Origin of the sequence: Bradyrhizobium murdochi, assembly GCF_000472965.1 — a bacterium.
Taxonomy (GTDB): Bacteria; Pseudomonadota; Alphaproteobacteria; order Rhizobiales; family Xanthobacteraceae; genus Bradyrhizobium; species Bradyrhizobium murdochi.
In genome coordinates this window covers 55187-100094 of record NZ_AXAU01000023.1, presented here as the reverse complement: position 1 = coordinate 100094, position 44908 = coordinate 55187, and the positions used below count along the sequence as shown (strand labels likewise).

Genomic DNA, 44908 nt, shown 5'->3' with positions numbered 1-44908 from the left:
GGCTTCATCGCCGCTCTGCAGATAGCGGTTGTAATACTTGCGGAAGGTCTGCGAACAGGTTCCGTGGTGGCGGTAGAAATCCCCAACACTCTTGAACACCGCCGAACGACCCGCCTTGACCGCCTCATATTCCGGGATCAAAAACCGCCACTTCTGCAGGTAATTGCGTTCAATCGTCCGGTCATAGCTATTATCGCGCATCGGATCGTCCTCCAGAGGAGCGATCCAATCAGCGAATTAGTGAACTTGCACAGCAATGACGGAGATAAGCCGCCCCGATCAGAGCCCCGGCCGCAGCTCCAGACTTTCCAATCCGGCGGCGATGCTGACCCCAACCTGGCCTTGCAGGCTGAGCGGCTGCAGCGCGATCGAGTTCGCCGAGCCGCCGACCAGCACGTTGCCGCCGACGCCAACGCCAAGCGTCGCGCTGCCCTGCGCGCCGACATAATCGCCGGAAAGGCCGCCGGGGCCGAGCCGCGCGACAGGCGCGAATACGCCCCAGGCCAGCGCCGATTCCTGGGTGATGCCGAGATCGAGTCCGACTTTGCGGATGGTGGCGACATAGCGATCTTCCGGCATCCCTTCTGCGCGCAGCACGCAACCAAGGTGCGTGACGGAACCGACGATGAAACCGACGCTGGCGCCGCCACGGCACTCCAGCACGCCGACCTGCACGCGCTGCTCCTGCTGCGCATTGGCGCCGCCGATGGATGAAGCCAGCGCAGCGAGAACGGTAGCGGCGAGGATGAAGGAACGACGCATGAAGTAAGCTCCGGAAAGCAATGCGAGCAACGAATGGAATGGAAATCGGCGCGCCGTGCCCGCGGCGCTCGCCGTTCTATGCCACAACATCACGGGTAGTACCAAGCCGTCTTCTTTTTCCCGGGCGGCACGAAGCAACGAACTATGGTGCGCAATTGCGCACCGTAGTTCGATGCTGCGCATCGCCCCGGAATGACATCAACAAAAAGGCCCGCTTGCGCGGGCCTTTCCTTAACGTCATCCTCAACCGCGGCGGTGATGCCGGCGATGGTGCCGGCGCGGGCCGAACTGCACCGGTTGCAGCTCGAGGCCGGCGATGCCGGCGGCGACGTTCAATCCGGTCTGGCCCTGCACGCTGATCGGCTGCAGCGCGTAGGCATTCGCCGGACCGCCCACCAGGAAGTTGCCGCCGCCGCCGACGCCGATCGATGCATTGGCGCCGACGCCACCATAGCTGCCGGCGAGTTCGCCGCGCCCGAGCCGGGTGTTCGGCGCGCTGACCGCCCAGGACAACTGAGTCTGCTCGGTGACGCCGAGGTCGAGACCGATGCGCTGCACCTTGGCGATGTAGGGCTCAGGCCGGCGGCCTTCGCTACGGAACACGCATTCGAGGCTCGTCACCGAGCCGACTACGAAGCCGACATTCTGGCCGCCCTGACATTGCAGGATGCCGGCGCGAACCGGCGGCGCCGCGTTGGCGCTTGCGATCGGCGCGATCAGTGCCGCCGCGGCGAGTGTCAATGTCAGGAGTCGCATGTATCCCAGTCTCCGCATGTTGATGAACAAATTTAGCGGAGCGGACAGGATGGAAGTGCGGTGTCGAAACCATGGCGCTTCATCAAGAAGCCGTCAAAATATTTGCGTGTTCGTTCACGCGCGATGTGATTTGACGGCCGTCCTTTTGACGCGATTGCTCGTGCGAACCGCAAGCGTCCCGCATCAACCGCGGAACGGGCGTGTGCCGCTTCTTATCGCAAATTGCCGCAGAAGCGCTGGATGCGCTTGCAGGCGTCTTCGAGGTCGGAGGTTTTGGTCGCGTAGGAGATGCGGAACGCCGGGCCGAGGCCGAACGCGGACCCCTGCACGACGGCGACGCCTTCGCTCTCCAGCAATTCCGTGACGAAATCCTCGTCATTAGCAATCACCTTGCCTGACGGCGAGGTCTTGCCGATGGTGCCGGCGCAGGACGGATAGACGTAGAACGCGCCTTCCGGCCGCGGACATTCGATGCCCTTGGCCTGGTTGAGCATCGAGACCACGAGGTCGCGCCGCTCCTTGAACATCTTGTTATGCACCGGGATGAAGTCCTGCGGACCGTTCAGCGCTTCGACGGACGCCCACTGCGCGATCGACGACGGGTTCGAGGTCGATTGCGACTGGATGGTCGCCATCGCCTTGATCAGGTCAGCAGGGCCGCCCGCATAGCCGATACGCCAGCCGGTCATGCAATAGGCCTTCGACACGCCGTTCACCGTCAGCGTGCGCTCGTAGAGTTTCGGTTCGACCTGCGCCGGCGTCGCGAACTGGAAGTCGTCATAGACCAGGTGCTCGTACATGTCGTCGGTCATCACCCAGACATGCGGATGCTTCACCAGTACGTCGGTGATCGCCTTGAGCTCGGCCCGCGTGTAGGCGGCACCGGTCGGATTCGACGGCGAGCACAGGATGATCCATTTGGTCTTCGGCGTGATCGCCTTTTCCAGGTCCTCGGGCCGCAGCTTGAAGCCGCTCGACGCCGGGCACACGACGGGGACCGACTCGCCGCCGGCCAGCGCCACCATTTCCGGATAGCTCACCCAGTACGGCGCCGGGATGATGACCTCGTCGCCGGGATTGAGGGTTGCCATCAGCGCGTTGTAGAGCACCTGCTTGCCGCCGGTGCCGACGATGACCTGGTTCGGCTTGTAGGTCAGCCCATTCTCGCGCTGGAACTTTTTGATGATGGCTTCCTTCAGCTCAGGAATGCCGCCGACATCGGTGTACTTGGTCTTGCCGGCCTCGATGGCGCGGATCGCCGCCAGCTTGATGTTGGCGGGCGTGTCGAAGTCCGGCTCGCCGGCGCCGAGGCCGATGACGTTGCGGCCCGCCGCTTTCAGCGCGCGCGCTTTATCCGTGACCGCGATCGTCGCGGACGGCTTCACACGGGCGAGCGCGGCGGACAGGAAGGGCATCATTATCTCCTGGCAAACGTCGTGACCTCTGAAATTCACGACTCTTTTTGATGGGAACGCCGCACCCTAAGGCGCAGGGCGCTGCATCGCAAGAAGCTTGGCCAAATAACGGCGAACTTTAGGGAACGTTAAAGCTGGCTCGGTACGGTCGGAGCAATGTCGGCGCAATAATCGTAAAAATTCTGCGATGAAATGACTCATATCTGGCAAGGGTTGCGATCCGGCGAGTGGCTGACGGCTTCGCGCATGCGCGCCTACAGCCTGATCCTGCTCGGCCTCTCGGTCCTGATCTTCGCCGGATGGATCGCTGCTTCCGACGGCCTCATCGACCGCACGGGCCAGCCGATCGGAACCGATTTTTCGAACGTCTATGCGGCAGGATCGCTGACCTGGCAGGGCCGCGCCGCGGACGCCTATACGCCCGCGCTCCAGCACGCGGCCGAGATAGCGGTGTTCGATGGCCGCGACGTGCCGTTCTATGGCTGGCACTATCCGCCGTTCTTCTTTGCGATCGCCGTTCTGGTCGCCGCCCTTCCCTATGCCGGGGGACTGGCGCTCTGGCTGGTCGCGAGTTTTGCCGCCTACCTCGCAACGATCCGCGCCATCCTGCCGCGTCAGGAGACGTTGCTGGTCGCCGCCGCCTTCCCCGCGGTGCTCGTCAATGTCGGCCATGGCCAGAATGGATTTCTCACCGCAGCCCTGCTCGGCGGCGCGCTGCACTGGCTCGACCGGCGGCCGTGGCTTGCCGGCGTGCTGATCGGCTTGCTCGCCTACAAGCCGCAGTTCGGCGTGTTGATTCCGATCGCGCTTCTGGCGGGCGGGCGCTGGCGCACCATCGGCGCCGCGACCGCCACCGTCGTAGCGCTGGTCGTGGTCAGCTTCGCGATGCTCGGCAGCGGCATCTGGCATGCCTTTGCCGATTCCATGAATTTCACGCAGACGGTCGTGCTCGAACAGGGCGGCACCGGCTGGCAGAAAATCCAGTCGATCTTCTCGGCCGTCCGCGCATCGGGCGCGAACGTGCCGACAGCCTATGCGGCGCAGGCCTCGTTGTTCGCCTTGCTCGCCGCCAGCCTCGCCTGGCTGTGGCACAGCGATGCCGCCTTCGAACTCAAGGCTGCCGCGCTGGCGCTGGGCAGCCTGCTCGCAACACCCTATGTGCTCGATTACGACCTCGTGGTGCTCGCAGTCGCGATCGCATTCTTTGCGCGGCACGGGCTGAACAACGGCTTTCGCGATTTCGAGATCAGCCTGCTCGCCGCGGCCTGGATCGTGCCGCTCTTGTCGCGCAGCGTCGCGGGCGTCAGCTACATACCCCTGGGCCTGTTCGTGGAGCTGGCCCTCTATGCGCTCGTAATGCGGCACGCGGCCCTCGGTCGGGTGAGCCATGCGCTTGGCGCGACCCGCGTCGCGCAAGCGTGATCTTTGTTGTTCCGGCGTGTTGATGGAATCATTCTGCGCGCGTGCAGTGCAGTAGAGGTTTTCGACTTTTTCCATTCAGCGGGTCTTGCGACGCATTCGTATCGGCATCATTGTTTAGCCGCGTTGCGGCGCGAAGACTTTCCGCAAGGCGGTCCCCGCGTGCGCCTCTGACCCCAGTGAACCCAACGACGATGTACAAGCTCTATTCGATGCAGCGCTCCGGCAACAGCTACAAGGTCCGCCTTGCGCTGGCGCTGCTCAACGCGCCCTATGAGGCGATCGAGATCGACATTCTCCGTGGCGAAAGCCGCACGCCGGAGTTCCTGGAGAAGAACCCCAGCGGGCAGGTGCCGCTGTTGGAGGTCGCCGAAGGACGCTACCTCGCCGAGTCCAACGCCATTCTCTGGTATGTCTGCGGCGGCACGTCCCTGGCGCCGGAGTCGCGGGTCGAGCGCGCCGAAGCGCTGCAATGGATGTTCTTCGAGCAGCACGCGCTCGAACCCAACATCGGCGCCGCATATTTCTGGCTGTCCCTGGTCAAGGGCGGCCGCGACCTGCAGACCCATGCGCTGGAGGACTGGATGGAGCGCGGCTATGCCGCACTCCAGGTGATGGAAAACCATCTCAAGACCCGCGCCTATTTCGCGGCCGGACAACTCACGGTCGCCGATATCGCACTGTACGGCTACACCCATGTCGCCGACCGCTGCGACTACGACCTCGCGACCTTCCCCGCCATCCGCGCCTGGCTGCGGCGGGTCGAACAGACCCCCGGTTTCGTAACGATGGACTGGCGGCCGGAAACCGAGGTCGACGATCAGGCCGACATCGCCGCCGGCGCATAGCGACCCTCGCCCTTCTCACTTTCGCGCGAGCACCCCGCCAAAGGTTAACAATAGCGGGCATAACGTTAACCTTTGCCGTGATTCTGCCATTTTAAGCGATTGGTCGCCGCAATGTTGCCGGTGATCGCTGCAAGATTTTCCCGACGTCGTGAGTCGCGGGTGATTCGTCCCGCGTTACAAGGATTTAGACTATGATGCGGTCACCCGGCGCGGTCGGCTTCGAGAGCAGCCGCGCGCCCGTCGCTTCTTCCCGGTTGCTTGGTGCCATCGCCACCTCGCTTGCGATCGGCACGCTATCGCTTTGCCTCGTGGTCACCCTGACGGTGCTATCGATCAAGGCCACCGTCGCGATGCCCATTCCGTGACAGGTCCAGCCGTTCTGTTTGCATCATTGGACTAGCGAAGCGCGATGATCAGCATCGCGATGTAGACCAGAATGAAGACACCCGTCGGCCTTGTGACCGTCGCCTTGACGGTAGCGATCCTGCTCGCCGTCTCCTTCCTGATCGCCACCGGCACGCGCGGCGAAGAGCCGGCGTTCGACTCGTCGGCGGGCGAACTCGAGGTGCGCACCATTGCGAGGGGCCTCGTCAATCCGTGGGCGCTGGCATTCCTGCCCAATGGAACGATGCTGGTGACCGAGCGTCCCGGCCGCATGCGCCTCGTCAGCGCGGAGGGCCAGGTCTCGCCGCCGCTCAAGGGCGTGCCTGATGTGTGGGCCTCAGGCCAGGGCGGCCTGCACGATGTCGTCACCGACAAATCCTTTGCGCAGAACCGGACCATCTATTTCTGTTACGCTGAACGGACCTCGGGTGGCGGCCGCACCACGGCAGCGCGCGCGAAACTGAGCGACGACAATGGCCGTCTCGACGAGGTCAAGATCATCTTCCGCCAGCAGGGGCCGCTATCGTCAGGCAATCACTATGGCTGCCGCATCGCGCAGGCCGACGACGGCAATCTGTTCGTGGCGCTCGGTGATCACTTCACCCATCGCGACCAGGCGCAGAATCTCGGCAATCATCTCGGCAAGATAGTCCGGATCACGCCGGACGGGTCGGTGCCTGCAGGCAATCCGTTCGCCGGCCGTGCCGATGCCAAGCCGGAAATCTGGAGTTACGGGCACCGCAACGTGCAGGCGCTCGCGATCAATCCGGCGAGCGGCGAGCCCTGGGAAATCGAGCACGGACCCCGCGGCGGCGACGAGGTCAATATCGTCGGCAAGGGCAAGAATTACGGCTGGCCGGTGATCGGCTACGGCATCGATTATTCCGGCGCGAAAATCCACGAGAGCACGGCCAGGCACGGCATGGAGCAGCCGCTCAAATATTGGGTGCCGTCGATCGCGCCGTCGGGCATGGCCTTCTACACCGGAAAGCTGTTTCCAAAATGGAACGGCAGCCTGTTTACCGGCGCGCTGCGCAGCGCGATGCTGGTGCGGCTGACGCTGAACGGCAACGCGGTGACGTCGGAGGAACGCCTGCTGCAGAACCTGCACGAGCGTATCAGGGACGTCCGTCAGGGGCCGGACGGCGCGCTGTGGCTTTTGACCGACAGTTCGGCAGGACGAGTATTGCGGGTGGCACCGGCCGTAAAATGACGACGATCTGCGCTCACCATTTGTGAAAGATCAAAAACGCGCCGATCGCGATGAAGAGAAAGCCGAGTGCGTGATTCCACCCCAGCGGCTCCTTCAGATAGAGCACCGAGAAGCAGGCGAACACCACCAGCGTGATCACCTCCTGCATGGTCTTGAGCTGCGCCGCCGAGTACACCGCGCTGCCCCACCGGTTGGCCGGCACCGCCAGCCAGTATTCGACGAAGGCGATCCCCCAACTCGTCAGCACCACCATTGGCAATGGGCTTTCTTTGAATTTCAGATGCCCGTACCAGGCAAAGGTCATGAAGATGTTGGAAGCAAACAACATCAGAATCGGCAGCAGCGTCGGCGAAACGGTGGGCATCAATGTCCTCTTGCAAAAATGTCGAGCAGCTCAATGGTCGGGTGCGGTACCACGTTCCTTAACTCGATATCATTTGATTTCAAAAATGCGAAAGTCTTAAGCATGCGCGCAACGCTCTCTTAGGACTGGCGGCAGAAAGGCGTGCACAATCGCAACAATCAGGCATGCTTGCGTCTTATTCCCGGCAAGCAGCGAGAACGGGCATGCAGTTAGACTGGCGCGCAATCTCCGGTCCGGCTCTCACGACGGCGACGGCGATGATCGCCTTCGTTGTCGACCGACACTTCGTTGCAGTCCCCAATCCCGCGCCGCTGTTCGTCTGCATTGTCGCCTTTGCCGCTTCCATCAGCGGCATCGTCTCCGGCATGGCCAGCGCCATCATAGCGGTGGCGTCATCAGCGCTGTTCTTCCTCAACCACCGCGCTACGCCTGGTTACGACATGTCCGACCTTGCGCGCATGCTGCTGCTGGCGGCGACTGCCGGCGGCACCGCGCTGATCACGGGGTTGTTGCGGAAAAGATGGGTCGATGCATTCGCATGGGAGAAGAAGCATCACGTTACCGCGGAGCGCCTGTCGGCCGCGCTCGATCAGGTCGACATCGGCATCGTGCTGCTCGATTCCGCCACTCGCGCCGAATTCATCAACCGCGCGTTCCGCGATTATTTCAAGCTGTCCGATGAGCAGGCCGACAGCAAGCCGCCCTTCATTGCGCTGATGTATCACGGCCGCGACACCGGCGCCTGGCAACTGCCGGAGGACGAGTTGAGCGGCTTCATCGCCAAGCGCACCGAGATGATACGAACAGGCGATTCCACGCCGATCAACCTCGATCTCGCGGATGGACAGGTGCTGCGCTTCACCTGCACGGCGCTTCCCGACGGCGGACGCATGCTGAGCTACACGCCGGTCACTGATCTCGTTCGCCACATCGACGATCCCGGCAGCGCGGAGTATTATCGCGCGCTGCGCGGCAGCAGCCATCGCAGCCTCACGAGGCACCTCGGCGCCGCGGAGTAGCAAAGCGATAAGTTGATCGTCTGCTGCCACATCTGCAATAATCATCCCTCGTTCCCGCGTCCCTGACGCGCACTCTCTTAACCAACACGGAATCGCGCATGCCCGGCGACCTCACCATCCGCTTCGTCACCCGCCAGGACTACGCGCAATGGCTTCCGCTATGGGACGGCTACAATGCCTTCTATGGCCGTTCGGGCCCGACCGCGCTGGCGCCCGAGATCACGGCGATGACATGGGCGCGCTTCTTTGATGCCTATGAGCCGGTGCATGCGCTGGTGGCCGAGAGCGGCGACGAGCTACTCGGGCTGACGCATTATCTGTTTCACCGATCTACGACCATGATCGAGCCGAACTGCTATCTGCAGGATCTGTTCACGAGCGCAGCAGCGCGCTGCAAGGGCGTCGGCCGTGCGCTCATCGATGGCGTATACGAGCAGGCCAGACGCGCAGGATGTTCCCGCGTCTATTGGCAAACGCACGAGACCAACCACACCGCGATGCAGCTCTACGACAAGGTGGCGGACCGCTCCGGCTTCGTCGTTTACCGCAAGCTGTTCTGATGTTCGATCGAGGATCGATGGAGATTTCTCACCTGGTGAGCGTGTTCTTATAGATCATGCCGTCCTTCATGATCACTTTGAAGTTTTTGGCGGGATCGGCAATGAGGCCGATCTCCTCCAGTGGATTGCCGTCGACAAGGAGCAGATCGGCGAGCGCGCCCTGCTCTACGACACCGAGCTTTCCCGGATAGGGATTGCGCTTTCCCGACAGCGCCAGCAGCTCGGCGTTTGTCGATGTCGCCATGACCAGCGCTTCGGCGGGGGTGTACCAACGGGCAAGCGAGGCCAGAATTGCCCCTTGTTGTTGCGCCAGTTCGCGGGAGAACAGCACATCGGTGCCCCACGCCGTCTTGATCTTGTACTTCCTCGCCAACTCGTAGGACTTGGCTATGCCGGGCCAGACCTCATCCGCCTTGGCGCGCTGGACGGAACCCTCGGGAAAACCCAGCCTCAAGGCTTCGGGGAGCGGCTGCTGGCTGAGCCAAACGCCCTTCTCGGCGATCAGCTTGGCGGTAGCTTCGTCCATCAGGGTGCCGTGTTCGATACATTTCACGCCAGCCGCTACAGCCCCCCGGATCGCATTCGGCGTAAAGGCATGCGCGGTGACGTATGTGCCCCAGTTCTCAGCGGCTTCAACCGCGGCGCGCAATTCGGCCTCGGTGAAGGTGGTTACGTCGATCGGACTGAAGGGGGACGATACCCCGCCGCCCGCCGTCAACTTGACTTGGGAGGCGCCCTGCATGAGCTGTTCGCGCGCGCGCACGCGCACCTCGTCAGGGCTGTCCGCAACTATAGCGCCACCGACCTGTTCCATGCGGGTGAGCATGCCGCCGATCGTCCGCGGCAGATCGGTTAACTGGCGGAAATCCCCGTGGCCGCTCGTGACGGTGATCATAGCGCCGGACGGATAAATGCGCGGGCCTTTGACGATCCCGTCATCTATGGCGCGCTTGAGACCGAACACCGGCCCGCCCACGTCGCGAACGGTGGTGAAGCCGCGCATCAGAGTGTCTGTCGCTTCGTCGCCGGCAACGAGATTGTTGTAGCCGACGTCACCGAACGCTTGCACCGGCGTCACCCGCGCCAGCATCGCGTGCCAATGATTGTCGATCAGCCCCGGCATTAACGTGCGCCCGCCGCCTTCGATGACACGCGTGTCGGCGCGGCGGTCGACCGCGATCTGCGCTCGGGAAATTGTTTCGATCAGATTGCCTCGAACCAACACGTTGGTTGGCTCTGACAGCGACGTGCCCTTGCCGTCGAATATTCTGACGTTGTTGAAGAGCGTGGTTGCGTCGTTACTCTGCTGAGCTTGCGCCCCACTTGCCGAAAGAACTACCGCACAGACCAAAAGGCGGAGATAGCTGGAGACCATTTGACCCTCCAAGCGCTTTTCGACCCTTGGTTATCCTAGCATAGGCGGCACAACCAGTCTTGCTTCGCCAAGCGTAATATTTGAAATCTTTCTGAGACGCCTGAGATTCAAAAATTCATGGCGCCGGAATTGTCAGAGCTGGGGGTTGGCTGGCGACATCGACTCTGTGGATAAGTCCCAGCGTCACGCGCGCGTAACAAAGCGCAGCTAGCCTGCCCCTGCGTCTGATCAGGCCCCCCGTCTCAGATCACGCGCCCCCAGCGGTCCCCGTCAGTCGCCGCGTCTGACCGGGGCCGCATCTTTTTGTGCCGCATGGCTGCCAAGCGCGGGCGCTGGTCCCCCTTTTTCTTGCGGGCCGAAGCCGCGCGCGCCACAATGCGCCCTCCTCCCGCTCTTCCCACAGGATCGATCCATGCAAATTCGCAACCTCGGCGGCTCCGGCCTGCGTGTTTCCGCCGTCGGCCTCGGCTGCAACAATTTCGGCCAGCGCACCGATCTGGAGACCTCGCGCAAGGTCATCCACAAGGCGATCGACCTCGGCATCACCCTGTTCGACACCGCCGACATCTATGCAGGTATGGGCGGCTCCGAGACCGTGCTCGGCACCGTGCTCGGCGACCGCCGCAAGGATATCGTGCTGGCGACGAAGTACGCCAAACCGATGGCGACCGACGGCACCAAGCAGGGCGCCTCGCGCCGCTACATCATGTCCGCGGTCGAGGCCAGCCTGAAACGGCTGAAGACCGATTACATCGATCTCTACCAGCAGCATGAGTACGATCCCCTGACGCCGATGGAAGAGACGCTGCGCGCGCTCGACGAGCTCGTGCGCCAAGGCAAGGTCCGCTACATCGGCAATTCGAACTTTCCGGCCTGGCGGATTGCGGAGGCCGAAATGATAGCGCGGCAGATGAACGTCAACCGCTTCGTCTCCTGCCAGGATGAATACAGCCTCGTGGTGCGCGGCATCGAGAAGGATTTGCTGCCGGCGGCGCAGGAATACAAGCTCGGCCTGCTGCCGTTCTTCCCGCTGGCGAGCGGTCTCCTCACCGGCAAGTACAAGCGCGGGACTGATGCCCCTGCCGACACACGCTTCGCCAAGGCGCCGGCGCTGAAGGACCGCTACGTCACGGCGCGCAATGAGGATATCGTCGAAAAGCTCCAGGCGTTCGCACTTGAGCGCGGCCACACCATGCTCGAACTCGCCTTCTCCTGGCTCGCCCAGCGGCCGCAAGTCACAAGCGTCATTGCCGGCGCCACCCGCGTCGAACAGGTCGAGCAGAACGTGAAGGCGATCGGCTGGACCTTGAGCGCCGAGGAGATGGCGGAGGTGGATCGGATTACGAAGTGATACGCGCACGGCTCTCTCGCTCCCTCTCCCCGTTCTTCACGGGGAGAGGGTCGGGGTGAGGGGCTCTCTCCACGAGCCGTGAGCGACGTGAGACCTGTACCCCCTCACCCGCCGCGCAAGCGCGCGGCGACCTCTCCCCGCAAGCGGGAGCGAGCGGCTCGATCCGAAAGCTCTGCCTGAAGGACGGTGAGAACGCCTTCGATATTTCCAAGCACATCGTTGTTCCAAAACCGAAGCACTCTGTAGCCTTGTTCGGTCAAGCGAGCATCGCGGACCGCGTCGGTGGCCGACTCATTGCGTTGCCCACCATCAACCTCGACAACCAGACTGAGTTCGCGGCAAACGAAGTCGCAGATGTAGCCACTGATCGGCACTTGCCGCGCGAACTTGTGCCCATCGATCTGCCGGTTGCGGATGCGATTCCAGAGGACAGTTTCGGCATCTGTTTGGTTGCTCCTCAATCGCCTCGCGATTCGGATATCCTTTTCATTGCGGCCACGCATTGCCCTGCCCCTCACCCGCCGCGCAAGCGCGCGGCGACCTCTCCCCGCAGAAGAGCGGGGAGAGGTTAAGATACCAATCCCTGCATCGGCTTCACCTTGGCGCTCTCCGGGAACACGCTGTCCGCCAACAGCTTCTCCGCCAGCCCGAACTGATCCCTCAGAACGCCTTTCATCACCGCGCGCAGGTCAGTGGTCGGCGCGAGGTCGCGGCCCTGATGGAGGCTCGCCGGCTTCAGCCCCGGCCAGTCCGCGATCACCCGCCCGCCGTTCACCGCGCCGCCGGCGAGTAGCGCGACGGTGGCGGTGCCGTGATCCGTGCCTTGCGTGCCGTTGATGCGCGCGGTGCGGCCGAACTCGGTGGCGACCACGATCACCGTGTCGCGCCAGCGCGGTCCCAGCGCAGTTTCGAATTCGGCGAGTGCGCCGTCGAGGCCGCCGAGCAGTTGCGCCAACCGGCCGACCGGACCGCCTTCATTGGCATGCGTGTCCCAGCCGTCGAAAGCGAGCGCGCCGATCCGCGGACCATTGTCGGCCGCCATCAATCGGCCCGCGCCGCGCGCTGCCAGCCGCATCGCGGCCGCGCCGCCGGTGCCGGGCTTTGGTTTCATGTCGTCGCCCTGCGCGGCCTTGTCGAGCGCGAGGCCCTGCTTCAGCGCCGAGCCCAGCGCGGCATCGCGGTGAGAATAGAGGTCGAGCAGCCGCATCGCGGTGTCCTCGCTGGCCTGCGGCAGCGCGAGCGGCGCCCAGCCGACGGTCGGTGCCGCGCCGCGCAGCACCAGCGGCGTGATCGGGCCGACTGCGATCCCGCTCGTCACCCGCTCGCCTTTCGGCAGGCCTTCCAGCGCGCGGTTGAGCCAGCCGGACTGCACCCGGCCTGGGCCGGCAAAGCCGCTTTCGAGCACGTCCTGCCCGTCGAAATGCGAACGGTCGCGATAGGGCGTCGCCACCGCGTGGATCACCGCGGCCTTCTTCTCGCGATACATCCGCGAAAATTCCGGCATCGCCGGATGCAGTGAGAAGAAATTGTCGAGCGGCAGCGCCGCGTTCGGCCCGCTCGACGACAGCGCGATCGCACCGTGCAGGCCGGCATAGTCAGGGTCGCCTGTTGGAGCGACGGTGGCGAGCCCGTCGAGTGCGCCGCGCAGTATCACGAGCACCAGCCGCGGATCGCGGCCGTCGGCCGCGCGCGCGAACTTCGGCAGGTAGGCCCACGCCGCAAAGGACGCGCCGCCGCGCAGCACGGCCCGCCGCGTCGTCGGCGATGATCGCAGGTCCTCGCAGCAACCCATTGTCGTTTCCATGGACGTCATCTCCTCTGGAATTCCGGCGACATCAACAACAGCGCCAGCGCCTGCTGCCGTGATTCCGCGCGCTCGACGGTCCGCCGTGTCTCCACCGACGCCGTGTTGGCGGCCGCGAGTTCGAGCAGGTCGCGCGGATCGACGCCCTCGGCGAGCCTCGATGCAATCTGGGTGGAGATATCGAGGCGCAGTTTCATGCCCTCCGGCGCCAGCCATGCGGCGTTGGTGTCGGGAAAGCCGTTCGGCCCGGCCGGCGACCATAATGGCTGACCGAGCGCCCTCAGGCCGGCGAGATAGAGGTTGGGATTGTTCGGAATCTGCGCCAGCAGCCGGCCGGCCGCGACGAGGAATTCATAAGGCGAACGGATCTTGGTGAGCGGCGCGCTCCAGGCTTCGTCGGAATCGACCAGCGCCAGCGCCAGCGCCTTGAGATCGCCGTCGGTTTTCGTGAAGACATCGGCGAGCCGCGCCACCAATGCCTGTGGAGGATCGTCCGATACGAAATGGCGCGCGAATTTTCCCGCGATGAATTTCGCCGTCGAGGGATGCCGCGCGATATCCGCCAGCACCGCCTCGCCCTGCGCCACGCCTTCAGCATCGTAGACCTTGCCCATCACCCGCTGCGCGCCCGGCTGGTGCGCATTGGCATTGAACACGAAGGTGCCGGGCGCGCCGAGCTGGCCCAACCGTCCCGCATAGGTCCAGCCCGTGATAACGTTCGCCAGCGACGTCACGTCATCCTGCGAATAGCCGCCGCCGACGCCGAGCGTATGCAACTCAAGTATCTCGCGCGCGAGGTTTTCGTTCAGTCCGCGGTTGCGGTTTTTGCCGGCGCGCGAATCCGGGCCCAGCGATTGCTGGTTGTCGAGGAAGAACAGCATCGCCGGATGCTGCTCGACCGCCTTCAGCATGTCGGCGAAGCGTCCGAGCACATGCGGCCGGATCGCCTCGCGCTCAAACGAGCCGGCCCACATCCGCGCCGGCCCGCCCTTGTTGGCGGAAATGCAGAAATGATTCGACCAGAACACGACAAGCCGCTCGGCAAATCCGCCATCGACGATGACGGCGCGCTGCAGCCGCGCCAGCGCCTCGGCGCGAAAGGTTTTCTGGATGATGTTGAGCGGTTGTGGCGCAGGTTTTGGCGCATTGGGCTGCATCGCTTCCGCCGGTGCCATCGCGCCGGGATTCTCCGCAGGCTTGGCCTGTGGCTCTTTTGGCGCCATCTCCATAGCGATGCCGTTGAGCGACAGGTTTCGCCGCTGGCCCTTGGCCTCCGGCCGCGGCGATGCACCTTCGCCTGCAGCCGGCGGCGCGGCCGATTTGGCGGCGTCGCGAGCCTGCTGGATTTCGAACTGATAATCGAACACCGCCTTGCCGAGCGCGGGCGTCGACTGCAGCCCCGGCACTTCGAGCAGCACGCGATTGGGACGGCCGAGTTCCGCCTTGACGAAACCGCGCGGATCGGACGCGGCGTTGAGAACATCGCCGGACGCCCCGCCGCGCGCGCCGAAGCCGAAGCGATTGAGCGCAACGAGGGCTGCTTGCGAATCGCGGGCCATCGGATTTCCCTTAGAATTTCCCAAGCGTATAGTGGCGAAGTATAACGCGCCTCAGTGTGAACCCGGGATTAATTCCGCGTCAGGATTCAGCCTCGTTGATGACAGATCGTTTGGAAAATGCGCCCACGCGCCGCCTCGCCTGCGCAGGCTGCGGCAACGAATTCGGCTGCAACCTGTCCGGTCCCTGCTGGTGCAACGACGAGACGTTCCGCCTGCCGATGCCGGTGGACGGCAGCGATTGTCTCTGCCCTGACTGCCTGCGCAAACTCGCCAGCCAGCGCGCCGGCGCGGGTGCGGCGTGAGCGGGAAATGGAACGTCAGCGCCGTCCTGCTCGACATGGACGGCACGCTGCTCGACACCGAGCGGGTCCATTTCGATAGCCTGGTCGCAGCGCTCACCGCGCATGGCTACACCGACGACGCCGTAACGCTATGCCAGGCGATGGTCGGCCTGCCCGGTCCGGAGTGCGAGGCCCTGCTGCAAGCGCGCTACGGGGATGGCTTTCCGCTTGCGGAGGTCAGCCGTGCCTTCGTCAGCAACCGCAATGAAATTCTCGGCGCAGGCTTGCCGCTGAAGAGCGGCGCGATCGAACTCCTGGACGCGCTGCGGGCAGCCGAATGTCCGATGGCGATCGTCACCTCCTCGTCGCTGCGCACGGCGAATGCGCATCTCAAGCTCGCGGGCATCCGCCACCGTTTCGAAACGCTGCTGACCCGCGACGACGTCGCCCGCGGCAAGCCCAATCCCGACCTCTATCTGCTCGCGGCATCGCGGTTCGGCCTGAAGCCGGAAGCTTGCGTGGCCGTGGAGGATTCCAACCACGGCGTGACCGCTGCGCATGCCGCGGGCGCGATCACCATCATGGTGCCCGACATGGTGACGCCGACCGAAGAGTCGCGTGCGCGATGCGCGGCGGTGGTGCCGGATCTGAATGCGGTGCTGGCAATGCTGCGCGAGCGTGGCGCGTTAGCGCGAAGCCGCTAGCAGGCGTCATCGCGAGCAACGCGGCGACTTGTCTGCCGAAGCCTTGGCGAAGCCGGAAGCCGCCAGCCATAGCGCCACAAGCGGAGGCATGGATTGCGCCGCCATTCCCCGCGGAACGATTTCGCCAAGGCCAGCGTTGTTTTTTCCGTTGATGACGGAGACCATGATGCCAAAGACCGCGCCTCCGATTCCCCCGGACAATCGGAGCCCCAAGGGCCCCGGCAGCGCGCCCCGCGTGCCGCTCGACACCACCAAGGGCCATCGCAACGACGAGAAGAACAACATCCGCGAACAGGGCGCGCACGGCAATCTGACGCAGAACACCAGCCACCGGCGATCGGGGTGAGGGCGCAGTCGCGCTTTTCGGATTCGAATGTCAAACAACTAGTTCGCTTGTCGTCACCCGCGAAAGCGGGTGATCCAGTATTCCAGAGGCCTCCGTGATTGAGCCGAGAGGCCGCGGCGTACTGGATGCCCCGCATTCGCGGGGCATGACAGTGGAGCGGACACGCGCTCGCGTTCCCGCGGCGCCATCCGCCCGAGCTTTGCATCGGCGATGCCCTCGAAATCGAAGAGGGCGCAGGAAAGGCCGGGTGCCCAAAACACCCGCAGTCGTGCGCAAAAATGCACACGGCGGACTGCAGGTGCGCCGGAACACCCGGCCTTCCCTGCGCAATGGTTTTAACGGCGTATACCGCGCTCTCCCCGGAGCCGAATTCCTCTGGCCTCCGTCGCTGGCGGATTGACGATCGATCGAGACCCGGTTGTGTCAGATCAATCTCCGCCAGCTTGACACCAGCAACGGGTGCCAGGACCACACGGCTTTGCCGTCCGCGGCTTCCCCGACCAGAATGTTTCGATCGGCCCGTATGCTGCCAAACCGAAGTCCTGGTCGAAGCGTTTAAGCGCCGGTCGTCTGCGCGCCGTTCTTTTCGCTCACAGGCCAAGGCCCGCCCTGCGATCAACCTGCGCGCCTGACGCTGCCGCGTCCATCGCATCCCGCGCCCAACGTACGTGACGATCGCGATACGCCCCTCCAGCGGGTGCGGGATGGCGGGAGTTGTAGGAGTGATTTGGGGTATTCGCGAAGCGATTTATTTTTGCAGTAAGAACTGGACCAAGCCATGCGTGATTTGCCCGGCCAGCAGCGCAATCGGTAGTAGTGTTCGCCCGAATACCGCCCAACGCCCACTCGCGAAGGATATTCAGAAGGCGTTTAGGGATTGAGGGCGGAGGTTTGAGGGGCAACTGCGTGATTAAAGTTGCGCTGAGCGACAAGCTGCAGGTGCTGCCAACCATCGCGCAGCTGGAGAACTGAATGGCCAATGCGAAACCGTTTGATGCAGCCGAATATCTAGATAGTCCCGAGATGATCGCAGCTATCTCAACGAAGCGTTCGAGTCCGGGGACGCATCTGTAATCGCAGTTGCCATTGGCACGGTCGCTAGCGCGCGGGGAATTCTGGTCCGCCCTCGAAAGCCATCGCGGCAGACGCGACCTCCAAGATGAGAGTTCCCCTGCGGAGGTCATAACCCCACATCCGGCCACTCGACTTGCGAGGGGCGATCTCAATCTTTCGTTTCAGGTGCGGCTTGTTCTCACGAGTTTGCAGTCAGGGAACCGGCGTTGCTGTCCTGCGGTTTGCGCCCAGACAATGCCATGAATCTGAACAAGCCTGTCGCAGCTTCGCGCATCACGCAAAGCGATCCAAATCGATTTGCTCGAACCCAGGGGTGGGACATGAAGTACGTGACAGGATTCCTTGTGGCAGTTCTGCTGACCCTAAATGTGTCAGAGGCAAGTTCTGCAGTACGCATCACGAATGATCGAGGCGGTCTGATCGCGACTTACATCGTTAAATATGATCGCCTGGCTTCATCGGGCCAATCCGTCATCATCGACGGTCTCTGTGCCTCGGCGTGCACCATGGTTCTCAGCGCGCTCCCTCACGACAAAATCTGCGTAACGCCGCGCGCGACGCTCGGCTTCCATGCGGCCTGGAATTACGGCGCCAATGGTCGCGCCTTCACTGATCCCGAAGCAACCTTGATGATGTACTCGACCTATCCGACGCGGGTACGCCGCTGGATCGCTCGCAGGGGCGGTTTGACTCCTCACACTATCTTTCTGAGTGGAAAGCCACTGCAGGAGATGTATCGATCGTGCTGATCAGACACGCGGTACCAACGGGCTTCAATCCAATGCCCTCGGGGTCCGGGAAATGTCTGTCCGCTATGTGTCACACTAGCCGACATGGCGCGAGCGGCAGTGAGTCGGAGGACTGAAATGGCCAAGGCAATACCGTTCGATGCAGCCGAATATCTCGACAGTCCCGAGATGATCGCAGCTTACCTCAACGAAGCATTCGAATCTGAGGATACGTCCGCAATCGCTGTTGCCATCGGCACGGTAGCCCGCGCGCGTGGAATGAACGCAGTGGCGGAGAAGGCCTCTCCCGCGAGAATTTGTACCGGGCATTCGGCGGTGAAGCGAACCCAGAATTCGGGCCATCATTAAGGTGCTTCATGCGCTTGGCATCGACCTGGTGGCGCAGCCTCAGGGATCGAAGGCGGCATAACAGAAAGCCGACAGTCAACCGTCCGCCGCCAGAAACTCCAGCGCCTTCTCTCGGGTCGGAAAGCGGCCAAGTTCGCGATAGTCCGGATCGTGTTCCGCCGTTTCCGGCGACCACAGGACGACGAACTCCTTGCCCTCTTGCTCAATAAGCGTGGTCAGTTCCTCGCTTTCGTAAGGCGTCATATCTCGCGCCCCACAATGCGGGCATGTGTCGTCGCACGTGCAGGACCATTCATCGGCCCATCGACGCCTGCAACGGTCGCATTTGTAGTGATTCAGAAACCACGCCATGGCCGGGCTCCCTAGTGTCGCAAACGATAATTCCCGCGCGAAACGAATTCAATAAACCCGCGATCACGCAAGTATTGAAGCTGTTGCCGAATCTTCGGTCTGACGTTCTGATTGCCAGGATAGAGATCGCCGAGATGCCGTTCGAAAGCGTAGACCTCGTCAAGCGTGAAGTCTCGCTTGCCAAGTGACTCCACGCACTTCATCACATCCAGCAACCAGCCCCGCGTTTCCGGAGATTCGTTTCTGAGGAAGAGTGTCTTTTGCCAATCGGCGAGGACGAGTTCTTTCGCGCGAACAACGCTGTTCTGGACGATGTGTATCTTCCCGGAGTCTGGAATTCGACTAAGCAGGATGTTGGAGCCGATCCAACCGGCCCGTCGCGCAGTGGGCGCCAGCGGCTTTCGCTCCTCGATAATCTCCCTGACGAAGAAATGCTTCGGCACAATAAACAGGTTCACGACCGCAAGCGATTTGAGGTCGTAGTTCATCAGAAGCAGATTCGGATTGTTGCTGGCGGCGAGGCGTTCGCACTTGGTCTTGAACGCACCATCGACGACTCGCGTTCCGAATCTGCCTTTCTGGCTCTTGAGTTCGAATTCCTCTTTGCAGGATTGGCAAAAGAAATCGGCGAGGGGGGAATTGTTGGGAAAGGATGAAATCTTGGCGTTGCCGCAGTGCGGGCAGTAGGCCCAAGCCTTCACCCAAGCTTCTGTCCAGGCGCGGGCGCTTTGCGAGCCGCTGGTGTAGAACGATTGGGATTCTTCGAATCCAAGTTTCATGAATTTATGGCTGTACAACCAGTGGGAGAACTAAGCTATACTACCATAGGGGGAGCGGACAATGAGCTACCGACACTTACCGTTGGAATCGCTTGTAATTAATCGCGCAAATGATCGGCATGGCGAACTCGAAAACGAGACAGCCGCTATCGCTTGGCTGTTTAATAACTTTGAATTGCACATGCTCAACCTTACCAAAGACATTGTAGCAAACGGTCAAGTCTTCGAGCCACCTCTAGTTTTCCCGGATGGAGAACAGTTCGTATTATTCGACGGAAATCGTCGGATGACCTGCCTGAAGCTGCTCGACAAACCCAGAAGGGCTCCAACGACGGAATTGCAGGAATTCTTCTCGGAACAACGGACCAAATGGAAGGGGGAATTCCCCGCCACAATTCAGTGTCAGGTTGAAACGGATCGCGACCGAATCGACGACATTCTGTACCGCAGACATACCGGCAGCCAAGGTGGAGTAGGGCAATCCACTTGGGATGACAGGATGAAGTCAAATTTCATCAGTCGTACCGGTATGGGTACTAGTTTCAATGTGGCCGACGAGATCGAGAAGCGGCTCGGTGATGCGGGCATGCTGCCTCACAAGAAAATTCCTCGGTCGAATCTCAATCGGCTCTTGTCGGCAGAGGCTTTTCGAAACCGAGTGGGCTTTTCTGGTGCGAAGGGAAAATTCGAGTTTACTCACGATGAGCCAATTGTCCTAAGAGCCTTGCGCCGGATAGCGGATGATCTCGCAAACAGGTACGTGGTCCTGGGAGATATTTGGGATATCGACGCAAAGCGGTCGTATCTCGATCGCTTGGAGGGAGAGGGGCTTTTGCCGACTGCTGCAAACTCTTTAGCCTCGAAGCAGGTTGCCGCCGAAAACAAACCCGCAGTTGTGCGGCCATCTCCGACACGTGCTACGCGGCCGCAGAAACGGACTAGCCTTATACCCAATACAATATATGCGATTGCTTGGGCGGGAAGGATACAGCGGCATCGAGCGATATGGGAGGAGTTGCAGTTTCATCTAAATCTAGACGATCATGCGAACGCAATCTCAGTGCTATTCCGCGTTCTCGTCGAGCTCGCAACCGAAAATTATATCGACCAAACCAAGCTCGCTACAATTAACCAAAACGATTCTTTAGCAAGACGCGTCTTGAAGGTTGCAGAGGACCTTAGAGCGCATCAAAAAATCGATCAAAAGTACGTCGAGCTTCTAAGAAAGTTTCCTCAAGCGGATTCCTTGCTCTCTGCCGACACGTTAAATCGATATGTTCATTCGCCAAATTTTGCTCCATCCTCCGATCACTTGCGAGCGATGTGGGACTGGATGGCTGACTATCTTGTTCACTGTCTCAACGCGTAGCTGCTTTTTTTCACCCACCCCGGCAGTTCGCCGCTCGACCGCTACTCGTGGCCGCACACTATGCAGCATATAGTAAAATTCGCTGTGAGAAATAAGTTGAGAATTTCCGAGGTGTGGCCAGTCAAGGCCCAGCACAAGTATTTCATCGAAAGACGCGAAGGCTTTGTATCGCACGTTGGCGTAATTTTCGAAGCACTTCCGATTGATGAGGCGCCAACATTCTTCAAAGCTTCAGGATCGATTGCTGAGAGCCGAATTTCGATTAAGGGAAACCGTATTCAAGAGGCTGTGCAAGGCGTTCGAGCTTGGCAATCGTTATTGGCTACCTATGTGATTGTTGACGTAGATTTCGACGATATATCGCAAGAGTTCAAGCCGGAGGGAGACGCAGAGCGCGAGCGAGTTCATATCTTATCCTTCAATTCGAATAGGAATGAGCCCAATTCGAAGATCATGCATGATTTTTCAATCTTTGGGAGAGCGTTCTTAGCCGTTGATCGAGGTGTTGACCTGATCGAACCAATGGCCTTCTTCATAGAGGGACGGAAAGCCTTGGCAGCAGATAGGTTGATTGATGCCTACAATTATTGTTTTCTGTTTCTCGAATCCCGGTTCAAGTTGAAGCATCAAAACCGATTGGCTGCTGCGCAATTGGTAGAGAAGCGCGAGTTTTGCGGAGCACTTGAATCCATTTTGGAAGATCCAATGCTTCGGGACGTCGCGAGAGGAGCAAAACTCGCGCTCGACAAGTGGCCAGATGACAAAGAAGCAATAGCTCTTGAGATTGTTGAGCTCAGAGGACGGCTTCGACATCACTCAATTGGGAATCCGAATCGATGGAATCCCACTGAACAGCAGAAGTATCGAGCGGAAGCTGTATTTCTAGCAGCAATATGCAGGGAAATTGCCAAGCCGAGCTTTGATATCACGTGGGAGGATACGTATGTTCAGGAGTTCGTGGAGCAAGCCAAAGCAATGGGAATGCAACTGGACGTCTCCGTGGTCCTGACGATCGATGATGGAACGTTGCCACGGGAAATTGGAATGAACTTCAAGATTCCTCAGTTTGAGCCGTCAGCCATGTTGGCAAAGACCGTGCTCGAAAATGCGCTGACCGAATTTGATAAACACATGCCGGGCGCGCAGCTACTCGGAATCAGAGCGCGGGTCCGACCCAACGGACCTGAATTGTTCAGATACGATCTAGGACCAGGTATTCGTCGTTAGATACCTACGTGAACCAACTGTTCGCCCAATTACCGTTTCTTCCACCCGCCCCGGTGCCCCGGCGCGCCGCCGCTTGATCGCGGGGCTGGCCCGAACTCCGGCCCGGACTGCCGCGAATCCGTTGGCTGGAAGATTTTGCTGCCGCTGCCGGGCTCGGGCTTGCGCGGTTTGGCGCCGCTGGGACGGTAGGGCAAGGATTCCGGGCCATGCATTTCGTCGAGATGGGGTTTGTGGATTTTGGAGGTGGCCCGACTCGTGGAGACAGATCCCTCTCCCCGACCCTCCCCCGCAAGGGGGGAGGGAGCGCCGCTGCGGCCCGAAGATGCGCTGCGGCTGGATTTTAGGGCGGCCTGCACGCCTTTCTTTTTCATCGCGCTTACCGGCAAATTCGCGGCGTCGCCGTATTTCCGTGTACCCGCATAAGCGCCGGCCTTGCCCTGCACGGCGCGCTGCTTTGCGGTGGGGTCGTCGACCACGGCCATTTCCGTCGCGCGCAGGCGTTTGACTTCGTCGCGCAGCCTGGCGGCTTCCTCGAAGTTCAGATCGGCGGCGGCTTCGCGCATGCGGGTTTCGAGGTCGGACAATACGGCCTCGAAATTGTGGCCGATACTGATGACGTCGTCCGCCATGCCGCCGTCGCCGATCTCGACCAGGACGTGGTCGCGCTCGTAGACGGAGTTGAGGATGTCGCCGATCGATTTCTTCACGCTCTCCGGCGTGATGCCGTTGGCGGTGTTGTATTCGACCTGCTTTTCGCGGCGGCGGTTGGTTTCGGCGATGGCGCGGTCCATCGAGCCGGTCATCTGGTCGGCGTAGAGGATCACCTTGCCGTCGACGTTGCGCGCGGCGCGGCCGATGGTCTGGATCAGCGAGGTCTCGCTGCGCAAAAAGCCTTCCTTGTCGGCGTCGAGGATCGCGACCAGTGCGCATTCGGGAATGTCGAGGCCTTCGCGCAACAGGTTGATGCCGACCAGCGCGTCGAACGCGCCGAGGCGCAAGTCCCGGATAATCTCGATACGCTCGATGGTGTCGATATCAGAGTGCATGTAGCGTACGCGAATGCCCTGCTCGTGCAGGTATTCGGTGAGGTCTTCCGCCATGCGCTTTGTGAGCACCGTGATCAGCGAGCGATAACCCGCGGCAGCGGTCGCGCGCACTTCGCCGACGAGATCGTCGACCTGCGTGCGCGCCGGACGAATGTCGACCGGCGGATCGATCAAGCCCGTGGGACGGATCACCTGCTCGACGAACACGCCGCCGCTTTCGTTCAGCTCCCAGCCGCCCGGCGTCGCCGACACCGCAACCGATTGCGGGCGCATCATGTCCCATTCCTCGAACCGCAGCGGGCGGTTGTCCATGCAGGAGGGCAGCCTGAAACCGTACTCGGCGAGCGTCGCCTTGCGGCGGAAATCGCCGCGGAACATGCCGCCGATCTGCGGCACGGTCACGTGGCTTTCGTCGGCGAACACCAGCGCGTTGTCGGGCACGTATTCGAACAGCGTCGGCGGCGGCTCGCCGGGGCGGCGCCCGGTGAGGTAGCGCGAATAGTTCTCGATGCCGGCGCAGCTTCCGGTCGCCTCCATCATTTCGAGGTCGAAGGTGGTGCGCTGCTCCAGCCGCTGCGCTTCTAATAGCCGCCCCTGGTTGTTGAGCTCGTCAAGCCGCAGCTTCAGTTCACTCTTGATCGACTTGATCGCCTGCACCAGCGTCGGCCGCGGCGTCACATAGTGCGAGTTGGCGTAGATCTTGATGAATTCGAGATCGTCCTGCTTGTGGCCGGTGAGCGGATCGAACTCCTCGATATTTTCGACGGTGTCGCCGAACAGGTTCACGCGCCAGGCGCGGTCTTCATAGTGCGCCGGGAAGATGTCGATGACGTCGCCGCGGACGCGAAACGTGCCGCGGGTGAAATCGGCTTGCGTGCGCTTGTACTGCAGCGCGACAAGGTCGGCGATCAACTGCCGCTGGTCGATGCGCTCGCCCTTCTTCAGCGCAAAGGTCATCGCGGTGTAGGTCTCGACCGAGCCGATACCGTAGATGCACGACACGGACGCCACGATGATGACGTCATCGCGCTCCAGCAGCGCGCGCGTCGCCGAATGGCGCATGCGGTCGATCTGCTCGTTGATGGACGAGTCCTTTTCGATGTAGGTGTCGGTGCGCGGGACGTAAGCCTCGGGCTGGTAGTAGTCGTAGTACGAGACGAAATACTCCACCGCGTTGTCGGGGAAGAAATTCTTGAACTCGCCATAGAGCTGCGCGGCCAGCGTCTTGTTCGGCGCGAGAATGAGCGCCGGGCGCTGCGTCGCCTCGATCACCTTGGCCATGGTGTAGGTTTTTCCGGAGCCGGTGACGCCGAGCAGCACCTGGGTGCGGTCGTTGCGGTTGATGCCTTCGACCAGTTCGGCGATCGCGGTCGGCTGGTCGCCCTTCGGCTGGTATTCGGATTTGATCTCGAAGCGCACACCGCCTTCGGATTTTTCCGGGCGCGGCGGCCGGTGCGGCGTCCAGACTTTGAGCTGGCCATTGTCCCCGCGAAATTCGGGACGGCCATCGCGGATCAGGCTTTCCAGCGCATCGGCGGTGGCTTTGACGCCGAGCGCTTCCATCTTGTTGCGCGGCGGGCGAGCGAGGGCTTCCTCGTCGTCTTCCGCGGTCGGCAGGCCGAGCTGGCGCGCGAGTTCGGGATCAAGCGTCGGGATGGTGGCCGCGGTGCCGTAGTTGGCTTGGGGGGATTCGTCTAGTTCATGCCGTGTGGAGAGACCCCCACCCTGACCCTCCCCCGCAAGCGGGAGAGGGGACGATGGTTGCGCGTTCGTCGACTCAATACTACCGACCTCGCCTGGCGCTTGACGCCTGGAGCCCTCTCCCGCTTGCGGGGGAGGGTTGGGTGGGGGTGCCTCCACGAGTCGCGACCCCGCCGTATCGCGCTTCGTTACTTGTGAACTCGTTCCCTTCGTCGACGCGCGCGCGCGATGCGCGGCGGCCTCGCCGCCGGCGCGGCGGTCCCAGGAATTATCCGGCGGCGGCTGCAGGCCGGTGCCCGAGCCCATGCCGGCATCGCCGCGGTTGATCGCGGGATTGAGCAGTTCCGCCAGCGCCGGTCCGATTGGTTGCACCTCGGGCCGGTGTGCCTTGGATTTCGGGGTTTTGCCTGATTTTCGGGGAGCGTCTGGTTTCTTCGCCATCGCCCGAATATGGGACGAGTCAGCCGGTGAGAAAAGGGCAAATGGCCGCGCGAAAGCGCGCGCTTCCGCCTGTCAGCAGATGTCAGCAAGACCGCAATTGGGAACCATCTGCGCACCTCAGACGCGGAGATCGCCATTATCCGCTCTGACCGGTGCTGCTTTGACGATATCCAGATGGATCCCGCCGCAGCGCGTGCATCGCATGGTCCAGTATTCGGCGCCGGCACGGCCGGGAATGATGCGCAGCACCGCGAGCGATGCGCTGCAATCCGGGCAGCTCGAAAGCACCGGCGTCGCTTGCAGGGTCTGTTCGGGAGGGGGCAAAGAGATGCGGCCGGCAGTTCCGCCGGTCGTGCTTACGGATTCGCGAACCGCGGCATGAAACGATCGATATGCGCTTTCGCGTCCGCGATCGCCGCTTCCGGATTCGACCAGGCGAAGCCGACTTCGAGGGTCGGAAATGCCAGGCCGTCGATCACCACCGGCTCCTGATCGGCCCGTTGAATCCTGGCGTGCCATAGCCCTCTCCCTGCTTCGAACGACTGAATTTCAAAGCCGCCATAGATCATGGCGCGTCCCCCGGAATTGCGCATGGCGCGAGCAGAGCACGGCGCGGCGGAGGCAGATGTGAACGGGTTCACATGTCGCGGAGTTTTTCGCTAGCGCCGCGCCAAAATATGATCCGCGAGCACCACGGCATCGTCGCCGACGCCTGACAGGAACGAGGAGTTCATCTTCGACAGCCATTGCAGGCCGAGGAAGTACAGGCCGGATACGGCTGAGATGCCGTTGCGGTGAACCGCTTCACCGCGGGCGTCGAGGACCGGGATATCGATCCAGCCGAAATCGACGCCGTAGCCGGTCGCCCAGACGATCGAAGAGATGCCCTCCGCGGCGAGGTCGAGGCGCGTGAGCGGCGCGGTGACGCAAGGCGGGTCGGGAAGCGTCGCGCGGGCGCCGGGTTCTTCCGGCAGCTCCAGGCGGCGCCGTTTCACATATTCATCGACGGTGTCGAGGAAGGTGGTGAAGGCGATGTCGCCGTCGCCAAGGCTTTTGTCGAGGCCAGGCGCGATGTCGAGCACGCCGCCATCGGCGGCGTCGAGACGTCCGAGCAAGATCATGCCGCGGGCGGCGAAATCGCGGAAATCGATGCTGCGGCCGCCATAAGCGCCCGAAATCACCGGGCCGAGGCGCGCTTGCCCGCGCTCCTCCGGGGTGATCTGGTCGAACTGCATTTCGGCGAGCCACCAGATCAGGTCGCGGCTGCGATAGCGGCGCGGCAGGCGGCGATGCCGTCCGACCGAGAGATAGACGCGTCGCCCGGCCTGCAACAATTCCTCCGCGATCTGCGCGCCGGACGCGCCGGCGCCGGCCACCAGCACCGCGCCCGGCGGAAGCTGTTCGGGATTCCTATAGTCGGCGGCACGCACCTGAAACACCGGATGATCGCGCAACAGGTCCGGGATGACGCTGCGCTGATAGGGTCCGGTGGCGACGACGACATTGTCCGCTTCGATCGTGCCATCCGTGGTCTCGGCGATAAAGCGCCCGCCGTCGCGCTGCGACAGCCGCGTCACCGCGACGCCGCAGCGGATCGGCGGCGCGACGAAATCCGCATAGGCCTCGATAAATTTGATGATGGTGGCCGTATCCGAGAACCCATCGGGATCGCTGTGCGGAAACGGAAAGTCCGGCAGCCGCACCGACCAGTTCGGAAACTGGAATATCAATCCGTCCCAGCGCTCGCTGCGCCAGCGTTCGGCGATCCGGTGGCGCTCGAGCACCAGATGCGACAGTCCGCGCTGCTTGAGGCGGTGGCTCATCACGAGACCGGCCTGGCCGCCGCCAATCACCAGCGTTTCGATCTTCTCATCCGGCATGTCTGTGGCCCCTGCGGCGCGTGGCGGGCTCCGCTGCCGCGCGAACGATCCAGCGCCGGAACGCGGCGAAATCGCGCTGCCCGGTGCTGAAGCCGCGATACACCAGATACCAGCGCATGCCTTTCGGCACACTTAACGCAAACGGCGCGACCAGCCGGCCGGCCGCAAGGTCATCGTCGATATAGGGGCGGATGCCCATGGCGATGCCGAGGCCGTCGACGGCGGCCTGCAGCGCCTGGCCATAAAACTCGAACTCCGGTCCGCGGGCGCTGATGCGGGCGGTGCCGGCGGCCTCGAGCCATGACGGCCAGTCGTCTGGCGAATGCGCCACCCGCAGCAGGGTCGGCCCCTTCAGATCGCCGGGACGTTTGAGCGCGTTGGCAAGGCGCGGCGCGCAGACTGGAAGCAGATCGGCGGCAAACAACGGCTCGGCGATCAGGCCAGGCCATTCGCCGTCGCCGAGCTTGATGCCGCAGCTCCAGTCCTCGCCGAACGGCACCGCGGCGCCGCCGGTGGTGATGCGGACGTCGATATCGGGTTCTTCCTTGCGGAAGTCCGCCAGCCGCGGGATCAGCCATTTCATCGCAAAGGTCGGCCCGACGCCGATGGTCAGCACGCGCACGCTTGCAGGCGCCGTCACCTGCGCGGTCAGGCTCGCCAGCGCGTCGAAGATCGGCGTCAGCCCGTTCTGATAGGCGCGGCCGGCGGTGGTGGTCACGAGGCGGTTGGCCTTGCGCTCGAACAGCGCCACGCCCAGTCGCTCTTCCAACAGATGCACCATCCGGCTGACGGCGGCGGCGGAAACGTTGAGCTCGGTCCCGGCGGCGGCGAAGCTGCCGGTGCGCGCTGCCGCTTCGAACGCTTTGATGCCGTTAAGAAAGAGCAGCCGCCGCACATGACCCTCAGGAAAACTGATGCCAGAGCAAGATAACTCGGTTTGCGTAGCTGCGACAAGCGAGGCACAAGAATGGGTGTAGTAGCCTTGGTTTGAAGTAGCGTTGGGTTGAATCGGTGCGGCCGGCTTCAACCTCGCCCCGCTCTTCGCGGGGAGAGGTCGGCGCGAAGCGCCGGGTGAGGGGCTGCTTCCGCGAGCCCGATTGTGAGCGAGTTTGCGGAGGCAGCCCCTCACCCCGACCCTCTCCCCGCGAAGGGCGGGGCGAGGGAGCAGAGGCAGCGCGCCGCGCGTTTCAAACCGAGCCTTGCTGATGCAGGAGATTCCGCGTGACCCCGCTGATGATTGCAGCCCTCGGTGCCCTGATGGTCGCGACGGCCTTCCTGTCCGGCCTGTTCGGCATGGCCGGCGGGATGATCCTGATCGGCGTGCTGTTGATGCTGATGCCGCTGCCCACCGCCATGGTGCTGCACGCGATCACGCAGATGGCCTCCAATGGCTGGCGCGCATTTCTGTGGCGGGCGCATATCCGCTGGCGGCCGGTGTTCGTCTATCTGATCGGCTGCGCGCTGGCGCTCGGCCTCTGGTCGCTCACCCGCTACGTGCCGGACAAGCCGATTGCCTTGCTGTTGCTCGGGGCCACACCGTTCATGGCGCGGCTGATGCCGAAGAACCTCAAGCCGAATCCGGACAGCATCTGGCAGGGCTCGTTCTACGGCTTCATCTGCATGGGCCTGATGCTGATGACCGGCGTCTCCGGTCCCTTAATGGACACGTTCTTTCTCGGCGGCAATTTTGGCCGCCGCGAGGTGGTCGCCACCAAGGCAACCTGCCAGGTCGTCAGCCATCTCACAAAACTGATCTATTTCGGCGGCATCATCGACCAGGCGGCGACGCTCGATCCCGTGCTGGCTGCAGTTGCGATCGCGGCCTCGATGCTCGGCACCACACTGGCGCGGCGGATTCTTGAGGCGATGAGCGACGCGCAGTTTCGCACCTGGGCGAACCGGCTGATTACGACGGTGGCCGGCTATTACATTCTCTACGGAAGCTGGCTGTTGCTGGTTCACGGCTCGGTTGCTTCCTTCTGAAGGGAGATGGCTGATGTCGGATGCTGCAGATCCACTGGTGCTCGACTTCGTCGAATGGGTCGCCCGCGAGCCGCGGAATTACGCAGAAGTGGTCGCGACCTGGCGAACCTCCTGTCCGCGCCTGACGATCTGGGAAGACGCTTCCGATCGCGGCTACGTCACGCGCGAAACCATCGCCGGAACCGGACTGATGGTGACCGTCACCGCATCGGGCGAAAAGCTGCTGCGCGAGCACGGCCGCATCGGCGCGCCGCAACGCTAGTCTCGCGGCGCCAGCCGTCATCACATTTCCGCGCGACGCCCTTAGCCCGCATTGACTTGGGACATCGGTCCGATCAAATTCATGCATCCGCATCTTTCTTGCGATGCACGGATTTCAACCAGCAGGATCGCCCCATGATCGACCTTCACTACTGGACCACGCCGAACGGCCACAAGATCACGATGTTCCTCGAAGAGACCGGGCTGAAGTACAAAATATTTCCGGTCAACATCGGCAAAGGCGACCAGTTCAAGCCGGAGTTTCTGGCGATCGCGCCGAATAATCGCATCCCCGCGATGGTCGATCATGAACCCAAGGGCGGAGGAAAACCGATTTCGATCTTCGAGTCCGGCGCGATGCTGCTGTATCTCGCCGAGAAGACCGGAAAGTTTCTGCCGTCCGATCTCTACGGCCGCTATGACGCGATCCAGTGGACGTTCTGGCAGATGGGCAATCTCGGGCCGATGGCCGGGCAGAACCATCACTTCTCCAACTACGCCCAGGACAAGATCAAATACGCGATCGACCGCTACGTGAACGAGACCAACCGGCTCTACGGCGTGCTCAACAAGCGTCTGACCGATCGCGAGTTCATCGCGGGCGACTATTCGATCGCCGACATGGCGAGCTATCCCTGGATCGTGCCTTACAAGAACCAGAGCCAGAACATTGACGACTTCCCGCATCTGAAGCGCTGGCTGGAGACCATCCGCGCCCGCCCCGCGACCGAGCGCGCCTATGCCAAGGCGAAAGAGGTCAATCCGAACTTTGGCCAGCCCGTCAACCGCACCGAGGAGGAGCGCCGAATCCTGTTCGGCCAGACCGCGGCAGTGGTGCGGTAACGCAGCATCGCCGGGGCTTGGCTTGCCTGGTCCGCCTTTCCGGCGTGATAGGCTGGGGATTCACGCGTATCCCCGGATATCCATCCCCGGGACGCATAGGCAATATCGCCGAATCATGGCGAGAATCGCCGCGCGAACGCCCAACTTTTGCCGGTCCCGGGCGTTGTCAAACCGCAGGACTCATTGTTTCGGAGACGATTGTGGACACCACACTGAAGCTGAAGCCACGCCCAACCAACGTGGCGTTGATCGCCTGGCAGTTCACCGGACAGCCGCTGCACGAATGGCCGAGCTGGGTACAATCCAGTTGCTCACTGCAGCGAAGCGAGGATGGTCACCTCGAGCTTCGACATGAACGGCAAAGCGGGACGCAGATCGTGTATCTGCAGGAGTGGCTGGTGCGCGATCTCGATGGCGGCGTGTGTTTTTACACCGACGCGGAGCTGCGCAGAGAGTTCGACATCGCTTCCAGTCAGTGAAGCTGCTCACACAAATCGAAAAATAAACCGCTGGCACCCACGCTCTGATTGGCCGCAATCTGGGGATGGGTTTTGCTGACTGAACCCTCTCGAGGGGTATCGAGCTAATTTACCTGAACCTTTACTGACCTGACATCGCGACACACCGGTACCCCTCTTCTCCCAACATTTTTGATTGGAGGAAGTGATGGCAACTCAAGTGAATGTCCAGCCCGGCCATGGCAAGGCTGGCCGCCAACCGACCCGACAGTTTCTCGACTCGCTTTCCGGACATGACGATCCCGGAATGTTCGGGCGGATGTTTCCGAATCTCGAACCGCTCGCCGTCGACGACGCGCCGCTGCAGGAGCTTGCCGACGCGATGAAGGATCCCAACCCCGGTGATGCCGCCGGCAACAACACCAAGATTCCGGCGGGCTTCACCTATCTCGGCCAATTTGTCGATCACGACATCACGCTCGATCTCACCTCGTTCGGCGACAAGGAAGCAGACCCGACGGCGGTCGAAAACTTCCGTACGCCGGCACTCGATCTCGACAGCGTCTACGGTCTCGGCCCGGACGGCAGCCGGCAGCTTTACGCGCGCAATCCCGGCGATGCCGACGGCAAGTCTCCCGGTCCGAAACTGCTGCTCGGCAAGACCATCAGCGTTGACGATGTAACCATCACGCCGCGCAACGACCTGCCGCGTAACCCGGAAGGCTTCGCATTGATCGGCGACCATCGCAATGACGAGAATCTCGTGGTTGCCCAGACGCACCTGGCGATGCTGAAGTTTCACAACAAGGTCTGCGACCATCTCGCCGCGTCCGGGGTGCCGGCCGGCGAGATATTCACGCAAGCGCGCCAGACGGTGACCTGGCACTATCAATGGATGGTGCTGCATGATTTCGTGGAGCGCATCACCGAGAAGGGCATCGTCGCCAAGATCCTCGATCAGGGCCGCCGCTTCTATCGCTTCAAGAAGACGCCCTACATGCCGGTCGAGTTTTCCGCGGCGGCGTACCGCTTCGGACACAGCATGGTGCGCGAGGTCTACAGCCACAACCGCAAGTTCACGCCGGGCGGCGGCATTCCCGCTACGCTCGATCTGCTGTTCAAGTTCACCGGCCTGTCGGGCGGAATCATCGGCGATCTCGCGCCTGATCCGATACAGCCGCCGCTGCCTATACCGGTGCTCTCGAGCAACTGGATCATCGACTGGCGCCGCTATCACGAGGTGCTGGCGGCCAATCCTCCCAATGTGCGGCTCAATCCGTCGCGAAAGATCGATCCGTTCCTGATACCGCAGTTGCACGAGCTGCCGGGCGGTGGCGGTAGCCTGCCGTTCCGCAATCTCAAGCGCGGCGTCATGCTGGGGCTGCCGTCGGGACAGGATGTCGCCAAGGCGATGAAGATCAAGAATCCGCTCACCCCGGCCGAGATTGCGCGTGGCACGGACGGCGCCGCGGCAAAGAAGCACGGCCTGCACGAGCACACACCGCTCTGGTACTACATCCTCAAGGAGGCCGAGCAGCGCGGCGGCGGCGAAAAGCTCGGACCGGTCGGCGCGACGATCGTGGCCGAAGTGTTCGTCGGCCTCGTCCACGGTGACCGTCAATCGTATCTGTGGCTGAAGGGCAAGAACTGGAAGCCGACGCTGCCGTCCAAGACACAGGGCGAATTCACCATGGCGGACCTGCTGCGGTTCGTCGGCGACATCAGCCCGATCGACGGCATCTCGACGGTCTAGACGTTTTGGCGCCGGCGATTGCGCGGCGTAACGGCTGCGCAGTCGCGGCGACGTTGACCACGTTTGCATCCCATAGCCCTGGCTGGACTTGACGCAATTTGGCAGGCTGCCTCGTCGTCCTCGCGAACGACGGTGAGAGAGGACGACGGTGGGAGGGATTGCTTCCGCCTTCGCTCTCGAGCTACGGCGGACAAGTCGTCGCTTGCGCTCCTCGCACCGCCGGCTAGTCTGACGACTGAGCCCAAGCAGGATCAGACGCCATGTCCCTCAAACTCTACGAACTCGTCGGCACCGATCCATCCCGTCCGTTCAGCCCATTCTGCTGGCGAACGCGGATGGCGCTGGCGCATAAGGGGCTGTCGGCGGAGACGATTCCCTGGTGCTTCACTGAGAAAAGCGCGATCGCGCCGCATGGCTCGGAGAAGGTACCGGTGCTGCTCGACGGCGACAGCGCGGTCGTCGATTCCTGGACCATCGCCAACTATCTCGAAGACAAATATCCGGACCGGCCGTCGCTGTTCGGCGGCGAGGGCGGCCGCGCCATGGCGCGGATGCTGAACTGGTGGGGCGACGGGGTGATCGGCGGCATGTTTCCGCTCATCATTGCCGACATCCCGCTCAACCTGAAGCCGGAGGACGCGGCCTATTTCCGCAAGACGCGCGAGGCGCGTTTCGGCAAGCCGCTGGAAGAAATCATGGCTAGCCGCGACACGGCGGTCGAAGGTTTTCGCAAAAGCCTCGATCCGCTGCGGCTGACATTGCGGACGCAGCCGTACCTCGGCGGCACGGCAGCGAACTATGCGGACTATATCGTGTTCGGCGCGTTCCAGTGGGCGCGGGTGGTCAGCCCGTTCAAGCTGCTGATGGAAGAGGATCCGGTCTATGCCTGGCGCGAGCGGCTGCTCGACGCGTTCGATGGGCTGGCGCGGAATTCGCCGAGCTATCACCTCTAGCGCACAAGAGCGCTCGATCCACGTGGAGCGAGCACGCCATTGTCACGGCTGCGGGCCGGACAGGTTCATTTCGCGCTCGGCCCGAAAAACGTTGCTGTGCAGGTTTGCGATCCATTGCCGTCCACTCGACGTGACATTGAGATAGCGGATTGCCGTCTGGATCTGCGGCGCGACGTTGTTCCAATAGAACTGCGGATATTTGTAAACGACGTCTGCCGGCGTCTGGTAGCCGAGCGTTTTGTTCATGCCGACTTCTTCAAATTCGTAGAACAGGGCATTCGCTTTCTTCAAGTAGTTGGGGTCGCCGAGCTGCCCGATGAGGTCGGCCGCGCGCAGCAACAGGCCCTCTTCCTCGATCAGCTCGTCGTTTGACGATGAATCAACATAGGGAAATCGCGTATACTCGATTGCCCTGGCGATCCGGCTCGCATCGACTTCTTCGGTTGTGTCGAGCCGCTCGAACACGAACAGCTTCGAGCGGTCCACATGGTAGGCGCCCAGGGCGGCATCGGATGAACCTCGCGCCAGGCGAACGGTACGGCCGCTGAGATCCGCGACATAGGAATCCCCGTCATCTCCCTGGACGATTCCGCGCACGTATCCGATGTCGTGGGTGAGGCACGCCAGGATGAAATTGGCATAATCGTCTGGCGTCGTTGGCCGCAGCATCGCCCGGCCCATCAGGATGTCGTGCCCGGCAAGGGTCACGAGCATGGTGTGTTCGATGTTGTGATAGAGGGCGTCGCTGTTGCCGATGCATTCCAATGTGAGCCTGGCTGCATAGGGGAGAAGTTCAGCCAGCCGGGCTTGGGAGGAGCCAAACCTGCTCCTGGTATCCGAGGCCAGAAACGACCCCAAGGCTTGCGCCACCAGTTCCGGGATTGTGATCATCTGAACACCGCGTCATTTGTGCGACGTTGGCGGCATAATAGCACATCGGCGTTTCTTCCGGTGGCCAATGTCTGCTCGCGCCACCAGAAAGCGTGGCCCAACGTCTCCGTCCGCGGGTGCACTCAAAGCGTCGGCCAATCAGTCGTGAGCCGGAGCGTCCGCGCAGTCGCCGAGGCTGTAAAATTAGTTCTATCCGATAACGATGTTAGCCGTGACGTAAAATGAAGGCGTAAGCTGATCCCCTTGGTGGCCGTTAGGGGAGACGCGTCATGACCGACCTTGAAGCCAAATTGGAGCGGTTCGAGACTCTCGCTGCCGAATGCGATTTGATCGGCAAGTTGACGTCGGATGGGGCGAAGCGCGAGCTATACCTGCGCCTCGGCTTGCATTACCGCGAACTGGCCGACGATATCCGGGCGGTGATCGCAACCAAAGACGCCGCTTAACCGGCCGGACAGGAGCGGCAGCAGGATCCTGGCCTTGCGTCAACAGCCGCGATAGAGCGGCGGCCGGTGTTCGATCCACGCATTGATGCCTTCGCCGAGATCGTGGCTCGGCACCAGCGCGGCGAATTGCTCGCTCTCGACCTGCAGCCCTTCGGCGATGGCCATGTTCAGTCCGCGGGTGACAGCGGTGATGATGCCGCCGACAGCAAGCGGCGAATGCGGGATGATACGGTTTGCGAGCTCCCGTGCCGCGGACAGCAATTCGCCATGCGGCACGACCCTATTGACGAGGCCGATCTCCAGCGCCTGCTGCGGCAGGAAAGGATCGCCCGTCAGCAACAGTTCAAGCGCGCGCTTGCGTCCGGCAAGCCGCGGTAGCCGTTGCGTTCCGCCGAAGGTCGGCGGCATGCCGAGATTGATTTCCGGCTTAGCGAATCTCGCGCGTTCGCTGGCAACGGCGAGATGCACGGCTTCGGTAATCTCGCAGCCGCCGCCGAACGCCAGCCCGTTGACCGCGGCGATCACCGGTTTCCTGAACGCTTCGAGCCGCGCGGTCATGGTCTGACCGCGCCGGACAAAGTCGCGGATGGCGATGTTTGCGCCTTGGCGAACGCTGCCTGAGAACTCATGGATATCGGCGCCGGCGGAAAAGGCGCGCTCCCCTGCCCCGGTCAGGATCATGGCGCGCACGCTGGCGTCAGTCTCGATTGCATCCAGCACCGCCATCAGGCGGTCGATCAGCTCAAAGTTCAGCGCATTGAGCCTGTCGGGGCGGTTGAGCGTGATCAGCGCGATCCCCTCCTTGATTTCGATCAGAATGGGCTCGGACATCTCCAAATCTCCGCAAGCGTTAATGTGTTGCATGCATCGTAGAAGACGGTCCGCGTTGTGTATATTCACTGGTTGGTATACATGACGGTCATGGCACGACCCGGTATCCCGACGCGCGAACGCATCATCTCGGCGGCGAACGCGCTGTTCTACAATAATGGCATCCGGGCCGTCAGCGTCGACGCAGTAGCGGCCAAGGCCGGCGTTACCAAGCGCACGCTCTATTATCACTTCAAAAGCAAGGACGATCTGGTGGCAGCGTATCTCGCCGGCCGCGATCAGCCCAATCTCGCGTTGTTCCGAAAATGGTTTTCGGAAGCCCAGGGCAGCCTGCCTGCCAAGGTCGAAGCGATCTTTCGCCATCTCGCACGCTCAGCGCGGCATCCGAAGTGGAACGGATGCGGATTCCTGCGCACTGCGGCCGAGCTCGCCAATTTGCCCGGACATCCCGCGATCAAGATAGGCGCCGCGCACAAGAAAAAGTTCGAGGAATGGCTGCGCGCGACATTTGCGGAGGAGGGCATAGTCGAACCCCTCCGGCTCGCGCGGCAAATCCTGCTGCTGCTCGACGGCTCGTTCGCCGTCGTGCTGTTGCATCGCGATCCGTCCTATATGGAGACGGAGGCGGCGCATGCGCTGATCGAGGCGGCGCTTCCGGTGCGGGCGAGCCGGCGAGTGCGGGCGGGACGGTAGCGTTCCGTTGTTGCGAGAAGCCCACTGGTCGCGCGAACGCGCGAGACGCCCGCTCTGCGGGTCATCACCCTGCAACAGGCCCCAGCGTGTTCTGTGTCGTCGCAACGCGGGCGGCAGTGAACCTTTTGGAAACCACCACGTCACATACTGAAGGTTGCTTTTGCTGATTGATCCCTCCGCCCTTCCGTTGGGTTGGGCCGCAGAGCCGGATCGAACCCAGACGGGGTGGACGAATGACCGAGGAATCTCATCGTCAGCGCGTACTGGATTTCCTCAACATCCTGTATTCCGGCGACGTCGAAGGCGCGCTGGCGCGCTGCACCGACGACATCGAATCCCTTGCCAACGCCCCGATCGATATCCTGCCGCATATGGGCCATCGCCGCGGCAAGGCCGAAATGCGCGAGATGTGGAACGCCGTCCGCGCCCGCTATTCCGAACTGCGCTGCGAGGTGCCGATCCTGGTCGTCGAGGGCGACAAGGCGGCCGCGTTCATCCGCGTGTTCTTCCGCAAGAGCAGCAATCAGCGCATGGTGCAGTTCGACATCGCCGGCTTCTACACGCTGCGCCACGGCAAGATCAGCCAGATCAGGGAAATCATCGACACGTTCGATCTGGTCCAGCAACTGCTCGAACGCGACCTCGCCGCGATCCTGACCGGTAGAAAGCCGGAGCTGATTTAGCGCATCATCCACCGCGCCAGCCGGCGCGCCGCCACGACCGATAATGCGACCAAAACAGTCGCATTTGTGCATTGCAAAAACGACAATTGTGTTCTGGCGAAACTGCTTTATTTCTCGCTGCAACAGTGAAAGTCCGGCATTTCGGCCCCGGCGTCGATGAAGACGCCCGATTGGGCGTGACTGCCGTTTTTGAAATCCAGTTTTTAGGACCAAATCAAAATGACAGAGCATAGTCTCTGGCGTTTTTCGCGCGCGTTGCATCGTGCGATCAATGAACGCCAGCCTGCCGATCTCGAAACCCTGCTCGACGAGGAGGTCGACTGGGCGATCTATGGACCGATCGATATGTATCCGTTCTTCGGCCAGCGCCGCGGCAAGGCGGCCGTGATGGAGGTGATCAGGCAGATCGCGGACAATTTCCGCGTCCACCGCTTCGACCGCGAATCGATCATGCTTGGAGTGGATACCGCCGCCTCGATGATGCGCTATTCGCTGACCGCGCTGGATTCGAACAAGCCGATCAGCCTGCGCATCGCCCATTTCGCCCAGTTCAGGGCCGGCCGCCTGACCAGCTTGCGCGTGCTGGTCGACACCTTCGATCTGGTCGAGCAGACCGTGGGCTACCCCATTCATCTGCCGCGGATGGCGGTGTAACTCACAGATGCCGTCATTGCGAGGAGCGCAATGACGGCATTCGACCACCCGCCATAATTTCGCAACAGAGCGAACGCATTCTTGGCGCGACTGGAATGCGGGCGGGCAATGATTCCGAAAATGCGATTTGGCTGGGCGCGGCTGCCAATGCTGGTGGCCGGCGTAAGTTTGGCTTCGATATTGGCTGTGGCGGCACAAACGCCGCCGACCGGCGACGAGGCGGAGATGCAGGAGGCTGAAGAAGCCGAGGCCGCTCCCAGCGTCAACGATGCCGACATCATGAAGGACATCGACGTCGAAAAGCTCGACTGGAGCCAGCTCAACGTCGATGCATCGACCCTGAGCTTTCAGGCGCCGAAGGGAGGCAATTCGTCGAAAGGCGCTGCCAGCGCGGATGCCTCATGGTCCGCCAACGAAAGACCGAACGGCACCTCCGCAGTATCGGTCAAGCAATCCATCTCGCCGTTCTGGGATGCGCGGATCGGCGCCGACATGACGGTCGCGCGGCAAGGCACGGTGACGACGTCCGAACTGCTCTCGGAGAAACTTGCCAATGGCGGCAGCCTGCCGCAATCGTCCGGCACCGCGTGGGCTGCGATTACCGCACCAGGCGTTGGCTCGATTTGGGACACGACCGCGGTCGAGGCCCGGGTCGATCCCGGATCCGAGCAGAGTAAGCTCGGCACTTCCTTGAGCAAATCGCTGCCGATCAGCGAGCAATATTCGCTGACCCTGAAGAACGACTACAACCTGATCCAGCAAGGCATCGTGCCGGTGCCCGGCATCGTCGGCCATCCGGCCAGCAGCTACGAGACCGACCAGTCGGCAAAGCTCAGCATTGCCGACACCGGCACCAGCTTGATCGCCGGCCAGACGCTATCGACATCCGACGACAAGTGGCTGCGCAAGGTCGGCGCCGAGCAAAAGCTGTTCGACGGCGTCACCATCTCGGGCTCGATCGGCGAAACGCCGTCGGGCGCCGCCAACAAGAGCCTCAGCGCGGGCTTCAGGCGTAGCTGGTGAGGGCCGAAATCGTCCCAATTTGACGCGCTTTCCGATCTCGAGGGCACCACCCCAGAGAATGAACCATCATTGCCGCAGATTGGCCAAGATGCGGACAAAATCGGCGGGACAGATGGGCCCCGCTCCACTTCGTCGTGCGGGGGACGTCCGCGCTCGCCTGAAAGCGAAACAGAGGAATAGCCGATGAACGCCACCAATCGTTCCGAACAAGTTGATTCCACCACGGAAGCCGACAGCGATCTCGCCGCCGTATCCGAAGTCGAGGCCGGCATCCGCGATTTCGTTCGCAACGATATCGCCTATCTGCGTCGGCCCGCGGTGGCCCCAGACACCATGCCGATCGACGCCAATGCCGAAGCGACCGTCAACAACGTCAATTCGCTGATCCAGCGCGTCGCCGGCACGTCGCTGGCGGAAATCGAGAAGCTGATTTCCGAACTCGAAAGCCTCCGCGACTTGCTCCATGCCGAAGGGCAGCGCGTCCAGCGCGAGATTTCGGGCTATGCGCAGCTCAGCCAGGCGGCGATGAAGTCGACGCGCATGATCGCCGACAACGTCACGCAGTGGAAGCGCGCCGCTGACGGCCTGCGCAACGCCTAATCTGATCGTTGCAAAAATCTAACACTCCGCCGCGTTCCGTCCGGGAGCGCGGCGGTTTTATTTGGCTGTGTTCGATCTGAACTTTATAAGCACGGTCGCGTCCAACGACGGATGTCGTCACTTGGCGGCAGGCACCTTTTTGGGGACACACCGGCGATGCAAAACGTTCAGCCAGACAACATGGATTCAATGCCGTTGCGGCAATCGTCGCATAGCATGGGCACGCTCGTGATCCGCTTTGTCGGACTGCTGACGCTTGCGGTCGTGGCAATGACGTTGATCTGGAGCCGCTGAATCTTTTTGAGATTCGGCCCATGCTTGCTCGATCCGCAACTACTGGCGGACGAACGCGGTGTCCTCGATCGTGTAAACGCCATCGGCATAGGATTTCACCACCATCGTGGCGGTGAGCATCACCGCCATCGTGACGGTTGCGAAGACAAAGCCGACGAATTTTAGGCCGTTGCGATCTGCCATTTTCATCCCCTCGGTACTTCCCCTGAGACGCATTTGGCAGGCAGAAAGTTCAAAATGCGTTAGCAAAAAAGCGGTTTCGTGGAGTCGTGGATTACGAAGCACTAACGAAACAATTGGCTAACCATGTTTCGCCGGATGGGCGCGCGTAGTTGCCCCGAAGGGACATGTAGCCCGGATGAGCGCAGCGATATCCGGGATTCACACGGGCACCGGTCCCGGATATCGCTGCGCTCATCCGGGCTACGATTAAGCTCCGGAAATCCCACTCCGTCGCGGCACGAACGCGGTGGCGAGGAACGAGAACACGACTTCGTCGCGCTGGTTGGTGCCGGTATTGCGGGCCTGCAGGATGCCCCATTCGGGACGCTTCTCCGAGGTCCGCTTGGTTTCGACCTGGTTGGAAAAGCTGACGGTATCGCCCGCCAACACTGGCCTGACCCAGCGCAGTTCGCGAAAACCCGGCGACGGCCCCCACACCGCGACCTTCTCACCGCGTGCGGCGGCCTCGGCCGTCAATCGCTTGCCGTCGGCGACCAAGAGCTTCATGCACACCGCCGCAACGTGCCAGCCCGATGCGGCCAGCCCCCCGAACAGCGATTTGCGCCCCTCTTCCTCATCGAGGTGAAAGCGCTGCGGATCGAACTGCGCGGCAAACCGCTTGATGTCGTCGGCCGTGAAGGTGAACGAGCCAAACTCGCGCCGCGCGCCGATCTCAATGTCCTCGAAAAACCGCATCGCTACTCCGCTCCTGCTTCAAGGCGTCGGCGCACGATCATCGGGGACTCCATCTCGCACAGCACGACCCCGGCCGCGTTGCGGATCGTACTCTTGAGGGTCACGACGCCGGTCTCGGGCCGGCTTTTCGAAATCCTCGCCTCCGCGACGCTGACATCCAGCGTCAGGTCATCGCCCGGGCGCAGCGGCGACAGCCAGCGCATTTCGTTGACACCGGGCGAGCCGAGGGAGGCGGTGCGGCCGATAAACCCGTCGAACAGCATCCGCATCACCAGCGAGCTGAGATGCCAGCCCGAACCGGACAGCCCCTTCAGCATCGACGCGTTGGCGGCAGCTTCGTCCAGATGCATCGGCTGCGGGTCGTATTCGGCGGCAAACGCCAAAATCTCCTCGCGCGTGACGTGGCGCGGTCCGAACGTGCCGAAATGGCCGGGCGTGAAGTCTTCGAAGGTCAGCGTTGTCATCGATTGACGATTTGGATTGAGGATTGTGGTGGGGAAGCCCGATTGTGGCCGTTATTTGCGGCAATCTCAACCCGCCCACCCGCATGGCTCGTTCGCCGGCGGCGAGTACCGCTCTCGGCGCTCGCGCTGACTTGCCCGAAGCAATTTTCGGGGCTAGCCCTGTGCGGTCTGGGACCAGGTTTCTTGACCCGCCGGAGAGCCATCGATGTTCGATTTTCAGGATCTATTTCAGTGGGACCGCTTCATCACGCCCACGATTATCAAGACTTTCTACTGGCTGGTCATCGGCTTGATCGTGCTGTTCGGCCTATCCGGAATTTTTTCGGCGCTTGCCGCGATGGCGGTCAGCCCGTTTGGCGGATTCATCCTGCTGTTGTCCTCGATCGCCGGCGTCGTGGTCGGCGTGGTGTTTTCGCGCATCGCCGCGGAATTCATCCTGATCGTCTTCCGCATCAACGAGCATCTCGGCGCGATCCGGGATCAGGGCGGCATGCGGTAGTTGCGCGAGAATCGTAGGGTGGGCAAAGGCGCTCTTGCGCCGTGCCCACCATCTTTCCCGGATCGCGAGGGACATGGTGGGCACGCTGCGCTTTGCCCACCCTACTGGGTCCGCATCCGCGGCACGCAATATCTCACGTATTAAACCTGAAATGCATCACGTCGCCGTCGGCGACGACATATTCCTTGCCTTCCAGGCGGAGCTTGCCGGCGTCGCGGGCGCCGGCTTCGCCGTTCAGCGCGACGTAATCGGCATAGGCGATGGTCTCGGCCCGGATAAAGCCCTTTTCGAAATCGGTATGGATCACGCCGGCTGCCGCCGGCGCCTTGGTGCCGCGATGGATGGTCCAGGCGCGGGCTTCCTTCGGGCCAACGGTGAAATAGGTGATGAGGTCGAGCAACTGGTAGCCGGCGCGGATCAGGCGGTCGAGGCCGGCCTCTTCCAGCCCAAGCGTCTCGAGGAAATCGGCGCGCTCCTCACGTGACAGGGTCGCGATCTCGGATTCGATCTTGGCCGAGATCACCACCGCGACCGCGCCTTCCTTCCTGGCGTGCTCGAACACCTGTTTTGAGAAGCTGTTGCCGTCCTTGGCCGAGCCTTCCTCGACGTTGCAGACATAGAGCACCGGCTTCGACGTCAAGAGGCCGAGCATGCCGAAGGCGCGCTCTTCCTCCGGCTTGCGCTCCAGTGCCCGAGCCGGTTTGCCCTCGCGCAGCAGCACCAGGGCGCGGTTAACGAGGTCGAGCGCTTCCTTGGCGTCCTTGTCGTTGCCCTTGGCCTTTTTCGTCAGATTGTCGACCCGCTTCTCCAGGCTGTCGAGGTCGGCGAGCATCAGTTCGGTTTCGATGGTCTCGATGTCGGCCAACGGCGCGATCTTGCCTTCGACATGGGTGATGTCGGAATCCTCAAAACACCGCACCACATGGGCGACGGCGTCGACCTCGCGGATGGTAGCAAGAAACTGGTTGCCGAGGCCTTCGCCCTTCGAAGCGCCGCGCACCAGCCCTGCGATATCGACGAAGGTCAGCCGCGTTGGGATGATCTGCGCAGAGCCTGCGATCGCCGACAGCTTGTCGAGCCTGGGATCAGGCACGGCGACTTCGCCGACATTCGGCTCGATGGTGCAGAACGGATAATTCGCCGCCTGCGCCGCTGCCGTCTCGGTCAGCGCGTTGAACAGCGTCGACTTGCCGACATTGGGCAGGCCAACGATACCGCATTTGAATCCCATAACTTGTCCTGAAGTTCGTTGCTGTCGGTCGACGACGCGTCACGGCGCGCCATCATCACCCTTGTCGAAAATTCCCTTGGCCTGCAGCGCCAGATGCACCTTGTTCTGGAACGAGGAGTCGTGCCCTGCCGCCAGCAAGCCCGCATTCTCGGCCACCGCCGCGCACAGGGCTTCCACCCAGGCGCGGTCGCTCTTGGCGAAATCCGAGAGCACGTGGCCGTGCACCAGCTCCTTGATACCGGGATGGCCGATCCCGAGCCGCACCCGGCGGTATTCGTTGCCGATATGCGAGGTGATCGAACGCAGCCCGTTGTGGCCGGCGATACCGCCGCCGACCTTGACGCGGACTTTCGCGGGCGGCAGTTCGAGCTCGTCCTGAAACACGGTGATGTCGGAGGCGCCGAGCTTGAAAAAGTTCGCGGCTTCCTGAACCGCGCGCCCGGACTCGTTCATGTAGGTGGTCGGCCGAAGCAGAACGACCTTCTCGCGATCCAGCGTGCCTTCGGATGTCTCGCCCTGAAAACGGCGGCGCCACGGTGCGAAACCGTGACGCCGCGCAATTTCATCGACGGCCATGAACCCGATGTTGTGCCGGTTGTTCGCGTATTTCGAACCGGGGTTACCTAGGCCAACAAACAGGCGCATGACGCGGCATCCTGCCGCTGCTTACTTCTTCTTGTCGCCACCAGCCGGCGCTTTCGCGCCAGCCGCCGGGGCCGCAGCACCCGCCGCAGGTGCGGCAGCAGCAGCCGGAGCCGCAGCACCCGCCGCCGGAGCAGCCGTGCCGGCAGCCGCAGCAGCCGCGGCAGCCTTCTGTTCTTCGGCATAGCCGGACGGCGGCACGATGGTCACGAGCGTCGCGTCTTCGCGCGACAGCGACTTCACGCCCGTCGGGAGCTTGATGTCGGACAGATGCAGCGAATAGCTGATTTCCAGCGCGCCGGCATCGGCCTCGATATACTGCGGGATGTTGTCGACCGAGCATTCGAGCTCGATGGTGTGGGTGACGACGTTGATGGTGCCGCCGCGCTTGACGCCGGGCGAAGTTTCGCCGTTCACGACATGCAGGGGCACGCTGACGCGGATGGTTGCGCCTTCGCCGAGACGCAGGAAGTCGACATGGAGCGGGAAGTCCTTCACCGGATCGAGGTGGAAGTCGCGCGGAATCACACGGTGTTTCTTACCTTCGAGGTCGATGTCGAACAGCGTGGTCAGGAAGCGGCCGGCCAGGATGCGCTGGCGCAGTTCCTTGTCGTCGACCGAGATGGTCACGGGGGGCTGGTTGTTGCCGTAGATCACTCCGGGCACTCTCCCGGCGCGACGCTCTGCCCGGGCGGCCCCCTTGCCGCTCTGCGGACGCGCGGTCGCCTTCAATTCCTTGACGGTCGCCATCGTGTTAAGTCCTTGTTTTCTAAAAAGTTAAAGGCCGCATCGCGGCCCGTCGGCGTCCCACAGCAAGCCTCCAGGGGTGCGGGGGCTGCGGACGTGGCGGGCTTTTAGCCCCAAAGGGGCGAAATGACAAGGAAATGAAGGGATTTTTCTTGGGTTTGCACCCTCCCCTGGAGGGCCCTGGAGGGGGAGGGTAATAACCCTACCCGTCCGCCATGCTGCCGGCATCTGGCGTGGCCGGCGCAATGCCGAGTTTGGCTTCCAGAACAGCAATCCGGTTCTTCAGTGCCTCGTTCTCCTCGCGCGCCAGGCGGGCCATATCCTTGACCACGTCGAACTCCTCGCGCTTGACGACATCAAGATCGCGCAAAATGCGCTCGGCCTGGCTGCGCATGACCGTATCGACCTCGCGCTTGACGCCCTGGGCGGCGCCGGCGGCGTCATTCATCAAACGGCCGATCTCGTCGAAAAACCGATTGCTGGTCTGGGTCATCTGAAACGCTCCGGTCGCTGCAAATTGATCGTCACGACAAGACAATGGCAATCCCAAGGGAAACGTTCAAGAGCGCGGTTCAACGCCAACGTGACGGCCGCTCGCCTTGTCATGCTGCCGTTTCCTTGCAATCGTATCGAACAGCCAGCCCGACACCGGAATCACAACACAAAAAGCAACGCCCATGATCGACCAGCAGATCGATATTGCGACCAAGATCATCGACAAGCAGGCAATGGAAGGCACGAAGAACGAGGTCGAGATCTATCCCGGCACCCATCACGGCTTCGCTTTCCCGAAGCGGCCGGTCTATCACCGCGACGCTGCCGAGCGGCACTGGGAGCGTCTGCTGGCGCTCTATCGCCGCAACCTCGCGCAGTAGACCTCCCGACGATGCCCTTCCTCACCATCGCCTTTCCGGAA

At 62.1% G+C, this 44908-nt stretch carries 53 protein-coding genes and 1 pseudogene (1 of these 54 only partly in view); 30 read left to right on the top strand and 24 right to left on the bottom strand.

Features of this window, described 5'->3' with window-relative positions:
• The 4 genes from YUO_RS0131500 to YUO_RS0131485 form a co-directional block, all read right to left on the bottom strand.
• Positions 1 to 201: hypothetical protein (locus tag YUO_RS0131500; protein ID WP_028350799.1), on the bottom strand; the 201-nt coding region annotated here is incomplete at its 3' end.
• Between the two features lie 78 nt (positions 202 to 279).
• Positions 280 to 762: a DUF992 domain-containing protein gene (locus YUO_RS0131495; protein ID WP_028350798.1), complete on the bottom strand. Its 483-nt coding sequence runs from the start codon at positions 760 to 762 to the stop codon at positions 280 to 282.
• Positions 763 to 1005: 243 nt separating this feature from the next.
• Entirely contained in the window at positions 1006 to 1518 is a 513-nt protein-coding gene (locus YUO_RS0131490) for a DUF992 domain-containing protein (protein WP_028350797.1), read from the bottom strand.
• Positions 1519 to 1730: 212 nt separating this feature from the next.
• Positions 1731 to 2933 (bottom strand): pyridoxal phosphate-dependent aminotransferase, encoded by a 1203-nt coding sequence (locus tag YUO_RS0131485; RefSeq protein WP_028350796.1) that lies wholly within the window; start codon positions 2931 to 2933, stop codon positions 1731 to 1733.
• Positions 2934 to 3125: 192 nt separating this feature from the next.
• On the opposite strand from YUO_RS0131485, the gene YUO_RS0131480 reads away from it, so the two are divergent.
• The 4 genes from YUO_RS0131480 to YUO_RS0131465 all read left to right on the top strand — a co-directional run bounded on the left by YUO_RS0131480 (position 3126) and on the right by YUO_RS0131465 (position 6797).
• The gene (locus YUO_RS0131480) at positions 3126 to 4355 is read left to right on the top strand and encodes a glycosyltransferase family 87 protein (protein ID WP_028350795.1); all 1230 of its coding nucleotides are present in this window, start codon (positions 3126 to 3128) and stop codon (positions 4353 to 4355) included.
• Positions 4356 to 4546: 191 nt separating this feature from the next.
• Positions 4547 to 5200 carry a glutathione S-transferase family protein gene (locus YUO_RS0131475; protein WP_028350794.1) on the top strand — a complete coding sequence of 218 codons (654 nt, stop codon included), beginning with the start codon at positions 4547 to 4549 and terminating at the stop codon, positions 5198 to 5200.
• Positions 5201 to 5391: 191 nt separating this feature from the next.
• The gene (locus YUO_RS47355) at positions 5392 to 5565 is read left to right on the top strand and encodes a hypothetical protein (protein WP_176721808.1); all 174 of its coding nucleotides are present in this window, start codon (positions 5392 to 5394) and stop codon (positions 5563 to 5565) included.
• A gap of 71 nt (positions 5566 to 5636) precedes the next feature.
• A complete protein-coding gene (locus YUO_RS0131465; protein ID WP_028350793.1) occupies positions 5637 to 6797 on the top strand; it encodes a PQQ-dependent sugar dehydrogenase in 1161 nt (386 codons plus the stop codon).
• 13 nt (positions 6798 to 6810) lie between these two features.
• Here the strand turns inward: YUO_RS0131465 and YUO_RS0131460 are convergent, their stop codons facing one another.
• Positions 6811 to 7161: a DMT family protein gene (locus YUO_RS0131460; protein ID WP_028350792.1), complete on the bottom strand. Its 351-nt coding sequence runs from the start codon at positions 7159 to 7161 to the stop codon at positions 6811 to 6813.
• 203 nt (positions 7162 to 7364) lie between these two features.
• Here YUO_RS0131460 and YUO_RS0131455 point away from each other — a divergent pair, with 203 nt between their 5' ends.
• Positions 7365 to 8180 carry a PAS-domain containing protein gene (locus YUO_RS0131455; protein WP_028350791.1) on the top strand — a complete coding sequence of 272 codons (816 nt, stop codon included), beginning with the start codon at positions 7365 to 7367 and terminating at the stop codon, positions 8178 to 8180.
• A 98-nt stretch (positions 8181 to 8278) separates the two neighbouring features.
• Complete coding sequence (locus tag YUO_RS0131450; RefSeq protein ID WP_028350790.1) at positions 8279 to 8740, top strand: GNAT family N-acetyltransferase; 462 nt, start codon at positions 8279 to 8281, stop codon at positions 8738 to 8740.
• 28 nt (positions 8741 to 8768) lie between these two features.
• Here the strand turns inward: YUO_RS0131450 and YUO_RS0131445 are convergent, their stop codons facing one another.
• A complete protein-coding gene (locus tag YUO_RS0131445; protein WP_028350789.1) occupies positions 8769 to 10115 on the bottom strand; it encodes a metal-dependent hydrolase family protein in 1347 nt (448 codons plus the stop codon).
• 412 nt (positions 10116 to 10527) lie between these two features.
• Here YUO_RS0131445 and YUO_RS0131440 point away from each other — a divergent pair, with 412 nt between their 5' ends.
• Positions 10528 to 11466, top strand: a complete 939-nt coding sequence (locus YUO_RS0131440; protein WP_028350788.1) for an aldo/keto reductase — start codon at positions 10528 to 10530, stop codon at positions 11464 to 11466.
• Positions 11467 to 11570: 104 nt separating this feature from the next.
• On the opposite strand, the gene YUO_RS42370 is transcribed toward YUO_RS0131440, so the two are convergent.
• The 3 genes from YUO_RS42370 to YUO_RS0131425 all read right to left on the bottom strand — a co-directional run bounded on the left by YUO_RS42370 (position 11571) and on the right by YUO_RS0131425 (position 14829).
• Entirely contained in the window at positions 11571 to 11969 is a 399-nt protein-coding gene (locus YUO_RS42370; protein WP_051379734.1) for an endonuclease domain-containing protein, read from the bottom strand.
• 65 nt (positions 11970 to 12034) lie between these two features.
• Complete coding sequence (locus YUO_RS0131430; RefSeq protein WP_035728054.1) at positions 12035 to 13279, bottom strand: DUF1501 domain-containing protein; 1245 nt, start codon at positions 13277 to 13279, stop codon at positions 12035 to 12037.
• Positions 13276 to 14829, bottom strand: coding sequence for a DUF1800 domain-containing protein (locus YUO_RS0131425; RefSeq protein WP_028350786.1), 1554 nt, complete (start codon positions 14827 to 14829; stop codon positions 13276 to 13278). The genes YUO_RS0131430 and YUO_RS0131425 overlap by 4 nt, the downstream gene beginning before the upstream one ends.
• Before the next feature lie 98 nt (positions 14830 to 14927).
• On the opposite strand from YUO_RS0131425, the gene YUO_RS0131420 reads away from it, so the two are divergent.
• The 5 genes from YUO_RS0131420 to YUO_RS42365 all read left to right on the top strand — a co-directional run bounded on the left by YUO_RS0131420 (position 14928) and on the right by YUO_RS42365 (position 18331).
• Entirely contained in the window at positions 14928 to 15131 is a 204-nt protein-coding gene (locus YUO_RS0131420; RefSeq protein WP_028350785.1) for a cysteine-rich CWC family protein, read from the top strand.
• Complete coding sequence (locus YUO_RS0131415; RefSeq protein ID WP_028350784.1) at positions 15128 to 15814, top strand: HAD family hydrolase; 687 nt, start codon at positions 15128 to 15130, stop codon at positions 15812 to 15814. Before YUO_RS0131420 ends, YUO_RS0131415 begins: the two co-directional genes overlap by 4 nt.
• Positions 15815 to 15980: 166 nt before the next feature.
• Positions 15981 to 16160: a hypothetical protein gene (locus tag YUO_RS0131405; RefSeq protein ID WP_235782900.1), complete on the top strand. Its 180-nt coding sequence runs from the start codon at positions 15981 to 15983 to the stop codon at positions 16158 to 16160.
• Positions 16161 to 17554: 1394 nt separating this feature from the next.
• On the top strand, positions 17555 to 17983 hold the full coding sequence (locus tag YUO_RS0131390) for a hypothetical protein (protein ID WP_028350782.1): 429 nt from the start codon (positions 17555 to 17557) through the stop codon (positions 17981 to 17983).
• 117 nt (positions 17984 to 18100) lie between these two features.
• Positions 18101 to 18331 (top strand): addiction module antidote protein, encoded by a 231-nt coding sequence (locus YUO_RS42365; RefSeq protein WP_235782899.1) that lies wholly within the window; start codon positions 18101 to 18103, stop codon positions 18329 to 18331.
• Between the two features lie 75 nt (positions 18332 to 18406).
• Here the strand turns inward: YUO_RS42365 and YUO_RS48125 are convergent, their stop codons facing one another.
• Together YUO_RS48125 and YUO_RS0131375 are read right to left on the bottom strand one after the other, a co-directional pair.
• Positions 18407 to 18574 (bottom strand): hypothetical protein, encoded by a 168-nt coding sequence (locus YUO_RS48125; RefSeq protein WP_235782898.1) that lies wholly within the window; start codon positions 18572 to 18574, stop codon positions 18407 to 18409.
• A 119-nt stretch (positions 18575 to 18693) separates the two neighbouring features.
• Positions 18694 to 19461, bottom strand: a complete 768-nt coding sequence (locus YUO_RS0131375; RefSeq protein WP_028350780.1) for a DpnI domain-containing protein — start codon at positions 19459 to 19461, stop codon at positions 18694 to 18696.
• 61 nt (positions 19462 to 19522) lie between these two features.
• On the opposite strand from YUO_RS0131375, the gene YUO_RS0131370 reads away from it, so the two are divergent.
• Both YUO_RS0131370 and YUO_RS0131365 read left to right on the top strand, forming a co-directional pair.
• Positions 19523 to 20830 (top strand): hypothetical protein, encoded by a 1308-nt coding sequence (locus YUO_RS0131370; protein WP_028350779.1) that lies wholly within the window; start codon positions 19523 to 19525, stop codon positions 20828 to 20830.
• 96 nt (positions 20831 to 20926) lie between these two features.
• Positions 20927 to 22057, top strand: coding sequence for a hypothetical protein (locus tag YUO_RS0131365; protein WP_156908852.1), 1131 nt, complete (start codon positions 20927 to 20929; stop codon positions 22055 to 22057).
• A gap of 29 nt (positions 22058 to 22086) precedes the next feature.
• On the opposite strand, the gene uvrB is transcribed toward YUO_RS0131365, so the two are convergent.
• The 4 genes from uvrB to YUO_RS0131340 all read right to left on the bottom strand — a co-directional run bounded on the left by uvrB (position 22087) and on the right by YUO_RS0131340 (position 28020).
• Positions 22087 to 25245, bottom strand: a complete 3159-nt coding sequence (gene uvrB, locus YUO_RS42360; protein ID WP_083754792.1) for an excinuclease ABC subunit UvrB — start codon at positions 25243 to 25245, stop codon at positions 22087 to 22089.
• Between the two features lie 356 nt (positions 25246 to 25601).
• A complete protein-coding gene (locus tag YUO_RS0131350; RefSeq protein ID WP_235782897.1) occupies positions 25602 to 25838 on the bottom strand; it encodes a hypothetical protein in 237 nt (78 codons plus the stop codon).
• A gap of 66 nt (positions 25839 to 25904) precedes the next feature.
• Positions 25905 to 27125: an NAD(P)-binding domain-containing protein gene (locus tag YUO_RS0131345; protein WP_028350776.1), complete on the bottom strand. Its 1221-nt coding sequence runs from the start codon at positions 27123 to 27125 to the stop codon at positions 25905 to 25907.
• Complete coding sequence (locus YUO_RS0131340) at positions 27115 to 28020, bottom strand: LysR substrate-binding domain-containing protein (RefSeq protein WP_028350775.1); 906 nt, start codon at positions 28018 to 28020, stop codon at positions 27115 to 27117. The genes YUO_RS0131345 and YUO_RS0131340 overlap by 11 nt, the downstream gene beginning before the upstream one ends.
• Positions 28021 to 28346: 326 nt before the next feature.
• Here YUO_RS0131340 and YUO_RS0131335 point away from each other — a divergent pair, with 326 nt between their 5' ends.
• The 6 genes from YUO_RS0131335 (at position 28347) to YUO_RS0131310 (ending at position 33376) form a co-directional block, all read left to right on the top strand.
• Entirely contained in the window at positions 28347 to 29108 is a 762-nt protein-coding gene (locus tag YUO_RS0131335; protein ID WP_028350774.1) for a sulfite exporter TauE/SafE family protein, read from the top strand.
• A 13-nt stretch (positions 29109 to 29121) separates the two neighbouring features.
• On the top strand, positions 29122 to 29370 hold the full coding sequence (locus YUO_RS0131330) for a hypothetical protein (protein ID WP_028350773.1): 249 nt from the start codon (positions 29122 to 29124) through the stop codon (positions 29368 to 29370).
• A 134-nt stretch (positions 29371 to 29504) separates the two neighbouring features.
• On the top strand, positions 29505 to 30212 hold the full coding sequence (locus tag YUO_RS0131325) for a glutathione binding-like protein (protein ID WP_028350772.1): 708 nt from the start codon (positions 29505 to 29507) through the stop codon (positions 30210 to 30212).
• A 200-nt stretch (positions 30213 to 30412) separates the two neighbouring features.
• Positions 30413 to 30691, top strand: coding sequence for a hypothetical protein (locus tag YUO_RS0131320; protein WP_028350771.1), 279 nt, complete (start codon positions 30413 to 30415; stop codon positions 30689 to 30691).
• 187 nt (positions 30692 to 30878) lie between these two features.
• Complete coding sequence (locus YUO_RS0131315; protein ID WP_028350770.1) at positions 30879 to 32423, top strand: peroxidase family protein; 1545 nt, start codon at positions 30879 to 30881, stop codon at positions 32421 to 32423.
• A 260-nt stretch (positions 32424 to 32683) separates the two neighbouring features.
• Positions 32684 to 33376, top strand: coding sequence for a glutathione S-transferase family protein (locus tag YUO_RS0131310; protein ID WP_028350769.1), 693 nt, complete (start codon positions 32684 to 32686; stop codon positions 33374 to 33376).
• Between the two features lie 42 nt (positions 33377 to 33418).
• Here YUO_RS0131310 and YUO_RS0131305 read toward each other — a convergent pair whose 3' ends face one another.
• A complete protein-coding gene (locus tag YUO_RS0131305; RefSeq protein ID WP_028350768.1) occupies positions 33419 to 34267 on the bottom strand; it encodes a hypothetical protein in 849 nt (282 codons plus the stop codon).
• A gap of 269 nt (positions 34268 to 34536) precedes the next feature.
• On the opposite strand from YUO_RS0131305, the gene YUO_RS47350 reads away from it, so the two are divergent.
• The gene (locus YUO_RS47350; RefSeq protein ID WP_197427264.1) at positions 34537 to 34713 is read left to right on the top strand and encodes a hypothetical protein; all 177 of its coding nucleotides are present in this window, start codon (positions 34537 to 34539) and stop codon (positions 34711 to 34713) included.
• A 39-nt stretch (positions 34714 to 34752) separates the two neighbouring features.
• On the opposite strand, the gene YUO_RS0131295 is transcribed toward YUO_RS47350, so the two are convergent.
• Positions 34753 to 35544, bottom strand: coding sequence for a crotonase/enoyl-CoA hydratase family protein (locus YUO_RS0131295; RefSeq protein ID WP_028350767.1), 792 nt, complete (start codon positions 35542 to 35544; stop codon positions 34753 to 34755).
• A gap of 90 nt (positions 35545 to 35634) precedes the next feature.
• Here YUO_RS0131295 and YUO_RS0131290 point away from each other — a divergent pair, with 90 nt between their 5' ends.
• The 6 genes from YUO_RS0131290 to YUO_RS46685 all read left to right on the top strand — a co-directional run bounded on the left by YUO_RS0131290 (position 35635) and on the right by YUO_RS46685 (position 39491).
• Positions 35635 to 36237 carry a TetR/AcrR family transcriptional regulator gene (locus YUO_RS0131290; RefSeq protein ID WP_028350766.1) on the top strand — a complete coding sequence of 201 codons (603 nt, stop codon included), beginning with the start codon at positions 35635 to 35637 and terminating at the stop codon, positions 36235 to 36237.
• 233 nt (positions 36238 to 36470) lie between these two features.
• Positions 36471 to 36920 carry a nuclear transport factor 2 family protein gene (locus YUO_RS0131285; protein WP_028350765.1) on the top strand — a complete coding sequence of 150 codons (450 nt, stop codon included), beginning with the start codon at positions 36471 to 36473 and terminating at the stop codon, positions 36918 to 36920.
• Between the two features lie 219 nt (positions 36921 to 37139).
• Positions 37140 to 37574, top strand: a complete 435-nt coding sequence (locus YUO_RS0131280) for a nuclear transport factor 2 family protein (protein WP_028350764.1) — start codon at positions 37140 to 37142, stop codon at positions 37572 to 37574.
• A 120-nt stretch (positions 37575 to 37694) separates the two neighbouring features.
• Positions 37695 to 38597 (top strand): hypothetical protein, encoded by a 903-nt coding sequence (locus YUO_RS0131275; RefSeq protein WP_235782896.1) that lies wholly within the window; start codon positions 37695 to 37697, stop codon positions 38595 to 38597.
• A 183-nt stretch (positions 38598 to 38780) separates the two neighbouring features.
• Positions 38781 to 39197, top strand: a complete 417-nt coding sequence (locus tag YUO_RS0131270) for a hypothetical protein (RefSeq protein WP_028350762.1) — start codon at positions 38781 to 38783, stop codon at positions 39195 to 39197.
• Between the two features lie 156 nt (positions 39198 to 39353).
• Positions 39354 to 39491, top strand: a complete 138-nt coding sequence (locus YUO_RS46685; protein ID WP_156908851.1) for a hypothetical protein — start codon at positions 39354 to 39356, stop codon at positions 39489 to 39491.
• 39 nt (positions 39492 to 39530) lie between these two features.
• Here YUO_RS46685 and YUO_RS47345 read toward each other — a convergent pair whose 3' ends face one another.
• From YUO_RS47345 to YUO_RS0131250, 3 genes are all read right to left on the bottom strand, one after another.
• Positions 39531 to 39674: a hypothetical protein gene (locus YUO_RS47345; protein WP_028350761.1), complete on the bottom strand. Its 144-nt coding sequence runs from the start codon at positions 39672 to 39674 to the stop codon at positions 39531 to 39533.
• Positions 39675 to 39920: 246 nt separating this feature from the next.
• The gene (locus tag YUO_RS0131255; protein ID WP_028350760.1) at positions 39921 to 40409 is read right to left on the bottom strand and encodes a MaoC family dehydratase; all 489 of its coding nucleotides are present in this window, start codon (positions 40407 to 40409) and stop codon (positions 39921 to 39923) included.
• A gap of 2 nt (positions 40410 to 40411) precedes the next feature.
• Positions 40412 to 40873 (bottom strand): MaoC family dehydratase, encoded by a 462-nt coding sequence (locus tag YUO_RS0131250; RefSeq protein ID WP_028350759.1) that lies wholly within the window; start codon positions 40871 to 40873, stop codon positions 40412 to 40414.
• A gap of 205 nt (positions 40874 to 41078) precedes the next feature.
• Between YUO_RS0131250 and YUO_RS0131245 the strand changes: the two genes are divergently transcribed.
• The gene (locus YUO_RS0131245) at positions 41079 to 41372 is read left to right on the top strand and encodes a DUF4282 domain-containing protein (RefSeq protein ID WP_028350758.1); all 294 of its coding nucleotides are present in this window, start codon (positions 41079 to 41081) and stop codon (positions 41370 to 41372) included.
• 133 nt (positions 41373 to 41505) lie between these two features.
• On the opposite strand, the gene ychF is transcribed toward YUO_RS0131245, so the two are convergent.
• The 4 genes from ychF to YUO_RS0131225 all read right to left on the bottom strand — a co-directional run bounded on the left by ychF (position 41506) and on the right by YUO_RS0131225 (position 44485).
• Positions 41506 to 42603, bottom strand: coding sequence for a redox-regulated ATPase YchF (ychF, locus tag YUO_RS0131240; RefSeq protein ID WP_028350757.1), 1098 nt, complete (start codon positions 42601 to 42603; stop codon positions 41506 to 41508).
• 39 nt (positions 42604 to 42642) lie between these two features.
• The gene (gene pth / locus YUO_RS0131235) at positions 42643 to 43248 is read right to left on the bottom strand and encodes an aminoacyl-tRNA hydrolase (protein WP_028350756.1); all 606 of its coding nucleotides are present in this window, start codon (positions 43246 to 43248) and stop codon (positions 42643 to 42645) included.
• A 21-nt stretch (positions 43249 to 43269) separates the two neighbouring features.
• Entirely contained in the window at positions 43270 to 43995 is a 726-nt protein-coding gene (locus tag YUO_RS0131230) for a 50S ribosomal protein L25/general stress protein Ctc (RefSeq protein WP_028350755.1), read from the bottom strand.
• Between the two features lie 199 nt (positions 43996 to 44194).
• Positions 44195 to 44485, bottom strand: a complete 291-nt coding sequence (locus YUO_RS0131225) for an accessory factor UbiK family protein (RefSeq protein WP_028350754.1) — start codon at positions 44483 to 44485, stop codon at positions 44195 to 44197.
• Positions 44486 to 44711: 226 nt separating this feature from the next.
• Here YUO_RS0131225 and YUO_RS0131220 point away from each other — a divergent pair.
• Both YUO_RS0131220 and lgt read left to right on the top strand, forming a co-directional pair.
• A pseudogene (locus tag YUO_RS0131220) lies at positions 44712 to 44867 on the top strand (dienelactone hydrolase family protein); the annotation flags it as partial.
• A gap of 11 nt (positions 44868 to 44878) precedes the next feature.
• Positions 44879 to 44908, top strand: the start of a protein-coding gene (lgt, locus tag YUO_RS0131215) for a prolipoprotein diacylglyceryl transferase (protein ID WP_028350752.1). The gene runs 831 nt beyond the window's last position; 30 of the gene's 861 nt are visible here — the first part of the coding sequence; the start codon lies at positions 44879 to 44881; the stop codon falls past the right edge of the window.

What these genes read in the sequence shown, in the direction of transcription:
- YUO_RS47355 (WP_176721808.1), top strand. Translation starts at nt 5,392, where the DNA reads ATGATGCGGTCACCCGGCGCGGTCGGCTTCGAGAGCAGCCGCGCGCCC.
- YUO_RS0131305 (WP_028350768.1), bottom strand. Translation starts at nt 34,267, where the DNA reads ATGATCACAATCCCGGAACTGGTGGCGCAAGCCTTGGGGTCGTTTCTG.
- YUO_RS48125 (WP_235782898.1), bottom strand. Translation starts at nt 18,574, where the DNA reads ATGACGCCTTACGAAAGCGAGGAACTGACCACGCTTATTGAGCAAGAG.
- YUO_RS0131495 (WP_028350798.1), bottom strand. Translation starts at nt 762, where the DNA reads ATGCGTCGTTCCTTCATCCTCGCCGCTACCGTTCTCGCTGCGCTGGCT.
- YUO_RS0131430 (WP_035728054.1), bottom strand. Translation starts at nt 13,279, where the DNA reads ATGACGTCCATGGAAACGACAATGGGTTGCTGCGAGGACCTGCGATCA.
- YUO_RS0131250 (WP_028350759.1), bottom strand. Translation starts at nt 40,873, where the DNA reads ATGACAACGCTGACCTTCGAAGACTTCACGCCCGGCCATTTCGGCACG.
- YUO_RS0131245 (WP_028350758.1), top strand. Translation starts at nt 41,079, where the DNA reads ATGTTCGATTTTCAGGATCTATTTCAGTGGGACCGCTTCATCACGCCC.
- YUO_RS0131480 (WP_028350795.1), top strand. Translation starts at nt 3,126, where the DNA reads ATGACTCATATCTGGCAAGGGTTGCGATCCGGCGAGTGGCTGACGGCT.
- pth (WP_028350756.1), bottom strand. Translation starts at nt 43,248, where the DNA reads ATGCGCCTGTTTGTTGGCCTAGGTAACCCCGGTTCGAAATACGCGAAC.
- YUO_RS0131225 (WP_028350754.1), bottom strand. Translation starts at nt 44,485, where the DNA reads ATGACCCAGACCAGCAATCGGTTTTTCGACGAGATCGGCCGTTTGATG.
- YUO_RS42365 (WP_235782899.1), top strand. Translation starts at nt 18,101, where the DNA reads ATGGCCAAGGCAATACCGTTCGATGCAGCCGAATATCTCGACAGTCCC.
- YUO_RS47345 (WP_028350761.1), bottom strand. Translation starts at nt 39,674, where the DNA reads ATGGCAGATCGCAACGGCCTAAAATTCGTCGGCTTTGTCTTCGCAACC.
- YUO_RS0131485 (WP_028350796.1), bottom strand. Translation starts at nt 2,933, where the DNA reads ATGCCCTTCCTGTCCGCCGCGCTCGCCCGTGTGAAGCCGTCCGCGACG.
- YUO_RS42370 (WP_051379734.1), bottom strand. Translation starts at nt 11,969, where the DNA reads ATGCGTGGCCGCAATGAAAAGGATATCCGAATCGCGAGGCGATTGAGG.
- YUO_RS0131420 (WP_028350785.1), top strand. Translation starts at nt 14,928, where the DNA reads ATGACAGATCGTTTGGAAAATGCGCCCACGCGCCGCCTCGCCTGCGCA.
- YUO_RS0131280 (WP_028350764.1), top strand. Translation starts at nt 37,140, where the DNA reads ATGACAGAGCATAGTCTCTGGCGTTTTTCGCGCGCGTTGCATCGTGCG.
- YUO_RS0131450 (WP_028350790.1), top strand. Translation starts at nt 8,279, where the DNA reads ATGCCCGGCGACCTCACCATCCGCTTCGTCACCCGCCAGGACTACGCG.
- YUO_RS0131330 (WP_028350773.1), top strand. Translation starts at nt 29,122, where the DNA reads ATGTCGGATGCTGCAGATCCACTGGTGCTCGACTTCGTCGAATGGGTC.
- YUO_RS0131350 (WP_235782897.1), bottom strand. Translation starts at nt 25,838, where the DNA reads ATGCGCAATTCCGGGGGACGCGCCATGATCTATGGCGGCTTTGAAATT.
- YUO_RS0131375 (WP_028350780.1), bottom strand. Translation starts at nt 19,461, where the DNA reads ATGAAACTTGGATTCGAAGAATCCCAATCGTTCTACACCAGCGGCTCG.
- uvrB (WP_083754792.1), bottom strand. Translation starts at nt 25,245, where the DNA reads ATGGCGAAGAAACCAGACGCTCCCCGAAAATCAGGCAAAACCCCGAAA.
- YUO_RS0131230 (WP_028350755.1), bottom strand. Translation starts at nt 43,995, where the DNA reads ATGGCGACCGTCAAGGAATTGAAGGCGACCGCGCGTCCGCAGAGCGGC.
- YUO_RS0131255 (WP_028350760.1), bottom strand. Translation starts at nt 40,409, where the DNA reads ATGCGGTTTTTCGAGGACATTGAGATCGGCGCGCGGCGCGAGTTTGGC.
- YUO_RS0131315 (WP_028350770.1), top strand. Translation starts at nt 30,879, where the DNA reads ATGGCAACTCAAGTGAATGTCCAGCCCGGCCATGGCAAGGCTGGCCGC.
- YUO_RS0131440 (WP_028350788.1), top strand. Translation starts at nt 10,528, where the DNA reads ATGCAAATTCGCAACCTCGGCGGCTCCGGCCTGCGTGTTTCCGCCGTC.
- YUO_RS0131405 (WP_235782900.1), top strand. Translation starts at nt 15,981, where the DNA reads ATGCCAAAGACCGCGCCTCCGATTCCCCCGGACAATCGGAGCCCCAAG.
- YUO_RS0131295 (WP_028350767.1), bottom strand. Translation starts at nt 35,544, where the DNA reads ATGTCCGAGCCCATTCTGATCGAAATCAAGGAGGGGATCGCGCTGATC.
- YUO_RS46685 (WP_156908851.1), top strand. Translation starts at nt 39,354, where the DNA reads ATGCAAAACGTTCAGCCAGACAACATGGATTCAATGCCGTTGCGGCAA.
- YUO_RS47350 (WP_197427264.1), top strand. Translation starts at nt 34,537, where the DNA reads ATGACCGACCTTGAAGCCAAATTGGAGCGGTTCGAGACTCTCGCTGCC.
- YUO_RS0131370 (WP_028350779.1), top strand. Translation starts at nt 19,523, where the DNA reads ATGAGCTACCGACACTTACCGTTGGAATCGCTTGTAATTAATCGCGCA.
- YUO_RS0131310 (WP_028350769.1), top strand. Translation starts at nt 32,684, where the DNA reads ATGTCCCTCAAACTCTACGAACTCGTCGGCACCGATCCATCCCGTCCG.
- YUO_RS0131390 (WP_028350782.1), top strand. Translation starts at nt 17,555, where the DNA reads ATGAAGTACGTGACAGGATTCCTTGTGGCAGTTCTGCTGACCCTAAAT.
- YUO_RS0131490 (WP_028350797.1), bottom strand. Translation starts at nt 1,518, where the DNA reads ATGCGACTCCTGACATTGACACTCGCCGCGGCGGCACTGATCGCGCCG.
- YUO_RS0131475 (WP_028350794.1), top strand. Translation starts at nt 4,547, where the DNA reads ATGTACAAGCTCTATTCGATGCAGCGCTCCGGCAACAGCTACAAGGTC.
- YUO_RS0131345 (WP_028350776.1), bottom strand. Translation starts at nt 27,125, where the DNA reads ATGCCGGATGAGAAGATCGAAACGCTGGTGATTGGCGGCGGCCAGGCC.
- YUO_RS0131460 (WP_028350792.1), bottom strand. Translation starts at nt 7,161, where the DNA reads ATGCCCACCGTTTCGCCGACGCTGCTGCCGATTCTGATGTTGTTTGCT.
- YUO_RS0131270 (WP_028350762.1), top strand. Translation starts at nt 38,781, where the DNA reads ATGAACGCCACCAATCGTTCCGAACAAGTTGATTCCACCACGGAAGCC.
- YUO_RS0131455 (WP_028350791.1), top strand. Translation starts at nt 7,365, where the DNA reads ATGCAGTTAGACTGGCGCGCAATCTCCGGTCCGGCTCTCACGACGGCG.
- YUO_RS0131285 (WP_028350765.1), top strand. Translation starts at nt 36,471, where the DNA reads ATGACCGAGGAATCTCATCGTCAGCGCGTACTGGATTTCCTCAACATC.
- YUO_RS0131425 (WP_028350786.1), bottom strand. Translation starts at nt 14,829, where the DNA reads ATGGCCCGCGATTCGCAAGCAGCCCTCGTTGCGCTCAATCGCTTCGGC.
- YUO_RS0131325 (WP_028350772.1), top strand. Translation starts at nt 29,505, where the DNA reads ATGATCGACCTTCACTACTGGACCACGCCGAACGGCCACAAGATCACG.
- YUO_RS0131290 (WP_028350766.1), top strand. Translation starts at nt 35,635, where the DNA reads ATGGCACGACCCGGTATCCCGACGCGCGAACGCATCATCTCGGCGGCG.
- YUO_RS0131465 (WP_028350793.1), top strand. Translation starts at nt 5,637, where the DNA reads ATGAAGACACCCGTCGGCCTTGTGACCGTCGCCTTGACGGTAGCGATC.
- YUO_RS0131445 (WP_028350789.1), bottom strand. Translation starts at nt 10,115, where the DNA reads ATGGTCTCCAGCTATCTCCGCCTTTTGGTCTGTGCGGTAGTTCTTTCG.
- ychF (WP_028350757.1), bottom strand. Translation starts at nt 42,603, where the DNA reads ATGGGATTCAAATGCGGTATCGTTGGCCTGCCCAATGTCGGCAAGTCG.
- YUO_RS0131275 (WP_235782896.1), top strand. Translation starts at nt 37,695, where the DNA reads ATGCGATTTGGCTGGGCGCGGCTGCCAATGCTGGTGGCCGGCGTAAGT.